We start from the raw sequence: 49,394 nt of genomic DNA on the forward strand, positions 1-49,394 counted from the left end.
CGGGGTCATTTATCAGGGCATATTTCGCAACCCGCTGGCTGACCCCTATATCATCGGCGCTTCCGCCGGTGCTTCACTGGGTGCGGCCCTGGCCATATTGCTATTTCAGGGAGTAAAAGTTATTGGTGTGGGGTCCGTGCCCTTTTTTGCCTTCCTTGGGGCCCTTTTAACTGTAATTATAGTCTACGTCATAGCCGGGATTGCTGGAAGGACCAATTCTCATACCCTTCTGCTGGCCGGTATCGCGGTAAGCAGTTTTATTTCCGCCCTGGTGTCCTTTCTGATGTACTTCAGTGATCAAAAGCTCCAGCATATTTACTTCTGGCTGCTCGGGAGTTTTTCCTCTCAGGGGTGGAAGGAGGTTTACCTGAATCTTCCTTACGGCATCCTGGGGTTTCTCCTGGGCATGTGGAATTTAAGGTCGCTCAATATACTTCAGCTGGGCGAGGACACAGCCTTTTTCACCGGGGTCGATGTAGAATTGCTGAAAAGATTGAGCTTGGCCGCTGCCTCGTTGTTGACCGCTTCTGCTGTAGCGGTGAGCGGTATCATCGGGTTCGTGGGACTCATTATCCCTCATATAATGAGAATGCTGGCAGGACCCGATCACCGAAGGCTTTATCCGATGTCAGCCCTGGCCGGCGGGCTGTACCTGATGCTCGCCGATACGGTTTCAAGGATGGTTATAGCGCCTACAGAGCTGCCCGTAGGGATTCTGACAGCCCTTTTCGGGGGGCCGTTTTTCCTGTACCTGCTCTTGAAAAAAAGTAAAAGAGATTACAGGCTGTAAAGCTGAATAACGGGAGATGACGGAACTTGGGTATCGTTTTTATCACTGGAGGAGCCCGTAGCGGGAAAAGCCGGTTTGCAGAAAAAAAAGCCCGGGAGGCGGGGAATAGAGTGGTTTACATAGCTACCGCCCAGGCGCTGGATGAAGAAATGGCCCATCGAATATCCGTGCACAGACAAAGGAGGCCTGGAACCTGGAAGACTATCGAAGAGCCCCGGCATCTATCCAGGGTTTTAAACGAGATAAGCAAGGATGCGGATATTTCCGAATACGATGCGGTGCTCATAGATTGCATGGCTCTACTGACATCCAACTGGGTCTGTTCTGCAGAAATCGGAGAAATAAAACAGCAGGAGGCTTTAAGGAAAGCTCTGCTCCAGGAGATTGAAAACACCATCAGTGCCGCCAGGGTTTTGGAAAAGAAGGTGATTATCGTATCCAACGAAGTCGGGTTGGGCCTGGTGCCGGAGTATCCTCTGGGAAGAATTTACAGGGACCTGCTCGGCGAAATAAATCAGATACTGGCAGCGGCTGCCGATGAGGTATATTTTCTCGTTTCGGGCATACCTATAAAGTTGAAGTGATTCTCACAAGTGGATCAGGGGGGAGAGAATTGGTCGGTGAAGCCCGCTGTCCCGGTAGCTGCGGCGAGATAGTTCAGGGGGCTATAGGCGGCCGCAATTTTCTCATTACCTGCCCTATAACCTTGTACTCAACGGCCCGGGTGGAGTTAATACAGCACCGGGGCGAGAACAAGCCTACTGTAAATTCTGCCGGCATGATGGAGTCCTGGCAAAAAACCCGGAAGGCCGTAAGAAAACTTCTGGATTATTATGGCTTTTATGAATTGGATTTTGATATCCGCATAGTATCACAAATCCCGGTGGGAAAGGGGCTTTCCTCCAGTACGGCGGATATCACCGCCGCGTGTCTTGCCGTTGCCAGGGCACTCGATAAACCTATATCGCCCGACCTGATCGCGGACATAGCCCTGTCCATCGAACCGAGCGATGGCGTCATGTACAGAGGATCAGTAATTTTCGACCACGTGCACGGAACCTGGAGGGAGAGCCTGGGGGAATTGCCCGATATGGACATTTATATAGTTGATCCGGGAGAAGTGGTAGATACTGAGTCGTTTAACAGCCGGCGAGATCTGGACGAATTGAACAGAAAAAAAGAAAATATCGTGGAAGAGGCTTTGTATATGACTCGGGAGGCATTTAGAAAAAAGGATATTGGACTGTTGGGAAAGGCTATGATGAAAAGCGCCGTAGCTCACCAGCAGATCCTTTACAAGCCTCATCTAGAGCATCTCATAAATTTAAGCCGAAAGCACGGTGCCATCGGCGTTAATGTAGCCCATAGCGGATCGGCCGTAGGAGTATTCTTCGAAAAGGATCGCGCTCCGGAGAGCAGCTTTTTTGAAGACTTGAGGCGCATCATGGACGGCTTCGGAAAGGAATACAGGATTATAAAAACCGGCATAGATAATTTGGGGCCGCGGATTTTGTGAAGCGGGCGGGGGTGTAAAAGTGGAAGAGAGAAGCCATGGCGGCAATATTTATGAGGTTAGCAAAAGGTTTAAATTGAATCACCGGGAGATACTGGACTTCAGCGCCAACATCAATCCTCTCGGCTTTCCTGATTCCGTGAGGAGAATTATATGGGAAAAAATTGACGATATAATCCATTATCCCGACCCGGGTCAGGTAGAGCTCCGAGAAGCCGCCTCCGTTTATTACGGAATAAAACCCGAAAACATCCTTTCCGGCAACGGTTCCGTGGAATTGATAAATCTAACCCTGGAAGCCCTGAGACCGTCAAAGGTGATTATTCCATCGCCGACTTTTACAGAATACGCTTTTGCATCCCAGAACAGGCGTATAAAAACCGAACTGGTGGATATGACGAAAAATGATTTCTATTGGGACGACGATTTTGTTGAATCTATAAAAGCCAGGATATGCCCCGGAGCGCTGGTGATAGTATGCAATCCCAACAACCCTACCGGGTACCTTATCGTAAAAGACGTTATAAAAACCCTTATTGATGAAACGGAAAGAGCAAAGGCCTTCCTTCTTCTCGACGAAGCTTTTATGGACTTCGTGGGGGAAAGCCAGAGCTTATGCACTGAAGTTATGAGCTGTCCGAATGTCATAGTGCTAAGGTCCCTGACCAAGTTTTTTGCGCTGCCGGGCCTGAGGATAGGTTTTGCACTGGGGAACGAGAAATTGATCAAAAAAATTGAAAAATTAAAGGACCCTTGGAATGTAAACACTTTTGCCGGTGCTGTGGGGTCCGCGGTTTTGAAGGAAACGGCTTACATAGAAAAAACAAGAAAATATATTTCCCAGGAAAGGGAATTCCTGTGGGATGGTTTAAGGCAGATTTCCTGTTTTAAGCCCTTTAGACCTGCAGCCAATTTTATCTTTGTAAAAATAACGGCTAAATTCGGAGCCGGATTTCTGGCACGGGAGTTGCTTAAAAGGGGTATAGCGATCAGGGAATGCGGTGATTTTGCGTTCCTGGACGATTCTTACTTTAGAGTGGCCGTGAAGGACCGGAAAGCCAACGAAACCCTGCTGGAAGCCTTGAGAGAAATAACCGCCGCCAGCGGGCTGGCGTAGAGGATAGATCGCCATGGATAAGTACCACGGGGCAATAATTATATGTGCCTTCGCCCTGGACCTGCTCCTGGGTGACCCCCGGCGGCCGACGCATCCCGTCGTCCTCACGGGAAAACTAATAGCGTATTTAGAAAAGATCCTTTACGGCGCTTTTAAAACCCCGGCGGGTCTTAGAGCGGCAGGGGTTATCCTCTGGTTGCTAACTGTGCCAACCGTGTATTTTTCCACCAACGCGATAATCGGCCTGTCCTATAAGGTGAATTACTGGCTGGGATTCTTCAGCTCCACGTGGCTTATATACACATCGCTGGCGACAAAAAACCTGGCGGATGAAGCTCTTGCAATACTGGCCGAATTGCGGTCAGGGGATTTGCAAGAGGCCAGAGCGCGGCTCGGAGGCATAGTCGGCAGGGATACCGGAGATCTCACCGTGGAAGAGATATGCAGAGCCACCGTCGAGACGGTAGCCGAAAACACCATTGACGGCATCATATCTCCTATGTTTTACGCTTTTCTCGGCGGTGCCCCCCTAGCTTTGGCCTTTAAAGCTGCGAGTACCCTCGATTCAATGGTAGGGTATAGAAACGAGAGGTATATTTACTTCGGGTGGTTTTCGGCCAGGATGGACGACCTTTTAAACTACATTCCCGCAAGGCTGGGGGGCCTTCTAATCCTCATGGCATCGTTGCTTATCGGTCTCGATGCAAAAAGAGGGTTGAAGACGGTGCTCTCCGACGCCGGAAATCATGAAAGTCCCAACGCTGGAATTCCCGAAGCGGCTGTAGCGGGGGCTCTGGGCATCCGCCTGGGAGGCTGGAACTCGTATTCCGGCATTTTGCACTTCAGGCCTTATATGGGCCGGAAGTTGAGGGATATACGGCCGGGAGACATAAGGGTTGCGGTGGCGCTAAGTATAATCGCCGCCTTTCTGGCGCTGGTCGCCGGCGAAATAATTATTTTAATGTGGGGTTAGAAGGTTTAATTTTACCGTAGAGACCTAATTTAGGGCGGGTAACAGCCCGCCCTAAGGGAAATAAATTAAGATGTTATAAAAGGTGTGAAAGTGCTCTATGGGGTTATACGCTGCCTTTTCGTTTCTGACGAGAATACCGCTGCCGTATATTGAGTTGGATCAAAAACATATAACCCGATCCCTGCCTTTTTTCCCGGTAGTTGGAGCCGTCATAGGAACCCTTTTGGCCGGCGTAGATTTATTGTTAAAGAGGTCTATTCCGGCTCCCGCCCTGGCCTGTTTATTTGTGGTCTGTGAGACGATAGTTACGGGCGGGTTGCACGTGGACGGTTTTGCGGATACTATGGACGGCCTTTTTTGCGGGAAGGAGAGGGACAAGAAGCTTGAAGTGATGAAAGACAGCCGCCTTGGGGCTTACGGCGCGATGGGAGTGGTACTCCTCCTTTTGCTGAAGTATTCGGCCATACTATCTATACACCAGGAGCTTAGGACCAGGTTATTAATTGTATTTCCAGTGATTTCAAGATGGATGATGACCTGCGCCATCACCTTTTTTCCCTACCTGCGGGAAAAGGGGCTAGGCAGGGCCTTCAATGAAAACAAATCATCAATGATGTTTGTATTATCCACCTTCTTCGCTCTGATGATCGTTTTTACAGTAGCGGGAATTGAAGGCATAAAAACCGCGTTTTTAACTTTTGTTTCAGGCCTTTTATTTTCGCTGTACATATTCAGGCAACTGGGGGGCATGACTGGAGATACTTACGGCGCCGTCAACGAATTCAGCGAAATTGCAGCCCTCTACTTTTATTTGATTTTTTTGGGTCAATGGAGTGCCTGAATACCGCCGGCTGGGAGTGGGCATTCCTGAAAGGGCGGACTACAAATAGCCCAGCCTCAAGCTGTACATTTTTGTACAGTTTGGGTAACAAGGATCGGTTTGGCCAGGATATTTCTGGTGAGACATGGGGAAACCCTCTGGAATAGAAATTTTTTGTACCAGGGGCAGAAGGATATCCCGCTCAACGAAAAGGGGAGGCAGCAGGCTGAAAGGCTTGCAAAAGTTTTAAAGCGGGAAACTTTCGATGCTGTATATTCCAGTGACCTTGAAAGAGCCCTTGAAACAGCGGAAATTATCGCAGCACCACGCGGGCTTCGCGTAATTTCCACAAAGGACCTGAGAGAGCTCAGTTTCGGAGAATGGGAAGGGCATTCATATCAGGAGCTTGAAGAAAAATACCCCGATGAATTCCACCGGTGGCGGTGTGATCCGGGCGAAAACAGGCCGCCGGGTGGTGAAAGCTTGAAGGACCTGATGGAAAGGGTTTCAAGTTTCGTGAAGCTTGCAGCAAAAAACCATCCTGAGGGCAATATTTTGATTGTTACCCACGCCGGCCCGATAAGGGCGATATTAACCGCCGTTCTCGACCTGGATTTCAGGTATTTTTGGAAGTTTAAAGTAAGCAATGGTTCCATTACCGTATTTGAGTACGACGGCAGCGGTGAATTGAATAATGACAATACGTTTATAGTGAAGGTAAACGAGACCCTGCACCTGGAATAAAAAAACAGCCCGAAGGGCTGTTTTTTAAACCGACTGTACTTCCTTTACACCGGGCACCTCTTCTTTTAATACCTGTTCGATTCCGTTTTTGAGGGTCAATGTTGCGAACGGGCATCCAAAACAGCTACCCGTCAGTTTCACCTTGACAATACCCCTTTCTTCGTCGACATCTACCAGCTCCACATCGCCACCGTCGGCCTGAAGCGATGGACGGATCTTGTTTAACACCTCTTGTACCTTTTCTTTCAAGATACCGCACTTCCTTTCCCGAAGAATATATTATAAAGTTGATTTAATTATATCAAAATCAGTGTTCACGATCAATTGAACGACAAATAGAATCAATCCATTGACTTTCCAAAACGTTGTGTGTTATAGTCTTTATTAATTTAAAATGATAGATTACTGCGGGAGGTATGCTCCTTGAAATCGCCGTCGAAATACTTGAGAGAAGATTTATCGAAACTCTCTCCCTACAAACCTGCTAAAGAACCGTGCGTCATAAAACTCAATGCCAATGAAAGCCCCTACGACCTGCCCGAAGATTTGAAAGAGCGCATATGGGAGAGGGTAAAGAGGGAAAGTTTTAATTGTTATTATGACCCCAGTTGCGATGAACTGAGACAGGCATTAGCGGGCTGTCTGGGCATTGAGCCCGATAAGATTTTCGTTGGAAGCGGTGCCGATGAGATAATATACGACATTGTTCTAGCCTTTGCCGGTCCGGGCAGGGAGGTTATAATACCGGTTCCCGCCTTTCCGAGCTATGAGAATTTTTCGGTTGTATCCGGTGCCCGCGTTATTAAGGTTCCTCTCCTGTTGGAAGAGTATTCAACAGATCGGAAGTGGAGGTTAGACGTATTAAAAATAAAAAAATACTTTAAAAAAGGTACGCCCCAGGTGATGTTTATCTGTTACCCCAACAACCCCACGGGAGATTATTTCGAAGAGGAAGACATTATTGAATTGATCGATTGCTTCAACGGAATAGTTGCCGTCGATGAAGCGTACTATGAATTCGGAGGTAGGACCTTTATAAACCGGCTCTCCGATTATCCCAATCTGGTAATAATCAGGACCTTTTCCAAGATATTCTCTCTGGCCGGGTTGAGGGTCGGTTATGCTGTAGCTGATGAAACTCTAATAGAAGAATTTTATAAAGTCAAGCCTCCTTACAACGTCAGCCTTTTTTCCCAGATAGCCGCATCGGAAGTTTTAAAGAACGTGGATTGGGTGGAGAACGTCAGGCGCAAAATAATAAATGCGAGGGAGGATTTAAAGACCAAACTCGAAGGTATCTCCGGAATAACCGTCTACCCAAGCAGTACAAATTTTTTGCTGTGCAAGTTCGAAATCTCCAGGGATTACGTTTATCAAAAACTTTTGGAGAAAGGAATACTCACGAGAAAGCCAGAAGGAGAAGGTATGGAGAATACACTCCGCTTCAGCGTCGGTACTCCGGAGCAAAACGAAGTCCTGATCCGGTCACTGGAGGAGATTTTGAAAGGATCCTAGAGCTTGCCAGCGAGGTGTCCCCGCTCCAGCTGCCTGATGCCGTCGCCGCATCACCATCCTGATTATGTATATTAATGAAAATATTGTATATACTCTATATTGAGGTCTTCGAATCAGCATGGGGGGATCAGGTATGGCCCAGCGCAAAAAAACGGCAAATTCCAAATCTGAAGAGGAACTTGAAAAATTGAAGGAGGAGGTTGCAAGGGAGCTTCATCTCGACGACGACATAAGGGAACGCGGATGGAAAAACTTGACTGCCCGGGAAACGGGCAAAATAGGCGGATACATGGTGAAAAAGATGATGAGTCTCGCCAAAGAGGAAATAGACAGGGAAGACGGCAAAATAGATTTAAAGGGTAAAAAAGACAAAAAAGACGGGTCCGGAAATAGATGAACTCGATATTCAAAGAAATAAGGCGATAATTTGTGCATATACTGCATAAACACCTATAACAAAGGTTCTTTATTTTTGACAGCGAGTAAATTATCAGGTATACTATGAATTGTCGCAAGGGCGGATAGCTCAGCTGGGAGAGCACGTGCCTTACAAGCACGGGGTCACAGGTTCGAGCCCTGTTTCGCCCACCATAAAGAAATATGCGGCCCAGTAGTTCAGTTGGTTTAGAACGCCAGCCTGTCACGCTGGAGGCCGAGGGTTCGAGTCCCTTCTGGGTCGCCATATATTTTACCAGCCTTGGTAGCTCAGTAGGTAGAGCAGAGGACTGAAAATCCTCGTGTCGGTGGTTCGATTCCGCCCCAAGGCACCAGATATATGCGGAAGTGGCTCAGGGGTAGAGCATCGCCTTGCCAAGGCGAGGGTCGCGGGTTCAAATCCCGTCTTCCGCTCCATTTTTTATTTATGAAATGGCGGCATAGCCAAGTGGTAAGGCAGAGGTCTGCAAAACCTTTATCCCCAGTTCGAATCTGGGTGCCGCCTCCAATTAAATTAAAGAGCCGGGATGGCGGAACTGGCAGACGCACAGGACTTAAAATCCTGCGGGTAGCAATACCCATACCGGTTCGATTCCGGTTCCCGGCACCATCGAAAATCATAAAATTTTCAATAGAAGATGACGATGAACCGTCATCTTTATTATTTTGCTCTTTTTCACTCCTTTCGGTTTTGAGTAACTTTAAGCGTTTTATATCCCGTCCTGTGGGATCCTGCCAGAAATAAATGTATACTTCGCCTGTATCGGGGTTAAATCGTAATTGACGTATAAAATATCTTACTGCCATTCTTTTTTCTCTATTAGAGGCCGTAGAGGACGTTAAAACCGATTCTAAATTATGCAACCTCTCAAGTATTGTAGCTTCATCAATTCTTTTTGCCTCCGGTGATTCTTTCTGCATTTTTTGTAATTCCTCCTCTAGAGCCAGTTTTTCCTCCTGAAGTTTTTCAAGCTGATCCAAAAGCAAAGGGATAACTTTAGATTTATTTCCTTGCTGTATGGCTAACATAATATTATTTATAGATTTTTCTGTTTCGGCAATGGATTTACGAAGATGCTTTTCAGCCTGTTCAAGGTCTTTATTTTCTTCATTTATGATTTCGTTTATTTCCTTTACCATTACCCTTATTTTTGCTGGGGTAAACTGGGCCTTTATTGCGGCTAGGACTTTAGTTTCAAGTTCTTCCTTTCTAATGGCAACACCTTTAGAACATCCGGCCTGTCCTTTATTTTTATAGCCGGAGCATAGGTAATAATAATTTTTGGCCACCTGTTGACTGTTTATAGGGCTGCCGCAGTTAAGACAAACAAACATGGGCTCACCAACAGCGTTTTCCCCGGAAAACAGATAAGGACTGTCCTCTGCTCTTGTAGGTTTTATATTTTTCTTTCTTTCTTCAACCACAGGTGCCATAACCTCCTTTAGTTCTTTCCACTCATCATGGGTAATTATTGAAGGATGGGCATTTTCTATAACAATCCACTCTTCCGAATCTTTCCATTTCTGGCCGGTTCCGCGGAGGTCTCTGCCGGTACGGTTCCAGTAGTAAAGGCCGGAGTATATTCCTTCCAATGCGCGCATACATATTTCACGAATGGTTGTAATAGACCAAGGCTTTCCGTATCTATTCAAATATTTTTCGCCCTTTTTGTTTAAATGGTTTCTTATTTGTTTAAAAGACATTCTGTTCTTAAGCCAGAGGTCAAGTACGATATACCTAATTATCCAGGCTCTTTCTTCGTCTATTTCCCATAAAAGTTTTACAATATCCTTTCCACGGGAATCTTTCCCCCTGACAACCCGTTTATTTATGTAGCCATCAGGAGCAATTCCGCCGTTTTTATAGCAGTAACCTGTTTCAGGATCTCGTGTTCCTGCATTTCTTGTCATGCCTTTTACTGTGTGGTATGCTATTTCTATGCTCCGAGCCTCGTCTTTTGTTTCACTGATGCCTTCCAGCCAGATTCCATGAATAGTATTTCTATCATACTGCGGCTCGCTAACGCCTATAACCTGGACTCCATTTCGGCGTAATTCCTCCTGCCAAACTACACGGAGATACTTTCTGCGTGCTAATCGACTTTTTTCATCAACAAGGAAAAGGGATACTTTGTCGTTATTTTTAGCAAACTCAATGAGTTCAAGGACTTCTGGTTCTTCATCTAATCCGCGATAAGCTGAATGAGGCAGTTCCACCCATTTGAGTATAATAACATTGTGGTCATCTGCCCATTTTTGTATTCTAGCCCGTTGTTCGGGGATAGAGAGACCTTTCATAAATTGATCTTCAGTAGATACCCTGCAGAGGGCTACGGCATACTTGACGTTATTCTTTGTTTTAAATTTTGGACTACGAAAATCAGTTATGTTCATATAAAGGCCTCCTTTGGAACATATGTTCTTGTAAAGGTTTAAAATAAATAGCGGTCGGACCGCTTAATTGTCGGACTTTATTTACCTTCTTTAATCGCCAGTCTCAGTATATTTTCAGGTATTTCAAGAGAGCAGGCAATCTGTTCCATTGCATACCCTTCGTATTTAGTGAGATCAATATTATACATTAAAAGCTCTGCGGCGAATTTACAGGCTTCATTTTCATACTTACTTGTAACCAAAAGAGTATTTAGATCCAGAAAAATTGCATTCATTTTTGGGTGCAGTAAGCAGTGCCCCAATTCGTGGGCCGCAGTCACTATTTGACGCCTTTTTTCGTAAATGCTGTTGATTACCACGATTTTCCTTCGAAGTTTGCTAAAATAAAATCCTCTGACGTTTTCAGGCAGAGGGTACTTTACGTATATTATGTCCAGCGCATCCATTAATTCGAAAGGATCGCTGGTTTTATATTTTTTTACAAGTCTTCTGACAACATTCTTGATGTCCAAACGGGCCACCCCGCTATTTTTTCTTCTTCCTTCCATACTTTTCCTTATTCCTTAGCTTTGCCATCTCCAGTCCCACCCGCATAGCATTAATGATGGCGTCAACGTCCTCCTGACTGAGTATTTCGCCATCAAGCATGAGGCCTTCTGTGTTTTCAATCCTTTGGCGGGTCTCTTCGATAATCTTTTCTATATCGCGCTCGTCTTTGCGCGTGAGTTGGCGGTGATTGGAGCGGCCCAGGAGGTAGTCCACGGTTACGTCGAAATAGTCGGCGATTTTTTTCAATGTTTCGGGATCCGGAGAACGCTCGCCTTTTTCGTAGTTACTTATAGTCTTTTGTGATACACCTAAATATTGAGCTAATTCTTGCTGTGTAATTTTTCTTTCTTCTCTTAAAGATTTAATCCTTTCTCCTATCATTGCGATCACCTTCTTATTTAATCTTATTGTAACATTTTGTTCTATTGTTTTCTACAAATAGAACAAAATGTAGATTTTTTTATAAAAAACCTATTGACATAGAACATTTCGTAGTATAATATAGAATTAAATAGAACAAATTGTTTTGAGGTATGAGATATGGGAAAGATAAGTCTTAAGGATTTAAGGAAACAAAAAGGTGTAACGCAATCAACAGTAGCCGAATTTTTAGGTATTAGTGTGAGGTATTATTCTATGCTGGAAACCGGTAGACGTACGCCCGGATTTTTACTAGCTAGACGAATTGCTGATTATTATGGGGTTAAAATCGACGATATAAATTTTTTTGGCTCAAAATAGATCTAATTGTGGTAAATAATTAAAAAATAGAACTAAACGAGGAAGTGACATTTCATGAAAATCGCCATCCTAAAAACTAGCATATCCCGAAAAAAGCTCCTCAAAGGCGACTTTACCCCCGACAGCGAAGAAATTGTCGGTTACGAAGAAGTGGACGAAGACGAATTTTACGGATCGCTAGTTAGGCTGTTTGATGAGAGGCTTAGGGAATTATGTAAGCCTGTCTCTAATTAAATTCGCCAGATGGAACAATTTACCTGCAATAAATATAATAAAAAGCATGGGTATTGCCATGCACTTAAAAATGCAGCTTAATTAATACAATTGAGGTGATTATATCGGTCCAGCTTACTTTCGATCCGGGAAAGGGTTTCAAGGATCCGGTCATTTACATCTAGCTGGACTTCACGGGCGTCGAAAAGAGCTTTAACTTTAGCCACTAATTCATCTTCCATTCGTATTTGGGATTCTTCTACTCGGCGAAGTTTTTCTTCCATGGATGTTATTTTATCTACTAAAAGCTCAAAGAGTTCGCGTTCGGTCATGTTTATTCTCCTTTCTGGTCCTTCATAGTCTGTATAAACCTTGCGAGAAGTTCGGCCTGCTCAGGCGTAAGGTTTTTGACCTCTTTCATGAGGGAGGAAATCTCCGGAGGAATTTGCTCATCTTCGTCTGAAAAGAATTCGGCAAGCGTTATGCCGAGCGCATCGCAGATTTTCTTTAGGGTTTCGATTGTTGGGGTTTTTAATCCTCTCTCAATTTCACTTAAATATATCCTCGATATGCCAGCATTATTAGCAAGTTTAGTGGCTTTTACTTTATTTTTAAGTCTTAATTCTTTTATTCTAACTCCAATATTCATACTAAAACCTACCTATGTAAACTTATAGCTAACTAAAGTATATCTCAGCAATTTCACAAAAACAAGATTTTAAAAGAAAATAAAAGTAAACTGCAGGAAAGTAGAAATAAATAATGCTAAAAGCATACTTAAGAGATTGATATAAACATGCTAATAGCTTACAATTAATTTAGATAATGGAGGTGTCAGAGAGATGTTCAAGATTAAATATACAAGAGAAAAAGCTGGTATCACACAAGAAAAACTTGCTGAAAAAGTCGGTATATCAAGAATATATTTAAACGAATTAGAAAATGGTCGAAAGAAAAATCCATCGTTTAATCTTCTTAAAAAAATAGCAAAGGCACTTGAAGTGAAGATTTCGGACCTTCTTGAAGAAGAAGACGAATCCGCCTAGATTACATATTCTCCATCTTACATTATTTTCCTGCAAGCGATCTTATAAGGGGGTACTTTGATGATACCAAAGATAATTGAAATGGAAGCCGATCTTCCAGACGGCATGACGGAAGAGCAACTGGAAAAAATTCTCCGACCAAATCTATTAGCGTTTGCGCGAATATTAGCAAGAGATATAGAGAACCAAAATGTTGCAGAGACCAGACCTAAGAGGAAAGAATGAAATAGAATATTTTCTATGGCTCGAACAGGGGGTGGCATAACATGGATGCCTGGGTAGAATTTTCGCCGGTAAAAAACAGAAAGATGATATTCGAACTTGCAGAAAGTTTGATGAGAATTAGACCTGTTAGACTTGAAAGTGTGCCGGAAGGATGGAAGTTAAGTATTTTACTAGGAAAGGAGGAGAAGAAAGATGGGGGAAAGATGGTCCAGCTGGTCTGAGATGGAGGACCAGTATAGAGAAGGAGCTTTGGCACTGAAAACGACGCGAGACAGACTGAAAGACGAAGACTTTCATGGGACGATTGCAGATAGGGAGATAATGGACAGCATGATACGGGATCTTGAGGATATGGCAAGGGCATTGAAAAGGAAGGTGCTCTATGAATTTGGCTCCCTTTCCGAAGATGAGTTGGCGCTTTTGACAGACCGACAGCGGCAAATTGCTGAACTGAGGCAGAGATACAATTATCGGGAAATAGCTGAAATTCTTGGAATATCGCCGAAAACTGCCTTTTATGTATATCAAAAAGCAGTTAGGAATATTAAGAAGATCCAACGCCAGAAAAAACAAAAAATCCCCTTGGGTTTAAGCCCGCAACAAGAACAAATATACTTACTTTATTCACAAGGCAAAAAACCCAAGGAGATAGCGAATATTATTGGTACATCTTCTGGTAACGTAAGTAAACAACTCAGCCTAATAAGAAAAATCTTACCAAAATCGCAAGAAAATTGAGCCCACCCTTAGTATGCCCAAAAGCACTTTTAAATTGTTTAGGCTTATTTACTTTGGATATAATATTAATTATAATCTATTTGAGATATTTTGTGATTAGAAAATCCAGGGTGTTGTATATGAGGATCTATGATTCAGATATTCGTAAAGCATTATACAGAGAATTTGTAAAATTCGAGGATTTTATATCTGACCCGACAACTAAAATAATAAATGAGATGGATGTTTGTTTTGGGATTTCTAGAATTGATATAGCAGTCATTAATGGGAAAATCAATGGTTATGAGATAAAAAGCGAGCAAGATACATTGGAAAGACTTCCCTTACAGATAGATTCGTATAATAAGGTGTTTGATACTGTTACCATAATTGTTGGAAAAAAACATTTAAAAAATGTAATTGAAATAGTACCTGAATGGTGGGGGATATATTATATTTATGTAGCAGAAGATAGAAAAACATTAGTTTTAGAAAGAAAACGTGAATCTAAAATAAATAACCATGTAGATGTTTTTTACTTGTTGCAACTTTTATGGAAAGATGAGCTATTGCGATTACTTAGCTTAAATGGTATAGAAAAAGGAGTTAAGAGTAAGACGAGGATTGATCTTTGTAAACTCGTGGCAAAAAGCATCAAAGAAAATATAATCAAAGATTTCGTAAGGACAACTCTTAAATCCCGAAAAACTTGGAGAGCTGTTCCACTACAACAGCTATATGATGGTTTGCTGCAATAGTAACCCAATTAGTGTTACTACCAGGACCTTTTCCATTCAAGCCGTATGCTCTTTCTTTAATCTCTAAGTCACCAAAAGAAAAATTTTCCCCGAAATAATACTTTGATGACAATATTTCTTTAGATAAATCTACATATCCTTTAATTGTTTCTTTTGTTCTATTATCTTTTTGTCCCTTTAGAACTAGATATTCATTATATGTTGTATATTTTATTTTAGGTAGAATATATTTAATCCTCGAAAAATCTATTTCTGTATCTGTAAATTTTGTTACACCGTAATCGGAGTAAATCAATTTATTTTTGATACCATCAAACATTGGAAATTCATATATTCTCTTAAATAACATAATGTCATATCTTAAGAAACTGGCTTGCCCTCCTGCGGGGACAGAAGAAATGCTCTCGGGTAATGAAGTAGAAGAAATTATTATTGAATTGTAAAATGATCTATTTAAGAGAAAATTTTGTATGACATTTTTTACTTCACTTAATTGTCTATTGGCTTCTTTTCTATCGGTTATTACGTTAAGATCAAGTATAATATCGATCAAAATATTATTATTATCCTTAAATTCTTTAATAGTTTTAAAAAGTTCTTCGTAACTTGGGCCCTCAATGTCTTCGGGGATAGGAACCCTGATACCTATATGTTCAACATATTCAATAAAAGGTTTTATAACTTCCGGAAAATCATCAAAGTAAAATACAGGAAACACTTGCTGATTATTCTCTTTTGATTCTCTAACTATTGATAATAAAAAGTCTCTATCATCTTCTGCGGCTATTATAGTGTCGATAAATATAGGATTTGCGTAGCAGCTATGTAGGGACTTTAAAATAGATATCGGATCTTGATAATCTGTAATCTCAATTAATGGAATAATTTTAGTTTTTTGGTCACTAGTAAGATTTTTTAAAGCTTCTTGCTCTCCTTTCTTCCATTTTAAAACTGGGACATAGCACTTTTTATTAGACATTTACATTACCCCCAATACTTATTTTTTAATACCTACTTTTTATTCGACAATTAAATCAATTAAACCTTCGGAGATTTTGTAATAATTTGTCGAATAAGGATAATCCTTGTGTTAACATTTTTCTCTCAAACTCCATTTTTATCTTACAGTTAGGGGTGTTTGTTGGGATATAATGTAAGATATCAATTATCGTTAATAAAAAAGGCCTTAGTAAATCAATAGAAAAAATGCCAAGAGGCAAAGTATGCCCAAGATAAAGAGCCGAAAGGCTCTTTTTATTATTGCCTTAATTTGAAGAGGAGGGACAACAATGATCAACAACGTTACTCTTGTCGGCAGGCTCACTAGGGATCCGGAGCTTCGGAAAGCGGGTGATGTTCCCGTATGTTCCTTCACTCTGGCGGTGGACAGGGATTTCCTGAACGGCGAAGGTGTGCGGGAGACTGATTTTATACCTGTGGTGACGTGGAGGAAACTGGCGGAGGCCTGCGCCAACAACCTCAAGAAGGGCCGTCTGGTGGGTGTGACGGGCAGGATCCAGGTCCGGCCATGGGAGCAAGATGGTAAAAAGCGCCAGGAGATGGAAGTCGTTGCGGACAGCGTGAAGTTTCTGGATAGAAACAAAGACGAGGGGGAGTAGGCAGCCCTTTTTATTATTAATAGGCTGTGGATATGACGCAGCTGTGGACTTGATGGATAACCCTGCGGGTTACCCACAGAGCCCACAGCTGCTTGGACAACTCTTCGAGTTGTCCACATATCGCACAACCCCTGCTGCTGTTTTTATTTTTTCTAGTAACTTTTATTTAAGGATGATGAAAATGACAAGTAACTACTTCACCCGCTTCGGTGAGATCATTGCCAGAAATGGAATAGCAAGTATACCCGACGCTATATTCTCTTTCCAGAAAGAGCTCGGGTTAAGTGTCGGCGAATGCTGGTTCGTGGCCCAGATACTGCGGTTTAAATGGACCACTGAACTACCGCGGCCTTCTCTGCGAAAAATGGCATCATATACAGGCGTGAGCGAAAGGACCTTGCATAATTATAAAAACTCGTTAGTTGAGAAAGGGTACCTTATTCTTCAAAATCGTTTAGATAGGACGGGCAGAAAAGATACGAATTACTATGATTTTTCTCCCCTTTTTGATGCAATTATAGAGCTCTTAAACAGTAAAGATAATACAGCTAATCCGATTGAAGAAGGAACTGAGGAATTAGAAGATGGCGAAAGGGTATCTGAAAATATTTCAGATAGGGGGGTATCTGAAAATTTTTCAGATAGTATCTGTAAATTTTTCAGTGGGGTATCTGAAAATTTTTCAGAACACAAACAGAAGAATATACAAACAGAAGAATATATAAATAACAACAACCCGCCGTCCCGTGACGGCGGCAATGATACCCGGCCGGAGGCCGGGGTTGTTGTTTCTTTAAGTAATCTTTATTTTGAAATAACCGGAAGAGATAAAGGCCGTTTTATAAAAGTGCTTGTGGCTAAATACGGGTACGAAAAGGTCCGGAAAGCGATCGAATATCTCCGCGAACAGCTGAAAAGGAACAATATTGAACATCCGGAGGGCTTCCTGGTCCGTTTGCTGGAGGAAGACTGGGACCTCTCGACTTTCGATAAAATTCGGCACATGGAAGAGAAAAGAAGCAAGCGAGAGGAAGAACAGAGAAGGCGGCTTAAGGAACTCATGAGTATCCGGGCTTCACATGAGACAGCACAAAAATATTTGAGAATGATAAAGCAAAAACTGCGAGGTGATGATGTTGAATCCGAAAACGATATCTTTCTGGAGTGCGGGCGGGAGCACGGGCAAGACCTCCCTGGCGATAGCCTTCGCCTTGGCGTTGAGGAAACACAAAACCGAGGTGGTCCTGGCCGATTTTAAGGAAGTCACGCCGCACGTCCATAAGTATTTCGGGATTGACCTTCGGGAGAAGTCAGACATATACGAGGCCATGGAAAATAGGCAGGAAGTGATTGAGGTAGTCAAACGACACCTGTATAAAAAGCAGGGCATATGGATTTTCCCGGGTGTGGGACTTGAAGATTTTACAAAATTCGAGGAAAAACACTTTTCGGCCATAATCGAAGTGCTTAAGAAAGAGTTTGACCATGTTGTGATCGACACCAGCCCGGGGATATTTTTTTCGTCCACCTATGCGTCCCTTAAAAACAGCGACTTGATATATGCCGTTTTACTCTCTAACCGCTGGAGTCTCGAAGACACGGCCATGATGATAGACTTCATCTGCAATAGGTGGAATGTTAGGAAAAACAGGTTTAAAGCTCTGCTGAACATGGCTGGCCATGGAGAAATAGATCAGCATACGGTGGAAAGGATACTGGAGATTGAAGCGTTCAGTGTAAGGTATGGACAAAAATATATTATTTCCGATGCCGATAGAATAGTGAAAGCTGCATTTTTGGATAATGACAAAGCAGAGGGTTCCTCCTCCCCTATCCGGGCAACAGAAAGGGTGAAAAGCCTTGGCGCTAATTAATCCCTTTATAGTAATTTCCCATAATCAGAATGACCCCAAAATTGAGAATTCCGTCAGTAGTGCCGTAGATGAGGTGGTCACCGAGATCGTCGAATCATGCCCCGAGCTTGTAGCGGGAGTGGAAAGCGGGACGTGTTCCGCGACGCTCCTGGAGAACAAAATTAAGGAGGTCGTTGTGGGAAAGAAGATCTGTCGCGGCAGCGTTGACGCTTTCGTCCGAGGGGTATTCGATACACTCTTCGGTTACGGGCCGCTGCACCCGTATATCGAAGACCCTGAAGTCTCCGACATATTTGTAAATTCCTTTAATACCGTGTATATCAAGAAATTCGGCAAAAAATTCCGCGTCTCCGTAAATTTTGGGAGCGAGGAAGTCCTGACTAGATACTGTTATAAAATCGCCGCCATGTGCGGCGGAAAATTGGACGAAAACTACAACGCCGAAGCGGTTCTTACAGACAGGAAGAGGAATTTGAGGATCGTTATATCTTTGAAGCCTATTAACGTCCTTTCTCCTTCAATATCAATCAGAAAGCCGACTACAGGATTTTCTCTTCCCGAGCTGGTGGAGAGAAACATGCTAACGGACAAACAGGCTGATTTCTTCCAAAACGCGGTCCTGGAGAAAAAGACAATAGTCATAGCCGGCAAGGGCGGTAGCGGCAAAACAACGCTTTTAGGTGCACTGATAGATCAAGTCCCCCACGAAGAGCGAGGCCTTTTGATCCAGGAGACATTTGAAATTAGACCCAGGCATCCAGACATAATCTGCAAGCTCGTAAGACTTTCGGATAACCCCGAAGTGAAGGACTATACTCTGTTCGAACTCACAAAGATAGGCCTGCTTATGAGTATGGACCGTATTTTCATTGGCGAGATCAAAGACCGTGAAGCGATGGACTTTTTCAATGCCGTATATACCGGCCACCGTGGGAGCATGGCTACGGTCCACGCTAATTCCGCCGGTGAGGTTGTGAACAGGTTGGTATTACTGATGAAGCGGTCAGGAACCGACGTACCGGTGAGTGACCTACGGGAAATGCTCTTTGCGTCGTTGGACCTGATTATTTTCATAGAAAACTACAAAGTCAAAGAAATATTCGAGCCGAAAGGGGGCGGCGGTATTTGCCCTACGTAACTTTCCTGCAGTTTGCAATTCTATTCGTGCTCATATACACCGCTGCAGTTAATATTGAACGGGCAAAATTCAGGAGGCGATTTTTCGAAAGCTATTTTTCACGATACAGGAAAGCCTTCAGTTTCTTGGAAAGCAGGAGCATCGTCCTGAAAGGCATAGACGCACTTCTGGCAAGGTCCGGTATGAAAGGCAAATTACCCTTTCTCGATGCAAAAAATATGGCCTTTATCAGCTGCATATTATTTCTGGCCAGCCTCTGCTTCTTCCGCCGACTTGGATTTGCGACGCTGTTCTATGCCGTCGCCTTAGTATATATCCCATACGCCGGTATGATGTTCCTTTCTTCGGTGAATGCCAGGAAGATTAAATCGGCATATTTGACTTTTCTGTCTACATTTATCGGCTTCTACAACATTGAAGGCAATATAATAAACGCCCTTAAATCCACCGCGGCTTACGTTTCGGAGCCGTTGAGATCTATCCTGAAAAGAAACGTCTTTTTGTTTGAAAAGACCCAGCGAAGCATTGCTGAATGTCTGGACAATATAGCCATTGAAGCCGGCGATAAGGAATTCAGGAAGTTCATCAATTTTGCCAAAATGAACGCAAAATACGGCGGCAACTTTGGGAAAGCCCTGACGAAACTCCGGGAGCAGGCTGAGAAGCTGCATTCCCTTGAGGCTATTAAGTCGGCCAATGCGTCCGTGGGGAGCCTGGTCATATTTTTCATGATTGTGATAAACCTCGTCCTCATGTTCAATATATCGAACGACCCGGAAGTGGCGACCACAATCAGGAATACGGTTACCGGCCAGGCTATAGCGGTTTGCAATGCCGCCGCCGTCATTTTTGGACTTTACATGATCAAAAACATCAATTCTTCCGCGTAAAAAGGAGGGATCAAGATTATTTACAGCCTTTTTCTTGTTCCTGTGATGGCGTTCGCAGTATACAGCCTTTTAAGGGAATACGAGATATATCGCCTCAAAAAGAGGATTTACCGGATAAGGCTGGTCGACGAACTCTCCAACTTCGTGGAGAGAGCGGTGAAAAGGGACGTGCTTTCAAGAATAGACGCCAATCTTAAGGCCGCCGGCAGTCCATTAGGACTCACCGCCGAGACCTACATCCTCGCCAGTGCAGGGCTCTTTTTATTTTCAATTTTTTATGCATACCTCACCCGCATGGAAGGTATCCAGGCGCTGATGATGATTTTATTAGGGCTGTTCGGGATCGACATATACATCCACTTTGCGAAGAAAGAGCGTGCGGAGGCCTTCCGTCGAGAAATGCCCGAAATAGTGGACCTGTTCGAGCTCGGGGCGGCGGCCGACGTGCCGCTAGAAGATATATTCCTCATCGCAGCCGAATCAGCCCAGGCAAAGGAGGTGAGAAATGTCCTTACTATGCTCGCCGCCGAATACATCATGACCCGTGAAAAGGAGGGATGCCTGAAAAACTTTTGTAACGAAGTCAATCTCCCGGAAGCCTACATATTAGCCATGGCGCTGCTTCAAGGAGAAAGGACTGGGAGGACGCTGGAGATCCTCTCTACCCTGTCGTCGTCGCTCTTCAACACCGCGACGGCCAAAATAGCCCGCCAGGATAAGGCTATGGAGTACAAGGTCCTTGCGGCGACCTTTTTCCTTATGGCGTCTATCGTGACGCTGTATATGTATCCGTATTTCACAAATATTCATGGAGGACTAAGATTACTCTTTTAAAGGGAGGTAGGTTTGAATGCTTAATCTGGTTAGAAAGGTTAAAGAGTCCGTTAAGAAAGTATTGTCCAACACCAGAGGCAACGAAATCGTCGCAATAGCGCTTATACTACTTTTCATAATTCTGGCCGCAGCTCCATATATTCGTAACCTTGGCCAGACAACCAGCACCGGTATAAGCAACTTAAACACGCAGATGGAGCAGGTCCTTAACGGTCAGTAAGGAGGTGTAATGAGGGGCGGTAAATACCGCCCCCGTTAAACATGCTAGATAGAAGCTTCTGGAAAAAAGGAAGTGCCGAAATAGTCGCCTTCGTGCTTGTGCTGCCTTTTCTTATACTACCAATCGCGAATACGGTGAATATGCTCACGGACCTGACGCGTTATGACGTCCTGCGCCAGGCCGCAAGGGAAGCTATACTCAGGATGGAGATAGAAGGCGGGATGATGGCTGATGCGCTTTATACGCTGGAGGCCTTCCTCCAGTCGAAAGGAATAGACCTCAACAAGGTGCATATAGATTACACCCCGTACCCCGTCCCCTACGGTGAGGAGGTAAAAATTAGGATTGCGATGGATACGGTTATCAGGAGGTACAGCATTACCCTGGGAGGAATACGAAGGGTTGATGAGAATGTCCAGATGGTTTACGGACCTATTTCGTCGGTCAGCAAAAAGTATGAGAGATAAGCGGGGAAGCGGTACTATAATATTCGGCTTGCTGTTCCTAATACCCTTTATGACTTTCAGCATGTTTTTGGTGGAAAGCAAGTTCCTTTACTCGATAAAGAATGCCGCGGACGATGCTGTGACTGCCGCGGCACTTGCTGCATTGAAAAGTGTAAATCCTTTGGACATAGCTTACGGCGAATACGTATTGGATGCTAATGCCGCAAGGGATACATTTTACGAATATCTTCGGAACAACATGAAGCTCGACGCCGGCATGAACCCCCTGCCGGGGAGTGTCGCCGTCGGGCCGGTGTATGTGGACGAGTTCATCGTATACAATCCGGAAAGCTACCCGGCATTTTGCCCCCGGGGTACTTACATAAAAAACACGGCCATTCACGTGGTTTTAAGGTTTAAAACCAGGAGGCCGGTTTTAAAAGGGCTTTTCGGTGAATATGTTGATATAACTTTACACCGGGATGTTGACAATTATTACAATCTGCAGGAGGAATAATGGATGTTTGCATTTAAAAGAAAAACGGTCTTAATTGTGATTAGTTTATTACTTGCTACGGGATTAACGTTTTTACAGTACAGATATTTTAAAAGTATGGCAGAAAGCGATAAAAAGATACAGGTAGTTGTTGCAGGAGCCGACATTGAAGCTGGAGAAGATATAACTGGAAGGATAGGCTTGAAAACAATTCCTCAATCAGCTTACGTAAAAGACATGTATTTACCGAACGAGAAAGTAACCGGTTACGCAAAAGTCGATATTAGCGCCGGTTCCTATATACTAAAAAATATGGTCTCTGCGGAAAAAGTGCCTGTTGTAGAGGAAGGTATGAGGAGGATAACTATAAGTGTGAATCTCACATCTTCTCTGGCTGGTAAGATCAGGCCGGGTCATGTGGTGGATGTGGGATGGGTGCCTAAGGATCAGAAAGAGGCTTCAAAGATTATTGCTGAGAAGGTTGTAATTTTTGATGTCGTAAATAAAATGGGAGAAGACACGACTAAAAAAGACGAAAAAAAGAGTCAGTATGAAAAGGAGTCCAAGATACCTGCTGTAGTCACTATAATTGTTACGCCAGAGCAAGCTGTTGCCATAAAAGACTATGAGGCCAGAGGCAGCCTGTTTTTGATGGGGTATTAAACGCCGGCCCTGCATCGAGCCTATAAAGGGCTCCATGCAGGGCCGAAATCTTGGGGACCTCTGCTTTCGGGCTTACGCCCTGGCGGAAGTGCCCTTTATAAATGCAAAAGTGGTATAGAAAATAACAACAACCCCGGCCTCTGGCCGGGTATTAATTCCCCTCACAGCCTCAGCGATTATAATATCCCGGCCTTGGGCTCCGGCAAGGGGTCCGCTTTCGCCGCGGTGAGCATAAACGGCCTCCGCCCCGTCCCTGGCGGTCCGGGTCCCCTCCAATTATCCCTCCCCGCGCCCCTTGCCTCCGCCCGGCCGGGACCTTTTTTGGTAGCCAAGCCGTGAGGCGGCTCACGGCAGGGACGGGGGTCGGGAGTGCAGCCATCAATCGCAGCTATACCTCATCTCGAAAGCATGGCCGACCTCACAGAAAATATACAATGCAGGGGGGGATTGAATGAAAGGACATCCGCTGGATTACGAATTGAGTTACATTTTATGGAGCGGTATATATGGTGCTCTCAGAAAAGCCATCGAAAGAAAGGATAAAGAGGCGGTTGAACCTCTAAAAAAAGCGGTAGAGTATTACAACGAACATTTCGTCACAAGCGGTAAATGTCTGGTGGAAATGTTAGGAGAATTGGAAGCTCTTTGATTTCTGATGACAGTACTGAAGTTTTTACATAATTGAAAAATGAAAGTTGTGGTATAATATGTCAGGAGGGAAAAGAAAATCAAACTGAGGTGTCTTGGTGTGAGCAGAGTGGAACTGTTGAATAACGAGCTTGAAAGAATGGTTAAAGTCCTGGCAGAAGAATATCAGGCAGAAAAGGTAATACTTTTCGGTTCTCTGGCAGAAGGCGATATCCACGATTGGAGCGATATTGACCTCATCGTAGTAAAAGAGACGAGTAAACCGTTTTACGAAAGGCTGGAGGAAGTTGTTGAAATTGTAAAACCAAACGTGGGAACAGATATTATTGTGTATACTCCTAAGGAATTGGAAGAAATGAGGGGACGGTTATTTTTTGAAGAAGAAATTCTGAAAAAAGGGAAGATAATTTATGAAAGAGGAAAATCGGTGGCTTAAATTTGCCCTGGACGACCTGGATTCCGGTGAGATTATGTATAGAGCCTGCAAATTCAATATGGTATGTTTCTTTGCACATCAGGCTTCAGAAAAGGCGCTAAAGGCATTTCTGGTAAGCAGAAGGCAAAATCTTCCCAGGATACACAATATTGTGGACCTCGTAAATTTATGTGCCACATACGACGTGTCTTTTTCGAAACTCCTGCCAAAAGCACGGATATTAAACCAGTTTTATATCCCCACGAGGTATCCCACAGCGCTACCCGGGTCGACAGCATCGGGAATGCCGGATAATGAAACGGCTGAAAAGGCGATAAATTTCGCAAAGGAAATAGTTTCTTTTTGCAAAAATTCGATTTCCGGCCCTGCATAGGAAATATGCGGGCCTTTTGTTATGGAGGCGATAAAAATAAGATACGTCCCTGTAATTGTGTTGCTGGGCTATTTGAGTTACGTGGATTTGAAAAGGAGGGAAGTGCCGGACCTTGCGGTACTTGCCCTCTTTATTTATTCCCTGCTTGCCTGCCGCAATCTTAAAGAAGGTCTTATTACGGGAGGCCTGGTGTTTATCGTCCATCTTTCAGCTGCAGTGATTTCAGGCGGGAGCATAGGCGGCGGAGATATTAAGCTTATGAGCGTCCTGGCTTTCTTACTGGGTTGGGATTTTTTTCTCATGGTCCTGCCCATGGCCGGACTCATGACGGTAACGCTCGTATATGCCCTAGTTACCGGAAAGGGATTAAGATATTCAATCCCATTGGTGCCTTATTTGTTTGCCTCATTTCTCGTTTCATGGGGGTGTTTTTTTGAAAGATAACATGAAGCTCTTTATCACCATGGTGAAAGGGGAGGACGGGCTGTATTCCGTAGAACTCACAAAGGGATACTGCGATGGGAGGTGCGGCTTTTGCAGGAGGTGTTACCAAACCCGGGATATCCTGAAGCCGGTTAACTTTTATGAAGCCGATTTCTTCGAGGAACACCTTGTCAATCACCAGACGAGAGTCGCGGGACTTTGCGCCAAAGTGGCCGAGTTTATGGCTCTGGAACGTAAGAGAACAGCGGTGCTTATTCAGGCTGCCCTACTTCATGATATAGGCAAAATCTTTATCCCCAGTCCGGTATTTATGAAAAAGGGAAAGCTGATGTCTGATGAATTTGAGGTGGTCAAATGTCACGCAATACTGGGAGCATTTTATTTGATGGGCCGGGGTTTTCCGGAGTGTGTAGTGGAAGCGGTGAAGCATCACCACGAAAGGTATGACGGAGCCGGTTATCCCGACGGATTGAAGGGAGACCGCATACCGTTTTTCGCAAGAATACTGGCCGTCTGCGATGCCGCCGACGCCATGCTGGCGGGCAGACATTACAGAGCGGCTCTCAACGGAAAAGAGGCAATTGATGAGCTATTGAGAAATTCGGGGAGCCAGTTTGACCCCGACGTGGCAAGGGTAATGGTCGAAATTATAAAAGAGGAGGCGGTTGTGAATGTTTAAAATTGGTCTGGACTTGGGTTACGGGTACGTCAAAGGTATAAACGAGGCCGGCAAAGCGGTTGTTTTCCCTTCGTTGGTAGGAAATGCGTATGAAAGGCCTTTGAAAAGTTTATTTGAGAATAATCAGGAAAAAGTAATTGATAACATGCATCTGGTACTTATGAACGGTGAAAGATACGAATGTTTTGTTGGAGAACTGGCAAAGCGGGAAAGCAGGAACGTCTCTTATGCTTTTGACCAGGACAAGATAAATCACCCGAACACCAGGGTGCTTATCGCCGCTTCCTGCCTTTTGCTTTTCCCCGAAGATAAAAGGCCGGTCCACCTCGTAACCGGTTTGCCTCTTGAACAGTACATCCATAAGAAGGAAGAATTTAGAGAGATGCTTAAGGGATATAAGACGCTGGCGTGTTTCAAAGGGGATGAAAAAGTAACGGTAATAAAATTTGATAAAATCACTATCTTTCCTCAGGCGGCCGGAGCAGTTTATTGCGCTATTATGGATGACCTTCATAAATACCTGGTTAAAGGCAGTTACCTGGGGCTGGTGGATATAGGCTTCAGGACCACCGACTTTATAGTCTTCCTCGTGGAGGACCAGTTAATCCTTAGAGAGGACCTTTCGGGTACTATCGATGCTGGCATATCTTCGCTTTACAACGCAGCTGATAAGCTTTTCACCCAGAAGACCGGAAGCAAACTGGACGTGCCGGAGATTATGAGGCTGATAAGTGAAGGCAGGATATTCTTTCGCGGGAAGCTTCTGGACTTTACGGAGGAACTCAGGAATGTGAAAGCCGAAACCGCAAGGATTATAAAGGACAGGCTCAAGGCTGTATGGGGCAATAAACTGGACTTTTTCAACACCGTATTTCTGGCCGGCGGTGGTGCGAAGGATCTCCAGGCATTCCTCACCGATATATACGAAAACACGATACTTTTACGAGAACCTCAGCTTGCAAACGCCAGAGGCTTTTTGAAGGTGGCGGAACTGGAAGAAAAGAAGGTGAAGGTGGCCAAATGAAGTATAACCCTTATGAGAATGCCTGGAACCTCATGAAGCAGATGGCCAAAGAATATATGAGAGAGAAGAATTACCTCACTTCGAGAGAATTGAAATATATCATTCGATTTTGCGAGAGAGGCATAAAAAAGTTTACGGCCTTAAATCCAGATGATACAACGACTTAAGCGAGTTATTTTTGTTTTTTGTATTACATTTCTATAATGATAATGTTTACATCCTCAATGCCTTGCTTTATGCCAGTTTCAGGCTGGTTTTTAATTATTTTGTATTACATTTATACCTAACCGTATGTTTACACCTTTAAACTGTTGATATAACTGGTTTTACAGGATTATTTTTTCGGTTTTGTATTACTTATTACACAAACCAGGGTCTACAGTGTAATACATTTTTCGATATTACAGCCATTTAATCTTTATTGGATGCGGTCTAGAGGGTGTAAACATATATGGGAGTGAAGCGGATTGAAGATATATAGTTTCAGACTGGGAAAAGGAGACGAGGACATTCAACAGCTATTGGAAAGCCTGGGTAGGAATGAGAGAAGTCCCTACATAAAAAATGCACTTCGCTTTTATAGAGACTTTGGTGAAAAAATATCAAGAATGGCAATCATACTTGAAAAAATCGAAGCTTCCGGTCTTTCTCTACCTACCCCGCAGAAAGGAGTTGAGCCAGAAGCGGCTGGCGATGATACGGCCGAAAAAATCCTGATAGAAAGTCTGGAAGATATCTTATCTTTCTAATGGGAAAAATCTCTCATTTAACCGTTTTTCTTTTAAATGCAGGATAAGGCGATATGCACCGCAGGCATCACACACGCCGGGCAGTGCCCGGCGGATTTGGTTTTTAGTGAGGTGCTTTTCGAGGTGAACATCCTAAATATGAGGTGCTTAAGAGCACCTTCATTTACATTTAACCTTTGTTTTTCTTATATCCGTCAAAGGTGCTTTTGAGGTCTATTGAAAGGAGGGTTTATTCTGAAGAAAATATATGTGTGTTTACCAGAAGATATTTACGAAGCTTTAGTCGGTTTGGCATCTCGGAGAAAGGAATCTATTTCAGCTATAGCGAGGAAAATGCTTACGGAGTCAATTGCTGTTGAAGCAGCAAATGATGGTATCGATAAAGTAACCGACGCAGTAAGAAGGGCTATGCGCGACATCCTGAAGCCCACAGAAGACCGTTTAGCCAAACTTGCAGCCAAAGCCGCGGTAGCAGCAGCCACTTCTATGTATCTTAATACACAGTGTATTGCCGACTTAGGTAAGAGTAATGCGCTCGAATTATATCAAATGGCGAGGACCAAGGCCGTCGCCTATCTCAGAGAGAAGGATGAAGAAGAATGAACCACGCTCCATTTGTGATGAAAGTCGCCTTCTATCAACCTTCGAATATAAATCAGGCAAGAAACGCAGCACATATACAATATATTGCTACTAGACCAGGTGCAGATAGAGGCGAACTCAACATAGGTGACGACCTAGATGCAGATCCCGGTACCGCCGCTGGCCACGCAAAGTATATGGATGAAAGACCCGGCAGCCACGGACTGTTCGGCCCCGAAAGCGAAACGCCTGACCTGAGGGAAGTTCAGCGAGAGCTTAAAAATCACAATGGCATTGTCTGGCGCATGGTCCTGTCATTAAAGGAAGAAGACGCTGTAAGGCTCGGATATACTGCCAGGGAGGCCTGGGAGAAGGCGCTCAGGGCCTCAATGCCTGAGGCCGCTGCTAAAATGGGTATTCAAGAGTCGAATTTGAAATGGGTTGCCGCCTTTCATCAGGCCCAGGGACACCCCCACGTCCATGTAGTCATTTGGGAAAAGACACCCCAGCGCTCCAAGGGTGTCCTTTCTTTTGGGGAACGAAAGGACCTTCGCAGGGTATTTGTTCGTGAAATATATGCGGAAGAAAGACTTGCCCTTACAGCGGAAAAATCGGCGATTAGAGACCTGATTAGAGATACGGCAAGAAAAGATATTTTAAGCGTTATACGAGAAATTAAAAAAGCAAGCCTGGAAGTCCGAGCCCTTGCCGGACAGGAACCGGGTCTCTCACCTACCCTACTCCCCAAGACAAGGGAAGAATTGCTAAACCAACTTAAGGGACTTTCCAGTATTATGCCGGGAAAAGGCCGTATTGCACTTGCATATATGCCTACCGAAGTAAAAGAAAAAGCAAGAGAAATATCAGACTGGATCTTAAGACAGCCCGGCTTTTTAGCATCTGTAGATAAATACAAGGAACTTGCCAAACAGCTTGCTGCTCATCATACACTTAGGACCGAAGCCCTTAATAGAGCAGCTGAAAAAGCTTATGAGGATATCCGTGATCGGGTAGCACAGATTGTATTAAGAGGTGCTGCAGCTATAAAAGCTGTTGAATCGAAAGAAAGGGAACTGGATATCACAAAACTTACCAATTACGTGTGGCGTTCAGCATGGAGAGCACTAGAGCGGGAAAGGCTCCGGGCCGAGGCCCAGGTCCTTCTTGCGGCTGAAAGGGAAATGCAGAGGAAAAAAAGAGAGGCCGAGAGGGAGGGAAAAAGCCGTGAAATTTAGAATAGCAGTAGCTGCTTTAATACTCATTTTCGATCTTATCTTTGCGCCTTTATTATGCAGCTTGCCGATTTACGCACGTGATCACGGATTTCAAAAAGGCTTCCAGACCTGGAGGATGTATACAAGAGAGAATCCTATGTCAGGTATATTTCTGTTGAGAAAAGAAAATATACGGACCCCCTGGCTCTGGTTCCAGCCAGCCGTTGCCGCAGCAATACTTTCAGCCCTCTTCCCCATCTACGGGCGAAGGAAAAGGAAAACTGATGAGATGGGGCTTCCTGAGGCTGCCGGCCAGGGCCAGCACGGTACTGCCCGGTGGAGGACGAAAAAAGAAGTATCAAAGACGCTGACAATATGGGATACAAAAAACAACACCCCCCCGAAAGGAGGTTTTGTAGTAGGTGCTGAACTCAGCAGGAATTTTAGGGCGTGGCTTGACACCGGAGACACCCACTGTCTCGTCATAGGGTCCACTAGGAGCGGCAAGTCAAGGAGAATTATACTGCCGACCATATGGACTCTGGCACGGGCAGGAGAAAGTATGGTTATATCCGACCCCAAAGGAGAGCTTTTCAAATTTTCGTCAGGATATTTAAAGAAACTCGGATACAAAGCGATCCTTATAGACCTTCGGGACCCTTATAGAGGCAACCAGTGGAACCCTCTCTTGTCTGTAGCATTTGCCTTGCAGGACGGTGATTATTCCGCCGCCAGCCAGGCCGCGTGGGACATAGCCCACATAATAACCAATCAACAACAGTATCATGGAGACGACCCTATATGGCCGCAGTCCCAGGAAAGCCTCACCGCCGCCTTGATCCTTGCCGTCGCTTCTTTTGCGCCGGATGACTGCAGACATCTCGGAAGTGTCTATGAAATGCTGCACCGCCTCGGCGCAAACGGCGGCGATATGCTGGACGATTATTTCCGCTCTTTGCCCAAAGGCCACCCCGCATCATCGGCCTACGGCGTTGCAGCCCTTTCGGAAGATAGACTTAGAAGCTCAATTTTTACTGGCACCGCAGCACAGCTCAGACTCTGGGCTGACCCGGCGGTGGTATGGCTCACGTCTCGCCAGGACCATGACCTGGACATACCCGGCAGAGAAAAGGCGGCCGTGTTTATAGTCATACCCGACGAGCGAGGCACCCGAAACGTCCTGGCGACCCTGTATATAGCCCAGAGCTATCAGGCTTTGGTGGACCTTGCTAATCGTAACGGAGGCAAGTTGCCGCAGAAGGTCAATTTCCTACTGGACGAATTCGGCAACCTCCCTCCAATTCCCGAATTCGACAGAAAAATTACAGTGGCCGCCGGTCGGGGCATGAGGTTCCTTTTGGCTGTTCAAGATCTCTCTCAAATTAAAGCAAAGTATAAAGAGCTTTCACAGACCATTACAGGCAACTGCGCCACATGGGTGTATATACTTACGACGGATTTGGATACGGCAAAGGTAATAAGCGGGAAGACTGGCCAGTATACGGTAAGGACTGAAAGCTACTCTTCACAGGTACGGCATACCGACTACAGCCACGGCACGACGGAAGGCCTCACGGGGAGGCCTCTTTTGCTGCCCGACGAAGTGCTAAGGTGGCCTACGGACAGGGCACTGGTGCTACAGGCTAGGTGCAATCCGGCCTGGCTTCCCCTGCCGGACCTTTCCGAATGGCCGGCAACAAAAGACCTAACTTCATCTATTTCTTCTGAAGAAAAAGAAAAGGAGGTGGTCACCGCCCCGCCGGTGTGGGTCCCCGGCGTATCGGCGGGCGAGGTGGAAAAGAAAACTGAAAATGTGTGCCGGGATAACGAGAACTTATTATTAAAACTCAGGTAAGGAGGAGATTTTATGCCTACTTTCGTATCGGGTGCTGCTAATTTGTTAAATGATGTAATGACCTGGATCCTCTATATCATCCCCGCGGCCAGCGGTGCGGCTATAGGCTACCACGCCCTCATGAAGCAGATGGGGGATGGCGACCCGTCTGTCACCGCCGCGCACAACAGGTCCATCAGGAATGTCCTGGTGGGTGGGGCCGTCGGCATGAGCGCCGCATCGCTGGTAAAGGTATTTCTCTCTTACTTTCAATAAATAAAGGGGCTCGTGAGCGGGCCCCTTTATCTTCTCTATAATGGAGGTTTTAGTATGAACGTTATATCTAACCTTATTAATACTGCTATTACAGACTTTATAACCAATCTTCTTGACAGCATCTTAAGCGTTTTTGTCGCTTTTGCCGGGGATGAAATGGCTCTGGCGTTGAAAATCCTTGAAACGCCTTACGTAGTCAACGCAATTTCGCTTTCCAGGACACTGGCGGGGAGCCTTTTAGGTGTGAAAGTGGCCGCCGAGGCGGTGAAGTCGTACATACTTTACAGTTCCGGAGACCCGGGAGCTGAGCCTCTGAGTCTCCTTCGGCGGTCCGCTTTTTCAGCTTTTATGATTGGGGCAGGCCCCTGGGCAGTTACTACTGTCTACAAATTCGGCGGAGAGCTTGCCAGGGCAGTTGCAAAACTACCCTCTACAAATGCAGATAACCCATTGAACACAATATTTTCACTTTCGGCGTCATTCTCGGCAGCCCTCGTCGTGACGTCATTCGCGGCAGTAATTATATGGGCACTGATACTCATTCAGATCGGCATAAGGGCTGTAGAAATTGCATTCCTTGCCGTAGCAGGTCCCATCATGGCGGTAGGGCTTACCAGGCCCGACGAAGGGGTATGGTCCGTATGGTGGAGGGAGCTCATAGTCCTGTCCCTTTCTCAGGCCGTGCAGACCTTTATGATACGCGGATTCCTTTCCACAGCGGCGAATATGTTCTTTTCTTCGCCGATTCTCAATTTGCTAATGCTATTAGGCTGGCTCTGGGTCGCTTTCAAAACCCCGGCGGTGCTTCGGCAGTTCGCCTACCATTCCGGAATGGGCTCCGCTATGGGCCACGCCGGCCAGACGGCGGGTAGTATGTTGATCTTAAGGAGAATCATGTTGAGGGGGTAGTATTTATGTATCAGGTGCCGAAAAACATTTCCGCAAGGTTTGAGTTTTTCCCGGGTTTTGGGTGGAAAGAACTTTTCTTTGTCCTCACAGGCCTTTTAACAGGTTTTATATTTTATTTGGTTTTAGGTATTTTCACAAAATCTTTTATAAGATATTTAGTTATCTTCGTCCCGGCAGGGCTTTCTTATTTCTTATCAGTCCCGGGCCCTGACGGGAACAGTGTGATAAGTCTTATTAAATACTACCTAAAGTGGAGTAAAAAACAGAAAAGATACCTTTACGGGAGGTATGTAGATGCTTAAAAAGATCCTTGCAAAGGATAAAAATGTAAAAATCGAAAAAGCCAAAATGGAAGAGCAGAAAAGGAAATCCGTCCAGGAATGGCTTCCCGTAAGCGATATTACAGAAAACCTCCTTAAGCGAAAAGACGGTAAATTTGTGTGTATCTTAAAACTTCGTCCCCTAAACATCGGGCTGAAAAGCGACAACGAGAAAAAAAGAATAATACACTCAGTGTTCGAGGCGATTAACGGGTTGAAAGAATCCATTCAAATATTCTCCATGGGCAGGCCTGTGGATCTCGACCACTACATCCATTCCCTCCAGGCAAAATCGAAAGAGGAAATAAATATCACCAAGAAAAGACTGATTCAGGAGTATTTGAAATACGTTGCCTCTATAGCTACCGGCGGCGAAGCTATGGAAAGGCGCTTCTACGTAATGCTTTCCGGGAAAGAAAATAATGAATTAAAGACAAAAGCCCACGAGCTTGCCACAAATCTCGAAAAATCCGGACTGAAAGTGGAAATGTGCACCGATCAGGATATTATTGACCTTCTCTTCTGCTTCTCTCACCCTGCCCAGGCGGCGTTTGAGAGGCCTCCGGCGTTCGCCGGGCCGTATCTTTCGCCGATATATTCTTAATGGAGGTGACAAATTATGAAAAGACAAAAAAACACTAACATCCTTACCGGCCTCATAGACATGCTTTCGCCCCAGGCACTCGAATTCAATGCACGTCAGATCACTTTCAACGACCAGCTCGCAAGGATAATGGTTATTTCCGGCTATCCTCCCAAGGTTAATGCAGCCTGGCTTTCCCGGATCGCCTTGCTTCCTGGAGTAGTATGCGCCGTCCACATCGAGCCGACAGACCCTACCAACCTTGTATTAAGCATAAACAAGGCCATTGGCGAATACGCCGGAAGGCTGGAAATGGGCGGCAACGCCCTTACAATGCAGAGGACCGAACAAGCCCTCAAAGATGCCCAGGACCTCCTTCGTAAGATAGACCAGGAACAACAGCAGGTATTTTACATTACCGTCATCCTCATGGTCCTTGCGCCGGACCAGCAGACTCTGGACCGCCGTACCCGCCAGGTTGAGGCGGCACTTGCCGCCTCCGGCATGAGGGGGAGGACTCTGGTCTTCCGGCAGGAGGACGGCCTAAAAGCGGCAGGACCCTGGTGCGTTCTTCCGGAGGATGTCCGTGAAGCAGGGGCAAGGAACATGCCGGCGGAGACGGTGGCCGCCAGCTTTCCTTTCACGGCCAGCGGTATAAACGACGGCAGCGGCATTGTCCTGGGGAGAGACAGAGACGGCGGCCTGGTGCTGGTGGATATCTGGAAGCGCGGCGGCGACAGAACAAACTCTAACTGGATTATTCTTGCAAAACCCGGCGCAGGTAAAAGCTTTGCAGCTAAAATGAAAATCCTGAGAGAGTACATACAGGGCAGCAGAATTATAATTATCGACCCTGAACGGGAGTATAAAGAGTTGTGTAAACTACTCGGCGGTTCATGGGTCAACTGCGCTGGCGGTGAAGGCAGGATTAATCCACTTCAGGTGCGTTTAAGGCCGGTGGGTGAAGATGAAGGGGGCGACGCTGTCCTTCAAAGTCCGCTCGCCCTCCATATTCAGACCCTGAGGACATTCTTCAGTCTGTACCTTCGCGACCTTGCGGATATTGAGAAGGCAGCTTTGGAGGATGCCCTGGTAGAGGTATACCGCAATGCTGGAATAACTTGGGACACAGACCCAGCAGATATTCCGAATGATAAATGGCCCACTACGAAGGAGCTTTACGAATACTGCCTCGAACAGGCTCAAAAACAACCTGAAACTTATGGCCGGCTTGCGGTGCTTTTGAAAAGGTGCGCCGAAGGTGCCGATGCCTATCTATGGGCAGGCCCCAGTACGGCGAAAGCAGAGTCGGACCTCATCGTGCTCGATGTCCACGACCTTCAGAATGCCGACGAAGGGGTAAGGAAGGCCCAGTATTTCAATGTCCTTTCCTTTGCCTGGAATATCATCGAAAGAGACCGACAGGAAAGGACCATACTTGTAGTGGACGAGGCATGGCTTTTGGTTGACCCGCAGACGCCCCAGGCTCTGGCCTTCCTTCGCGATACTTCCAAGCGCATCAGGAAGTATATGGGGAGTCTCGTTGTCATAAGCCAGAACGTTATAGACTTCCTTGCTCCGGAAGTGCAGAGGTACGGTCAGGCGTTGTTAGATAATCCTTGTTATAAACTGCTTCTCGCCCAGGGAGAAAAAGACCTTGAGGCTATCTCAGGCCTCATGAACCTTTCCGAGGCCGAACACGACCTCCTGGCCACGGCAAAAAGAGGTGAAGGCCTCCTGGTGGCCGGCTCGCAGAGGATCCATCTTAAAATCGAAGCCGCACCCTATGAATTGCAGTATCTTACCGGAGGCGGAAGCTGATGCATTTTGTTGGGAGACTGATTTTGGCTTTCTTGCCGGAACCGGAAAAGGTCATCAAATTCCTGCTTATCGCTTTTTTTATACCGGCTATACTGCTCATTCTGCTTTTCGCGGGGCCCATAGTTGCATACGAGAGGGTCCCGCTTGCTGCTCCGAGCCAGATTAAAATTTATGTCGATGCCGCTGAGAAGGTAAGCGAAACTACTAAAAACCCATACAGTGAAGGCGTCAATGTCGACTGGAGGCCTTTGGTGGCTATAGATGCAGTTAGATTTAAGCAGGACTTCAGTAAGGCTACTACCGCCGGAGCCGAAAGGCTGGCTGAAATGTTTATCGAAAAGACGGATGAGATAGAGGTAGAGGAAGGAGACCCGCCGGTCGTAAGGAGTTATCCCATATATAGATTGAGGAGCCTGGATGAGGTGCTGGACGAACTCATTTTCTCAGAAGAGGAAAAAGAGAAGGTTAAAGAGTTCCTGAGTATCGACCTTTCATCTCTTCGTGATGTCGGCACCGGCGTCCCGCCGGGCTGGATGCCTTCGGAAGGCTTTATAAAATGGCCGCTTCCCGGTATCTACAGTATAACTTCCGGATTCGGCCCGAGGATTGACCCCGTCCACGGCACCGATGGCTTCCACAAGGGGATAGACATCGCCGCGGCAACAGGCACACCTGTAGTAGCGGCGGCTGACGGCAGGGTGGCCTACGCAGGATGGTGCGGCGGCTACGGCATCGCAGTTTTTATCTGGCACGAGAACGGCATGGAGACGAGATACGCACACCTTTCCGGGACGGCTGTAAAGCCGTTACAGGAAGTTAAGGCCGGGGAGATTATAGGCTATGTAGGGTCGACGGGAAAGAGCACCGGACCGCACCTACACTTTGAGGTCATGGTCGGCGGAAAAGCCGTCAACCCTATTGATTTTTTTAACTGATTCGGAGGGATGTTGGATGGAAAAACTTTATTCTATTTTGAGACCTTACGACAGCTGGGATAATAATGAAGGAGAAGAGAAAAATTTGGAGGCAAAAAAGGCTCTGAAGGACTTTTACCAGGAATTGAAGAAAATAAAACCTTCTAGAAAGTATGAAAAGAATATGCTGCATTTATCGTATATCCCTTATCTTGTTAGGATTAAAAAAGCTCTTAATGAAAAGAAGTATATGAGAGCGTGCAATGAGCTTATTTCTCTAATATATTACGAACCTTTCCTTCAGGGAAGGATTTATTACAACATTCTCAATCTGCTAGAGAAAGAGGTGATGAAAGATTATATTTGACAGGTTTATAAAAAAGGTAATAAAAAGGAAAGTTTTTCTGGATAAAATAGAGCGAGCCTACGAGTTTAAATATGCCCTTGAGTTTGCCCATCAGGCCTTAGAAAACGAAAAGACGAAGGAAGATAAGATTCTGATATTGGATTTTATGCTCGATGTAATTAAGGAAGATCTAAAATACGATTTTCTCACGAATATCTTTTATCGGGAAGAGTATTTTGATAAAGGAATAAGGATTCCTCTGCCTTTCCCATATTCTTATTATGATGAAACTGAGAAAAAGATATCAATTTTTGAAAGGAAAATTGGGACAAAAAAAGTGGATTTGGCCGAAGAATGTGTCCTGGTTTTTCCATGGCATAGGAAAAGGATGAGAGAAAATATTAAAAATATAGGGAGCAACGAATTTATATACGATGAATATAATCATTTTGCTCACTATTTTTCACCTGTCAATATATGTTTTGTATATAACGGAATGCATTCTACATCCGCTGGTGTGGGATTTAAAAAGGGATTTATCGAAGCTGTTGAATACGACATTACAGGACTTTTTGAACACGTCCATACGGACGGGTTATATTGGTACAACAGTCACAACAACACAAAGCTAGAGGATGAACTGCTAGATTTCCGTATAGGGATTATCTATGAGCTTTCGAAATTGAAATATCAGATAGAAAAAGGACTTGAATAGGATAAGCACTTCTGTATGGAATTTGCCGAAGTGCTTTTTTAAATGGAGGTTTTATTATGGACGCACTGGAGAAGTATGAAGAGAGCGCTAAACTTTACGGTGTTTTCCTGGACGCCGCAAGGATTGCCGGAGAAAAGGCCGAAATATCGCGGCGTGAATTATCTTTGTTCGACCCCCACAATCCGGCATTAACGATACCTATGAGAGAATACGCACTTTTGAAGTCACAGCCGGTCCTTATGCTTGCAGAAATTCTTTTCGGGAAAGGAGAAGATCAAGGCAGAAAAAACATCTCTCCGCAGATGGCTTTTCTTGCGGCGTCCGTAGCCGTAGGGCAGGGATACAGTATTGATAGGATTTTAAGGGTGTTGGAAAGGCTTTTTGTGAGGGAGCTGGAAAGGAGGGTATAAATTTTTGCTTATATCAGTAATTCTCACAAAACAGAGGTCGGAACAGGTAATTGAAGCTGCAAAAGGACTAGGAGAGGTTATCCTTGAGCAGGTAGGGACACTGGACTCTCAGGGAATAAAAGACGTATTGAATTCTGCGGCGAGGGTGGCGTCCGATATCCTCATCCTCGACCTGGATATTGGGGCTGGGAGGGATATTGTTGCCTCACTCCAAGGCTTCAGGATAGCAAGGCCTCATACGAGGATTATCATCCTTGCGCCGGACAAGGAACCGGGAGATGTAATATTATCTTCCTTAGTAGGATTAGGCATATATGATATAGTATCAGGCCCTAAAGATACTGACTGGGGTAAGCTGGTCAGAGATGTCCTCTCCAGTAAGCCCGCCACTTACGCAAAGGCCGCCAGGTGGCATACTGGACATTTTTTAAACTCTGCACCTGCAAAGGAACAGGTTATCATCGAGGAGAGGCCGGCCGGTGTTGTCACTATAGCGGTAGCCGCTATTGGCCACGGCCTTGGATGCACTCATACGGCTCTCTCTATAGCTTCATTTCTTGCACGTTCAGGACACTCTGTGGCGATTATAGAGGATAGTCAGAGGCCTGCGCTCGGTTTTTTATGCAGCGTTATGAAAGCTAGAGACGGAAGGGTTGAGGGGTCCTATACAATTCACGGGTTGGATATATTCCCTTCCGGCAAAAGCGCAGCTGGTGATAATTCAAATTATGATTCACTTATTAGAAAGATTAAGACAGGGCAGTACGAATATGTGGTTCGCGACCTTGGTGTACTAGATGAACTTAAGGTAAGGGATATGTATAGGGCCGATTCAGCTTTTATTGTAGCTTCGGCGGCAAAATGGAGGTGGCAAGAGCTTATTGATAAGATCGATTTTGAATTTAGTATTATTTTTCCATTAGCTTCACAGAATGATATTGAAGACCTTTCTTTTTATGCCGGGATTAAAGGGACAGCTCTACCTTACTGTCCAAATCCTTTTTCTAAAGATAATGATTCACTCTTTTTAAAACTGCTTGCTCCTATACTCCCAAATAGAAAAAGAAAGAAATCTCTTTTCGGACTTTCACTGTTTTAAGCCTCGGCCCTGCATCGAGCCTCTTGCGGGCTCCATGCAGGGCCGAAATCTTGGGCACCTCCGCTTTCGGGCTTACGCCCTGGCGGAAGTGCCCTTTTGCAGTAAAAGCGGTATAGAAAACAACAACCCCGGCTTCTGGCCGGGTAAATTATCGCCTCACGGCCTTTACAATTATAATATCCCGGCCTTGTGCTCCGGCAAGGGGTAAAGCTTTGCCGCGGTGAGCATAAACGGCCTCCGCCCCGTCCCTGGCGGGCCGGGTCCCCTCCAATTATCCCTCCCCGCGCCCCTTGCCTCCGCCCGGCCGTGATCTATTGTTGTAGCCAAGCCGTGAGGCGGCTCACGGCAGGGACGGGGGTCGGGAGTGCCGGGCAATGAAGGGAGGTCAGGTGCATGAAGGTAGTTTCAGCTGTAATAGAAAATTTTATCAATTGTGATATAATAAAATGAGAAGGGGTTTGAAGTATTATGGGAGAGTTTGATATAAAAATTATTAAAAAGCTAATCTTAAAAGGAAAGTGGTTGTTAAGTGATCACGCTTTAGAAAGGCTGATTGAACGTAATTTAAAAGTAGTGGATGTTTTAACTTCAATTCTTAATGGGGAAATATTAGAAGATTATCCAGAAGACCCACGGGGGCACAGTGTATTAATTTTAGGGAGGAAAGATGAAACATATATACATACAGTTTGCGGTTTAAAAGATGATTATTTAATTATAATTACAGCCTATATTCCAGAACCTCCGAAGTGGGTTGATGAAAGGACGAGAGGAGGCAAATAAAATGACTAAATGTTTGTATTGCAAAGGCACATTAGTGAGAAAAAGAGTCAGGGTTGAAAAATGGGTCAATGAAAAATTGATTGTAATAGAAAATGTCCCGGCCCTTGTATGTGAAGAATGCGGAGAAAAATACTATGACGCAGAGACGGCACTAAAACTCGATGAATTCTTATATGAGACTAAACCCGACAGAATTATTCAAGTACCGGTTTTTGAATATAAGGAAGGATAAATACAAATTAAAAGAGGTGATCTTATGAAGAAAATATTATCATTAACCCTTATCCTCCTATTCCTGGCCACTTTTTCTGCCATGGCGGAAGGCCAGAATGAAAAGCTGCCGTATCAGGAGCTGATAGACAAAGGTTTACTGTATAAAGAAGCCTGGAATAACCAAGGCGAATGGGAGATTGCCGAAGGGAGAGTAATGGAAGTAGCCTACCATCCGAGTCTGAGACTAGATAATGATAGGATCATAGCAGTTGCAGGGGATAAAAAATATGGAAGATTATATGATTTAACGGAGCGGTATAAAGTATCGGATTATTACTTGAGCCTATATAAGCCTGATACCCAGGAATTTTGGGATAGAGAAGCCAAGATAGGAAGGGCGGCAGCAAATGGGTTAATTACCATAAACGGCGTAAACTGGCAGGAGTCAAAATACAAAGACATGATATTAAAAGGGACTTTTGGAAGATGGCCTATGCTGAACGACCCGGCGTATCTCAAATACATGCTTGATCCGAAGTATAACGGGATGACTAACAAATACATATACTTCTGCGACGGCGTCGACCTTTACCTTAACAGCGACAGGATGGACGTAAGGTACGAACTGAAAGAAACTAAAAAGAAACTGCCGATAAAGGTGTTCTCCGACGGCGGAAATTCCATGATACCGTTGAGAGGCGTGTTGGAAGAACTGGGAGCTGTCATAGACTACAACAGTAAGACGAAGGAAATCACGATAAATGACAAAGGACATACGGTCGTACTGAAACAGGGTTCCAACATCGCAAAAGTTGACGGTGTGGTCAAAAAAATGCCTAAGCCGGTCTATACGGTCAACGGATATACGGTAATACCGCTTCGGTTTGTGAGCGAGAATTTGGACCACTGGGTAGGATTTTTCCCTGAAGACGGCAACAGGATTGCAATTTTAAGGGCAAAACAAGGACCTCCGACAAGGTAACTAAAAAGGTGCTGTTTCAAAAAAGAAACAGCGCCTTTTTTATGCTTTAAATATTGGAAAGGAGCTGATATTTTGAGGCGGTATAAGAATGTTATTTCCCTCATTCTTGTCATTTGTATTTCTATCGGCCTATTGCCGATGCCTCCGACCGAGACAGCACTGGCCGCATTGATAGACGACACCGGGGACTTAAACCTGAAGAACAACGACCCGGTGACGATGAGTCCTGCTCCGTCAATAAACAAAGTCCCCAACCCCATACCTCCTGATGGCCAGGTTGTATTTTCTGGCAAGTGGAGCGTATACGTAGACGGGAAATTGGTGGGATACGACAAAGCGGTAAAAAACCTCGTCAAGTCGCAGAAAAAAGCCGAACAATTCAACTTTGTGCAGTTTAGCAAGATCGACCAGTGGGTTTCCGTATTAGATGGCGACCCTATATTCGTCAATGCCAATAAAAACAAGTTTAAAGTAACTATATCGGGGTCTCAGAGGATATATCTCCCGTATCTTGCGAGCCTATGCGGCGCATATGTCGGGAAGTGGGAGACCGACGGCATAGAGGGTGCGACGGGTAATGTGTATATCGGCACGAGGCCCAGGCCTAAAGCGAATATCGGTGTGCCGCAGTCGATCAAGGAAGGCAGTCCGGTCAAGATAACTCTAAGCGGACAGACTTTTTCGATACTGCATGATGATGTGGCAGAAGCATTAGGAATTCCGACAGAACAGGTTATAGTCTCTTTCAATATCGACGGCCAGCCCGTCTTCAGCGGGAAGACCTTGAACAACACTAACAACTATAGCGAGACGATAACGCGGACGTTTACCGCCGGGACACATACGCTGACGCTGTTCGTAAAAGATAACGTAAACAGATACACCAGAAAAGACGTGACGATAAACGTTCAGGGTACACCCCCTCCCCCGCCGCCTGCGGGGAATATAAACGCCGACCTTAAGATGACTTTAAACCCGCCAGCACTGAAGACAGGGACGACAGGCGATATAAACGTCTCCCTTGACGCCACGGGGTGCACTTCTACAGGCAGCGGGCCTTTTGCTTACCGCTGGTGGGTAAAGCTTAACAATACGTATGTCACTCCTTCCGACGGCGTAAATCCCGGCGACGGCAGTCCCTATTTCTCAATCGTCGCAAGGAATGCAAAACCCGGCGATGTAATATGGGCCAAAGTTAAGGTTTACGACTACTCGCTCAATAAATCCAGCGAAGCAGAGACGCAGAGGACAGTCCTAGAAGAAGGTGTAGAACCGCCGGAAGAGCCTGAACCCGAACCGGAACCCGGGCCGATAAATACACCTCCGGTCGCTAAGTTTAAAATGCCGTCCAAGACCGGGCAAGGGACTACCGTAAACGTAATAAATCAGTCTTACGACCCCGACGGCGAAATTGTGGACGTCGAATGGGACGTATCCCCTTCTTCAGGCGTAAACAAAAATTTAGGCTTCAGCGGCGGCACGATCACTTTCAATAAGACGGGGACTTACGAGGTTACTTTGACGGTTACCGACGACTTCGGTGATAGTGATAGTATGACGAGGACTATCGAAGTCACTAATGAGCCGCCCGTAGCAGTCATATCAGCTCCGGATGAAGTTGTCCAGGGCGACGATGTGGTAATACGCTCCAACTCCTATGACCCGGACGGAGAGATAGCGGTCCACCGGTGGTCTGTATCTCCCTCCACAGGAGTAATGGGGACGCTGGAAGGGGAAAAGTCCACGATATGGTTTGACAAGCCCGGAGAATACACTATCAGCCTTACCGTCGAGGACGAATTCGGCCTTGAGGATACAACCCAGAAAACAATCACCGTAAAACCCGCAATTCCGGTAGCATACTTCGATTACTCTGGAACCCTGAAAGAAAACCGCAAAATAGTGCTCGACGCCTCCAACAGCCGGACCTCTGCCCGTTACCCGATGGTGTGGGGAGCCACCGAATGGCAGATCATACCGCCGGCTGGAGGATCGGCGTCTGATATAAAAATAGTTTCATCGCCTGACATGAAGACCAGGACGGTGCTTTTCAAGAAGGCCGGAGATTATACCGTTCGAGTTAGGGTGAAGAACAGCGCCGGCCATTATTCTGAATGGTACGAGAGGACGCTTTCAATCGCTCCGGATCTCCCACCCGTTGCCGACTTCTTCGTGATGGCGACGGTGCTTAGAGACCCCCAAAATGGGAACAAGGCGAAGATAGAGCTTATCGATTCTTCTTATTCACCCGACGGCGACTACATCGTACAGAGGATATGGCGTTACAAATACGACAGTAATAACAACGGAAGTTTCGACGACGAGAACTGGGTTACGCTGGACAGCGGGAACAATATAAACCCCGTCCTATATACGACGCAGGTGGGTAAATATCTATTTGAACTTTCGATTAAGGAAGATTTCGGCGAAGAAACGATAAGTGAATTCATATCTCTATCCGACTACAGGACGGACGACACTTCGGACAAGCCATTGAACGACAAGATATGCGAAGTGATAAACCTCCAGCCCGTAGTTGACTTCGAGGTACTGAAGAGGCCCAAGGTTGACGTGGTATTCACCGTCGGCAAGGCCGACTCAAGCAAGACGCAAAACCTAAACAGCAAGATAAACAGCATCGTGCAGACTAAACTTGCCGCCAAAAACATAGATGCGCGCATAGAAGCGATTGAAACCGCAACGACTTCCACACAGACCCAGGACCCTTCTACTATATTCTCGAACTGGGTAAGTTTCTACGTTGGCGGGTCCGGGACACCGCCATCAAACGCATGGAGCTATGACACCAGCCTGAACGCCGTTGTCTGTAACATAAGCAGCAGGCCTGCGGTTGGATGGTACAACCCCAACGCATTTCCTACGAAAGACCTGACGGTAAACTATAAGCTGGGTATCCGCAGCGACGCTAATGATTTCGAACATGGCGAAATGGGATTTATGTTCCGGATGAAGGATGTAAACAACTATTACGTATATATCATAGACAATCATGATGCCTGCGGTAATGTGCGTTATAATCAGAGAAGCGTGCTCGCAAAAGTGGTCAACGGCAGCTTCCAGGTGATAAAAACCGGCGGGTCTTTCCCGTATTTCTACCGCGGGCAGACGTGGAACGTAAGGATAGAGGTCAAGGGCAACAACATCAAGATATACAGAGATGGCAGCCTTGACATTGAATGGACGGACACGGATCCCAATTACTACAGCCAGGGAAGTTACGGATTTTATGTCTGGGACCAGCCCAGTGCATATTACAAAGACATTCAGATTACTACGGAAAGTATCAAAACCTTGGACGAAGCACTGAAGACGACCACCTGGCGGGACAACTCCATCAGGTTCTTGGTGAATATAAGCGACGTAGAGCTGCCGGAGCTCAACGACCAGGTCAAACTGGGCGATATCCTCTCTAGGATGCTTTCCGCTGGTGCGTACTTCATAGGCCTCGGCACGGACACCAACAGGTCACAGTACCAGACCTTCATATCGAGGAACGACGGGAAGGGCGTGTTTTACTACAATACGAACATGGATACAGCGCTCAACCAGGTTGCCGACTACATCATAAGCATAGTTGAGTCCATGCCGAAGGTTATAGAGCAATACGTGCTGCTCGGCGAGGAAGTAACCTACAACACATACTACAGCGACACGGAAAACGACCCGAAATACCAGGAGCGATGGATATACCAGCATGACCCCAACTACTTCGAAAATAGTCTCGGCCTCGCTCCTTTTAACGGACAGTTCCTATCGGGGCCCGTTACGGTGTTCGACAAGGTCGGCAAGTACGACGTTGTATTTCAGGCGCGCGACAATCCCAAATACGATGATAGATTCGATAATTACCGCCTCTGGAGCTATATGCCGCTAAACAAACTGATACTCTACGTCCACAGAAAACCGATAGCTTCGTTTACCGCGAATTTGAATCCGGTAGGCGGCGGTTCTATGGTACTTACGGAAGACTTCGAGGATACCAATTATGCATTTTCCTTCTCCAGCAACTGGGTGAGGAGCATGGCCCAAAAATATGCCGGGCAGTATTCGTACAAAAATGCTTCAATAGGACACTACAGTTCCACTTCGGTGCAGTTCACCTATACGGTGCCGTCTACGGCGAAAAATGCGAGGATAAGCTTTTACTATCTCGTAAGGTCAGAAGCTAACTTTGACTTCTTTAATTTCTATGTAAACGGAAAGAGGCTGATCCGTACTTCGGGCTACGGCAACTGGACGTACTTCTCCTACCAGCTTACACCCGGCACGACGTACATTTTCAAATTCGAATATACCAAGGACGGTTCCGTAAGCGTTGACGATGATGCGGCTTACATCGATAATCTTGTCGTCCAATACGATGGCGCAATAACCTCGTATAGTGTACAGCTAACCTCGACCTCTCACGATCTCGACCATCAATCTGAGCCCGGCAAGGGCATCGTGGCGGAGGAATGGAAGTGGAAGGAAACCACGGCTGCGTCCTGGAATTCCGGCAAACCGACATCGTTTGGAGTAAATAAGACTTACCTTGTGTGGTTGAGAGTCCAAGATAAGGAAGGTACGTGGAGCGACCCGTACGTCTCCGTGCTCTCCACCATGCAGGTGAATCTAGCTCCGATAGCGATATTTACGGTTGATCCGAACACGCAGGTGGTAAACAAGACCATATCCATATCGGACATGAGCTACGACCCGAACGGCGATCCAATCGCAGAAAGGGCTTGGCGCGTCCAGAAACCTGACGGGACGTGGATAAATTACGGCAGCACGCCGCCGACTAACATACCTTCGCTGGGGGTTGGGATTTATACCATAGAGCTTAAAGTCCGGGACAATCCGCAGTTCGGAACACCCCTCTGGTCGGAGCCATATACTCAGCAAGTGACGGTGATACCCGAAAACAATAAACCCGTTGCCCGCTTCACCATCGGCCCCAACCCCGTAGTAGCCGACGAACCCTATACGTTGAACGACACCAGCTACGACCCCGACGGCGATCCCATCGTGGCCAGAGAGTGGAAAGTGCAGAAGCCGGACGGGACATGGGTTACGATCACCCAGTGGAGGCCAATTTTCGAAGAAATGGGTTTAGGTGACGACGGCACGTACCGGATCCAGCTTCGCGTCCTGGACGACCCGAGCCGCAGGCATCCCGCCCTCACGCCGATGTGGTCCGACCCATACGTTGTGACCGTTCAGGTCCAGGGAAGGCTTATAGTAATAGGAGATTCCAACAAAACCACATACAAAGCCGGAGAAGCCATGATACTCTATGCCAGGACCGAAGGGAAAGCTTACCGGGTGGAGGCCAGTATGTGGTATCCAAAGAATGAATTCAGTTCCTCGAACGTTACAACCCTGGTACCGGATACTCCCCTGACTTCGCCTCCGCAGGACGTCATGACCTGGCATACGAAGCATACAAAAGCAGAAGGCCGCGACGTGGTGGTGATCATACCCAGGAACATGCCAGACGGCAACTACCAGGTGGTGTTCACCGCCTATAAACAGTTGGCCGGCGGTGGGACGAAAACGGCAACAGACACCATTACGGTAAGGGTAAAAGGCACGATATACGACCATTCGAAATCGCAGATCATCGGTCCGAGGTTCTGACATAAATGACCCTGCATCGAGCCTCTGGTGGGCCATGCAGGGCCGAAATCTTGGGCACCTCCGCTTTCGGGCTTACGCCCTGGCGGAAGTGCCCTTTTGCAGTAAAAGCGGTATAAAAATAACAACAACCCCGGCCTCCGGCCGGGTAAATTATCGCCTCACGGCCTTAGCCATTATAACATCCCGGTGTGGCCTCCGGCAAGGGGTCCGCTTCGCCGCGGTGAGCATAAACGGCCTTCGCCCCGTCCCTGGCGGGCCGGGTCCCCTCCAATTATCCCTCCCCGCGCCCCTTGCCTCCGCCCGGCCGGGATCTTCTTTGGTAGCCTAGCCATGAGGCGGCTCACGGCAGGGACGGGAATCGGAAGTGCCGGGCCAGTGAAGAGAGGTGAAAACAAAAAAAACCGGTGTTGTCCGGCTACGTAAATATTTGGTATAATTAATTTGTTAAGGCAAGTGGCAAATACCCCCTCCCTTGTTCGAGAGGCCGAAAGGTTCGAAGCCTGACGGTCTCACCTGGGAGGTGCCGGTGTCGGCGGTGTGGAATTTACCACACTGCAAGGGAGGGGGTGATGCGATATGCAATATGTAATCACCATAGTCAAATCTCTGCTAAAGTTTGAATTTGAAATCGAAATAAGAATAGCCATAAAAAAGAAAGTAGCTTAAAAAAAGCTACAATCTCTTAAAGCCACGATCTACCATTCTCCACACTTACCTCATCGGCACTTCACTTATATTATACCTCTTTTAATTCGTATTTATCAATAGTTTTTTAAAAAGACTATCGTTAGGTACGGTTCGTGGAAAGGTGTCTTTCCGCCCAGTTTCCGCCCAAAATTAAAATTTGGGCGGAATGATTAATGAAAAGAACAGATATTCGCCATGATGAAACCCTTGATATTCCTGACATATCCATAAATCATGATATAAAAGAATAAGTTATACAAGCACTCGTAATGCGCAGGTCGTGGGTTCGAATCGCACCATCAGCTCCAGAGAACATAAGGCTTCCAAGAAAAATCCCGGAAGCCTTTTTAGTTAGTTCCCGCCTGAAATAAAAAACAGTTAATATTTCCCGAGACACTCTCCTTCCATTTTTGCCCGGTTCCCCTAAGATCACGTCCAGTCCTATTCCAGTAATATAAACCCGAAGAAATTCAAGGGATTTGCCTGTAATACACGAGTCTATCGAAGAACTACAATCAAGGTACGATCGCCCAATTGCCATTGAGGTTAAACCACTGGTAAACTATTATAAAGCCGAAGAATACCATCAAAGTACCTGGATAAAAACCCAAATGGGTATTGCTATATCAGTTGAGAAAAATTGCCAAGGTAAAGGATGCGCTAATTGATAGCTAACCAAGGGGCCCGTTTTCTCTTATGATGTCTGCTATTTCCCTTCTACTAAATACAAAAAGCCCTGCGACGGCAAATGTCGCAAGGCCGTATTGAGCCATATCAGCTCTCGGTATTGTATCTCTTTCATAGAACCATTGTAACTTTTTCTGGTGGAGGCGAAGGTTGTATTTAATCATCCTTCTCTTTATCATCATCTTCTTCAACATCCAGCTCAATTTCGGATTCCATGTCATCTTCAGCATGCTTTGTGCCCTTTACCCATACTTCACATCCCTGGAAGGGGTTTGCAGTACCAAGATACAGCTTGCCATCTTCGCTGGGCAATAAATTTCTCAATCCATAGTTATAGGGGTTGCCCAATCCATCCAGAGTCACAGCTTTCCAATTCTCTCCATTCTCAGAGACATACATATCAAATCCTAGATTCTCGTAAAAATCTCTCTTAGAACCCTTTAATAATTTAAGCAGTGGCTTTAAATTATATTCCCGTACTAAGTTAATAATATTGGCAGGGTTTAAAAACGAGGGTAAAACAGACGGCAACACACCCTTATTGATTGTAGCTAGCGATGAAATAAAAGGCGGAAGTAGAACGGACCAGTCCCAGGTACCCAGGTAGAACCTGTTCCCAAACTGTATCAACTGCCAACAGTAACCATTGGAAATATCTCCGAAGCCAGATACATATTTACCTTTATTTCTTTTACCTGTGACGGGATTCGTAGGCAAAACGGGCTCTCCTCCCACAATAACCTTCCACTCGTCATGGCGGTTGATCCGGATAAGGTCAAAAGGTTTCGGAGGGACAATTTTTCTGGATGGATCAACACTTGAAATAGCGAATGCAATAGCTGTACCAACATAAATATGATCTTTAAATACCCCCATACTTAACGGAACTTCATTTAATCCGTCTCCGGCCCCCTTATCCACTACCAGCTTCCATCCGTCCTTTTGAGGTTCCAACCCTTCTGTCCTCCAGACTTCAAAGCCTCCTACCGGTGCCGTTCCCACATAGATATGACCGTTAAAGCTTACCATGGTAACGATTCCGCCTCTGGGGTTCCTGTCGGGGTCTCCTTGTGTACTGACCAAAGTCCATCCGTTTTTTTCAGGGTCTTCACTGACATAAAGTAACGTGTCCCCTGCTACGGGATCCCCTAATACCCCCATATACAACTTTCCATTATGTTCTATCATCGCCCTGGTAGATGTCCCTGGAATATCAGTTACCAACGGTGTCCACTGAACACCATCCAGAGATTTCAGAATAACAATCTTAGGTTGGATAGTATAACCAACGGCATATAAGGCTGTCTCGCCCCGGGGTGTTGTGTAGCGGATCATAAAACGGAAGCCGATGATACCCAATTGGGGAGGCGCTTTATACACCCTTTGCCACCCCTCTGAACCGTCCTTTTTATACCTCCAGATTTCCGCATTCATATCCACATTCTGGGGAACAAACTCCTTTGGTACCTGAAGTCCCGGAAATGTTCCCGCCTTAATTACCGAAAACACTATATTCCTCCCCGTACCCACGTATATATAATCTCCCATTTCTTCCATTGCCCAGGCATAGTTGTTCTGTTTTGCATTATCCGGATTTGTACTGTCAAAACCATTGAATGGAGTAATTTTAACAAAGCCATTTGACATGAATATCCCTCTTTCATTTATTTTTCTAATATATGATATGAATGTATACTGATGATGCTTACTTTCGGTAAAATCTTCAGGATCAATTAGTGAGTTTCAGAATAGTGTAAAGGGAACAAGCTAGAGAGGCTTATGACAATTATATTGAATTTAAAAAGTTAAGGGATTCACTTCCAGCATGTTTTGCTCAACAAAACGGTGACTCTAGTGGCGAAATAGCCAAAAATAAGGTTGAAACTTTTGCATTTCAGTTTATTAATGAAGCAGCAGGTTTTCCTGTAACGACTGTTAGAAACATTTCAGAGTGACATTATCACAGAAAAACACTTAAATTGCAATATTAAATGCGACACATTTTTTGGAAACCCGAATGAGTTGGGTTTTTCAATCATGAAGGCTGAAGTTCGTAAGTTAGTCGCTCTATTTCCCGGAAAAAGAGTTCTGCTGGTTGCCGGTAGCCCAGGATTTTTCTGGGCAGAGTATTACACCAATTCTGCACCCGTTCGATTTGTGAAAAAGATAATTCCTTGATAGCTGTTCCCTTAGGAATCAACCGCCTGATTAGGCCATTGTGCCGCTCATTGGTGGCCCGTTCCCAAGCAGAGTAGGGATGAGCATAATAAATATCAATTCTGTGGACATTCAAATT

General features: G+C 45.5%; 61 protein-coding genes, 6 tRNA genes and 2 pseudogenes (1 of these 69 only partly in view). 57 read left to right on the forward strand and 12 right to left on the reverse strand.

The window, feature by feature from the left end:
* The 7 genes from LZ11_RS04125 to cobC all read left to right on the forward strand — a co-directional run.
* Positions 1-790 carry the 3' portion of a FecCD family ABC transporter permease gene (locus tag LZ11_RS04125; RefSeq protein ID WP_148866647.1) on the forward strand. 257 nt of this gene lie to the left of the window's left edge, so the window shows 790 of its 1,047 coding nt (coding positions 258-1,047); its start codon lies off the left edge, out of view; it ends in the stop codon at positions 788-790.
* A gap of 26 nt (positions 791-816) precedes the next feature.
* A complete protein-coding gene (cobU, locus tag LZ11_RS04130) occupies positions 817-1,374 on the forward strand; it encodes a bifunctional adenosylcobinamide kinase/adenosylcobinamide-phosphate guanylyltransferase (protein ID WP_148866648.1) in 558 nt (185 codons plus the stop codon).
* A 29-nt stretch (positions 1,375-1,403) separates the two neighbouring features.
* On the forward strand, positions 1,404-2,306 hold the full coding sequence (locus tag LZ11_RS04135) for a GHMP family kinase ATP-binding protein (protein ID WP_148866649.1): 903 nt from the start codon (positions 1,404-1,406) through the stop codon (positions 2,304-2,306).
* Positions 2,307-2,325: 19 nt separating this feature from the next.
* Complete coding sequence (gene cobD / locus LZ11_RS04140; protein WP_246110703.1) at positions 2,326-3,420, forward strand: threonine-phosphate decarboxylase CobD; 1,095 nt, start codon at positions 2,326-2,328, stop codon at positions 3,418-3,420.
* 13 nt (positions 3,421-3,433) lie between these two features.
* Positions 3,434-4,393: an adenosylcobinamide-phosphate synthase CbiB gene (gene cbiB / locus LZ11_RS04145; protein WP_148866651.1), complete on the forward strand. Its 960-nt coding sequence runs from the start codon at positions 3,434-3,436 to the stop codon at positions 4,391-4,393.
* Between the two features lie 97 nt (positions 4,394-4,490).
* Positions 4,491-5,234, forward strand: coding sequence for an adenosylcobinamide-GDP ribazoletransferase (gene cobS, locus LZ11_RS04150; RefSeq protein WP_148866652.1), 744 nt, complete (start codon positions 4,491-4,493; stop codon positions 5,232-5,234).
* Positions 5,235-5,333: 99 nt separating this feature from the next.
* On the forward strand, positions 5,334-5,957 hold the full coding sequence (gene cobC / locus LZ11_RS04155) for an alpha-ribazole phosphatase (protein WP_148866653.1): 624 nt from the start codon (positions 5,334-5,336) through the stop codon (positions 5,955-5,957).
* A 24-nt stretch (positions 5,958-5,981) separates the two neighbouring features.
* On the opposite strand, the gene LZ11_RS04160 is transcribed toward cobC, so the two are convergent.
* The gene (locus tag LZ11_RS04160; protein WP_148866654.1) at positions 5,982-6,206 is read right to left on the reverse strand and encodes a NifU family protein; all 225 of its coding nucleotides are present in this window, start codon (positions 6,204-6,206) and stop codon (positions 5,982-5,984) included.
* Positions 6,207-6,380: 174 nt separating this feature from the next.
* Between LZ11_RS04160 and hisC the strand changes: the two genes are divergently transcribed.
* The 8 genes from hisC (at position 6,381) to LZ11_RS04200 (ending at position 8,517) form a co-directional block, all read left to right on the forward strand.
* Positions 6,381-7,472 (forward strand): histidinol-phosphate transaminase, encoded by a 1,092-nt coding sequence (gene hisC / locus LZ11_RS04165; RefSeq protein WP_148866655.1) that lies wholly within the window; start codon positions 6,381-6,383, stop codon positions 7,470-7,472.
* A 133-nt stretch (positions 7,473-7,605) separates the two neighbouring features.
* Positions 7,606-7,869, forward strand: a complete 264-nt coding sequence (locus tag LZ11_RS04170) for an alpha/beta-type small acid-soluble spore protein (protein WP_148866656.1) — start codon at positions 7,606-7,608, stop codon at positions 7,867-7,869.
* Positions 7,870-7,987: 118 nt separating this feature from the next.
* A tRNA-Val gene (locus tag LZ11_RS04175) sits at positions 7,988-8,063 on the forward strand.
* Between the two features lie 13 nt (positions 8,064-8,076).
* Positions 8,077-8,154 (forward strand) — tRNA-Asp (locus LZ11_RS04180).
* Positions 8,155-8,166: 12 nt separating this feature from the next.
* A tRNA-Phe gene (locus tag LZ11_RS04185) sits at positions 8,167-8,242 on the forward strand.
* A gap of 7 nt (positions 8,243-8,249) precedes the next feature.
* Positions 8,250-8,324 (forward strand) — tRNA-Gly (locus LZ11_RS04190).
* Between the two features lie 17 nt (positions 8,325-8,341).
* Positions 8,342-8,415: transfer RNA gene (locus LZ11_RS04195), tRNA-Cys, on the forward strand.
* Positions 8,416-8,428: 13 nt separating this feature from the next.
* Positions 8,429-8,517, forward strand: a tRNA-Leu gene (locus LZ11_RS04200).
* Positions 8,518-9,089: 572 nt separating this feature from the next.
* Here LZ11_RS04200 and LZ11_RS13145 read toward each other — a convergent pair.
* The 3 genes and pseudogenes from LZ11_RS13145 to LZ11_RS04220 form a co-directional block, all read right to left on the reverse strand.
* Positions 9,090-10,301: pseudogene (locus tag LZ11_RS13145) on the reverse strand (recombinase family protein); the annotation flags it as partial.
* A gap of 77 nt (positions 10,302-10,378) precedes the next feature.
* Positions 10,379-10,849 (reverse strand): ImmA/IrrE family metallo-endopeptidase, encoded by a 471-nt coding sequence (locus tag LZ11_RS04215; RefSeq protein ID WP_148866657.1) that lies wholly within the window; start codon positions 10,847-10,849, stop codon positions 10,379-10,381.
* A complete protein-coding gene (locus LZ11_RS04220) occupies positions 10,827-11,231 on the reverse strand; it encodes a helix-turn-helix domain-containing protein (RefSeq protein ID WP_148866658.1) in 405 nt (134 codons plus the stop codon). Before LZ11_RS04220 ends, LZ11_RS04215 begins: the two co-directional genes overlap by 23 nt.
* A 159-nt stretch (positions 11,232-11,390) precedes the next feature.
* Between LZ11_RS04220 and LZ11_RS13150 the strand changes: the two genes are divergently transcribed.
* The gene (locus LZ11_RS13150) at positions 11,391-11,591 is read left to right on the forward strand and encodes a helix-turn-helix transcriptional regulator (RefSeq protein WP_148866659.1); all 201 of its coding nucleotides are present in this window, start codon (positions 11,391-11,393) and stop codon (positions 11,589-11,591) included.
* A 54-nt stretch (positions 11,592-11,645) separates the two neighbouring features.
* On the forward strand, positions 11,646-11,825 hold the full coding sequence (locus LZ11_RS04230; protein WP_148866660.1) for a hypothetical protein: 180 nt from the start codon (positions 11,646-11,648) through the stop codon (positions 11,823-11,825).
* A gap of 77 nt (positions 11,826-11,902) precedes the next feature.
* On the opposite strand, the gene LZ11_RS04235 is transcribed toward LZ11_RS04230, so the two are convergent.
* Positions 11,903-12,136: a hypothetical protein gene (locus LZ11_RS04235; protein ID WP_148866661.1), complete on the reverse strand. Its 234-nt coding sequence runs from the start codon at positions 12,134-12,136 to the stop codon at positions 11,903-11,905.
* A gap of 2 nt (positions 12,137-12,138) precedes the next feature.
* Entirely contained in the window at positions 12,139-12,453 is a 315-nt protein-coding gene (locus LZ11_RS04240; RefSeq protein ID WP_148866662.1) for a helix-turn-helix domain-containing protein, read from the reverse strand.
* Positions 12,454-12,646: 193 nt separating this feature from the next.
* On the opposite strand from LZ11_RS04240, the gene LZ11_RS04245 reads away from it, so the two are divergent.
* The 5 genes from LZ11_RS04245 (at position 12,647) to LZ11_RS04260 (ending at position 14,550) form a co-directional block, all read left to right on the forward strand.
* Positions 12,647-12,850 carry a helix-turn-helix domain-containing protein gene (locus tag LZ11_RS04245; protein WP_148866663.1) on the forward strand — a complete coding sequence of 68 codons (204 nt, stop codon included), beginning with the start codon at positions 12,647-12,649 and terminating at the stop codon, positions 12,848-12,850.
* A 60-nt stretch (positions 12,851-12,910) separates the two neighbouring features.
* Positions 12,911-13,075, forward strand: coding sequence for a hypothetical protein (locus tag LZ11_RS12350; protein WP_170240287.1), 165 nt, complete (start codon positions 12,911-12,913; stop codon positions 13,073-13,075).
* Between the two features lie 41 nt (positions 13,076-13,116).
* Positions 13,117-13,296 (forward strand): hypothetical protein, encoded by a 180-nt coding sequence (locus LZ11_RS04250; RefSeq protein WP_148866664.1) that lies wholly within the window; start codon positions 13,117-13,119, stop codon positions 13,294-13,296.
* Entirely contained in the window at positions 13,268-13,813 is a 546-nt protein-coding gene (locus LZ11_RS04255; RefSeq protein ID WP_148866665.1) for a sigma factor-like helix-turn-helix DNA-binding protein, read from the forward strand. Before LZ11_RS04250 ends, LZ11_RS04255 begins: the two co-directional genes overlap by 29 nt.
* A 119-nt stretch (positions 13,814-13,932) precedes the next feature.
* Positions 13,933-14,550 carry a sce7726 family protein gene (locus LZ11_RS04260; protein ID WP_148866666.1) on the forward strand — a complete coding sequence of 206 codons (618 nt, stop codon included), beginning with the start codon at positions 13,933-13,935 and terminating at the stop codon, positions 14,548-14,550.
* Here LZ11_RS04260 and LZ11_RS04265 read toward each other — a convergent pair.
* Positions 14,486-15,529 (reverse strand): beta family protein, encoded by a 1,044-nt coding sequence (locus tag LZ11_RS04265; protein WP_148866667.1) that lies wholly within the window; start codon positions 15,527-15,529, stop codon positions 14,486-14,488. The genes LZ11_RS04260 and LZ11_RS04265 overlap by 65 nt on opposite strands.
* A 310-nt stretch (positions 15,530-15,839) precedes the next feature.
* Between LZ11_RS04265 and LZ11_RS04270 the strand changes: the two genes are divergently transcribed.
* The 10 genes from LZ11_RS04270 to cpaB all read left to right on the forward strand — a co-directional run bounded on the left by LZ11_RS04270 (position 15,840) and on the right by cpaB (position 22,730).
* On the forward strand, positions 15,840-16,169 hold the full coding sequence (locus LZ11_RS04270) for a single-stranded DNA-binding protein (RefSeq protein ID WP_148866668.1): 330 nt from the start codon (positions 15,840-15,842) through the stop codon (positions 16,167-16,169).
* A gap of 181 nt (positions 16,170-16,350) precedes the next feature.
* A complete protein-coding gene (locus LZ11_RS12695; protein WP_246110704.1) occupies positions 16,351-17,427 on the forward strand; it encodes a helix-turn-helix domain-containing protein in 1,077 nt (358 codons plus the stop codon).
* A complete protein-coding gene (locus LZ11_RS04280) occupies positions 17,369-18,043 on the forward strand; it encodes a MinD/ParA family ATP-binding protein (protein WP_342782591.1) in 675 nt (224 codons plus the stop codon). Before LZ11_RS12695 ends, LZ11_RS04280 begins: the two co-directional genes overlap by 59 nt.
* The gene (locus LZ11_RS04285; protein ID WP_148866670.1) at positions 18,030-19,181 is read left to right on the forward strand and encodes a TadA family conjugal transfer-associated ATPase; all 1,152 of its coding nucleotides are present in this window, start codon (positions 18,030-18,032) and stop codon (positions 19,179-19,181) included. Before LZ11_RS04280 ends, LZ11_RS04285 begins: the two co-directional genes overlap by 14 nt.
* Positions 19,169-20,071 carry a type II secretion system F family protein gene (locus LZ11_RS04290; RefSeq protein WP_148866671.1) on the forward strand — a complete coding sequence of 301 codons (903 nt, stop codon included), beginning with the start codon at positions 19,169-19,171 and terminating at the stop codon, positions 20,069-20,071. Before LZ11_RS04285 ends, LZ11_RS04290 begins: the two co-directional genes overlap by 13 nt.
* 45 nt (positions 20,072-20,116) lie before the next feature.
* Positions 20,117-20,905, forward strand: a complete 789-nt coding sequence (locus LZ11_RS04295; protein WP_148866672.1) for a type II secretion protein F — start codon at positions 20,117-20,119, stop codon at positions 20,903-20,905.
* A gap of 16 nt (positions 20,906-20,921) precedes the next feature.
* Positions 20,922-21,125 (forward strand): flagellin, encoded by a 204-nt coding sequence (locus tag LZ11_RS04300; RefSeq protein ID WP_148866673.1) that lies wholly within the window; start codon positions 20,922-20,924, stop codon positions 21,123-21,125.
* 41 nt (positions 21,126-21,166) lie between these two features.
* A complete protein-coding gene (locus tag LZ11_RS04305) occupies positions 21,167-21,592 on the forward strand; it encodes a hypothetical protein (protein ID WP_148866674.1) in 426 nt (141 codons plus the stop codon).
* The gene (locus tag LZ11_RS04310; RefSeq protein WP_246110705.1) at positions 21,582-22,088 is read left to right on the forward strand and encodes a hypothetical protein; all 507 of its coding nucleotides are present in this window, start codon (positions 21,582-21,584) and stop codon (positions 22,086-22,088) included. Before LZ11_RS04305 ends, LZ11_RS04310 begins: the two co-directional genes overlap by 11 nt.
* Before the next feature lie 3 nt (positions 22,089-22,091).
* Complete coding sequence (gene cpaB / locus LZ11_RS04315) at positions 22,092-22,730, forward strand: Flp pilus assembly protein CpaB (RefSeq protein ID WP_148866676.1); 639 nt, start codon at positions 22,092-22,094, stop codon at positions 22,728-22,730.
* 72 nt (positions 22,731-22,802) lie between these two features.
* On the opposite strand, the gene LZ11_RS04320 is transcribed toward cpaB, so the two are convergent.
* Complete coding sequence (locus LZ11_RS04320) at positions 22,803-23,006, reverse strand: hypothetical protein (RefSeq protein WP_148866677.1); 204 nt, start codon at positions 23,004-23,006, stop codon at positions 22,803-22,805.
* A 175-nt stretch (positions 23,007-23,181) separates the two neighbouring features.
* Between LZ11_RS04320 and LZ11_RS04325 the strand changes: the two genes are divergently transcribed.
* The 20 genes from LZ11_RS04325 (at position 23,182) to LZ11_RS04420 (ending at position 38,106) form a co-directional block, all read left to right on the forward strand.
* The gene (locus LZ11_RS04325) at positions 23,182-23,379 is read left to right on the forward strand and encodes a hypothetical protein (RefSeq protein WP_148866678.1); all 198 of its coding nucleotides are present in this window, start codon (positions 23,182-23,184) and stop codon (positions 23,377-23,379) included.
* Positions 23,380-23,487: 108 nt separating this feature from the next.
* Positions 23,488-23,814 carry a nucleotidyltransferase domain-containing protein gene (locus LZ11_RS04330; protein WP_222927182.1) on the forward strand — a complete coding sequence of 109 codons (327 nt, stop codon included), beginning with the start codon at positions 23,488-23,490 and terminating at the stop codon, positions 23,812-23,814.
* On the forward strand, positions 23,789-24,187 hold the full coding sequence (locus LZ11_RS04335) for a HEPN domain-containing protein (RefSeq protein ID WP_148866680.1): 399 nt from the start codon (positions 23,789-23,791) through the stop codon (positions 24,185-24,187). Before LZ11_RS04330 ends, LZ11_RS04335 begins: the two co-directional genes overlap by 26 nt.
* Before the next feature lie 21 nt (positions 24,188-24,208).
* Positions 24,209-24,631: a prepilin peptidase gene (locus tag LZ11_RS04340; protein ID WP_148866681.1), complete on the forward strand. Its 423-nt coding sequence runs from the start codon at positions 24,209-24,211 to the stop codon at positions 24,629-24,631.
* Positions 24,621-25,310, forward strand: coding sequence for an HD-GYP domain-containing protein (locus LZ11_RS04345; protein ID WP_148866682.1), 690 nt, complete (start codon positions 24,621-24,623; stop codon positions 25,308-25,310). Before LZ11_RS04340 ends, LZ11_RS04345 begins: the two co-directional genes overlap by 11 nt.
* Positions 25,303-26,334, forward strand: coding sequence for a ParM/StbA family protein (locus LZ11_RS04350; RefSeq protein WP_148866683.1), 1,032 nt, complete (start codon positions 25,303-25,305; stop codon positions 26,332-26,334). The genes LZ11_RS04345 and LZ11_RS04350 overlap by 8 nt, the downstream gene beginning before the upstream one ends.
* 467 nt (positions 26,335-26,801) lie before the next feature.
* On the forward strand, positions 26,802-27,083 hold the full coding sequence (locus LZ11_RS04355; protein ID WP_148866684.1) for a hypothetical protein: 282 nt from the start codon (positions 26,802-26,804) through the stop codon (positions 27,081-27,083).
* Between the two features lie 216 nt (positions 27,084-27,299).
* On the forward strand, positions 27,300-27,686 hold the full coding sequence (locus LZ11_RS04360) for a hypothetical protein (RefSeq protein ID WP_246110706.1): 387 nt from the start codon (positions 27,300-27,302) through the stop codon (positions 27,684-27,686).
* A complete protein-coding gene (mobP3, locus tag LZ11_RS04365; protein WP_148866685.1) occupies positions 27,683-28,900 on the forward strand; it encodes a MobP3 family relaxase in 1,218 nt (405 codons plus the stop codon). The genes LZ11_RS04360 and mobP3 overlap by 4 nt, the downstream gene beginning before the upstream one ends.
* Complete coding sequence (locus LZ11_RS04370; RefSeq protein WP_148866686.1) at positions 28,890-30,734, forward strand: VirD4-like conjugal transfer protein, CD1115 family; 1,845 nt, start codon at positions 28,890-28,892, stop codon at positions 30,732-30,734. The genes mobP3 and LZ11_RS04370 overlap by 11 nt, the downstream gene beginning before the upstream one ends.
* A 12-nt stretch (positions 30,735-30,746) precedes the next feature.
* Positions 30,747-30,989, forward strand: coding sequence for a hypothetical protein (locus LZ11_RS04375; protein WP_148866687.1), 243 nt, complete (start codon positions 30,747-30,749; stop codon positions 30,987-30,989).
* Between the two features lie 54 nt (positions 30,990-31,043).
* Positions 31,044-31,898, forward strand: coding sequence for a conjugal transfer protein TrbL family protein (locus tag LZ11_RS04380; protein WP_148866688.1), 855 nt, complete (start codon positions 31,044-31,046; stop codon positions 31,896-31,898).
* A 5-nt stretch (positions 31,899-31,903) separates the two neighbouring features.
* A complete protein-coding gene (locus LZ11_RS04385; RefSeq protein ID WP_148866689.1) occupies positions 31,904-32,200 on the forward strand; it encodes a PrgI family mobile element protein in 297 nt (98 codons plus the stop codon).
* A complete protein-coding gene (locus LZ11_RS04390) occupies positions 32,193-32,822 on the forward strand; it encodes a TraC-like domain-containing protein (RefSeq protein ID WP_148866690.1) in 630 nt (209 codons plus the stop codon). Before LZ11_RS04385 ends, LZ11_RS04390 begins: the two co-directional genes overlap by 8 nt.
* A 15-nt stretch (positions 32,823-32,837) precedes the next feature.
* Positions 32,838-34,622 carry a VirB4 family type IV secretion system protein gene (locus tag LZ11_RS04395; protein WP_148866691.1) on the forward strand — a complete coding sequence of 595 codons (1,785 nt, stop codon included), beginning with the start codon at positions 32,838-32,840 and terminating at the stop codon, positions 34,620-34,622.
* A complete protein-coding gene (locus LZ11_RS04400) occupies positions 34,622-35,557 on the forward strand; it encodes a M23 family metallopeptidase (protein WP_148866692.1) in 936 nt (311 codons plus the stop codon). The genes LZ11_RS04395 and LZ11_RS04400 overlap by 1 nt, the downstream gene beginning before the upstream one ends.
* Before the next feature lie 16 nt (positions 35,558-35,573).
* Positions 35,574-35,903 carry a hypothetical protein gene (locus tag LZ11_RS04405; RefSeq protein ID WP_148866693.1) on the forward strand — a complete coding sequence of 110 codons (330 nt, stop codon included), beginning with the start codon at positions 35,574-35,576 and terminating at the stop codon, positions 35,901-35,903.
* 46 nt (positions 35,904-35,949) lie between these two features.
* Positions 35,950-36,597, forward strand: coding sequence for a DUF6710 family protein (locus LZ11_RS04410; RefSeq protein WP_148866694.1), 648 nt, complete (start codon positions 35,950-35,952; stop codon positions 36,595-36,597).
* Between the two features lie 56 nt (positions 36,598-36,653).
* Positions 36,654-37,007, forward strand: a complete 354-nt coding sequence (locus tag LZ11_RS04415; protein WP_148866695.1) for a hypothetical protein — start codon at positions 36,654-36,656, stop codon at positions 37,005-37,007.
* Positions 37,008-37,011: 4 nt separating this feature from the next.
* Positions 37,012-38,106 carry a hypothetical protein gene (locus LZ11_RS04420; protein ID WP_148866696.1) on the forward strand — a complete coding sequence of 365 codons (1,095 nt, stop codon included), beginning with the start codon at positions 37,012-37,014 and terminating at the stop codon, positions 38,104-38,106.
* 148 nt (positions 38,107-38,254) lie between these two features.
* Here LZ11_RS04420 and LZ11_RS12865 read toward each other — a convergent pair whose 3' ends face one another.
* Positions 38,255-38,377, reverse strand: coding sequence for a hypothetical protein (locus LZ11_RS12865; RefSeq protein WP_281282707.1), 123 nt, complete (start codon positions 38,375-38,377; stop codon positions 38,255-38,257).
* Positions 38,378-38,574: 197 nt separating this feature from the next.
* On the opposite strand from LZ11_RS12865, the gene LZ11_RS04425 reads away from it, so the two are divergent.
* The 5 genes and pseudogenes from LZ11_RS04425 to LZ11_RS12990 form a co-directional block, all read left to right on the forward strand.
* Positions 38,575-38,889, forward strand: coding sequence for a DUF4258 domain-containing protein (locus tag LZ11_RS04425; RefSeq protein ID WP_148866697.1), 315 nt, complete (start codon positions 38,575-38,577; stop codon positions 38,887-38,889).
* A gap of 1 nt (position 38,890) precedes the next feature.
* Positions 38,891-39,121, forward strand: a complete 231-nt coding sequence (locus tag LZ11_RS04430) for a type II toxin-antitoxin system MqsA family antitoxin (protein ID WP_148866698.1) — start codon at positions 38,891-38,893, stop codon at positions 39,119-39,121.
* A 24-nt stretch (positions 39,122-39,145) separates the two neighbouring features.
* Positions 39,146-40,084 (forward strand): copper amine oxidase N-terminal domain-containing protein, encoded by a 939-nt coding sequence (locus tag LZ11_RS04435; RefSeq protein ID WP_148866699.1) that lies wholly within the window; start codon positions 39,146-39,148, stop codon positions 40,082-40,084.
* 72 nt (positions 40,085-40,156) lie between these two features.
* Complete coding sequence (locus LZ11_RS04440) at positions 40,157-45,724, forward strand: PKD domain-containing protein (protein ID WP_148866700.1); 5,568 nt, start codon at positions 40,157-40,159, stop codon at positions 45,722-45,724.
* A 1,163-nt stretch (positions 45,725-46,887) separates the two neighbouring features.
* Positions 46,888-47,042: pseudogene (locus tag LZ11_RS12990) on the forward strand (peptide-methionine (S)-S-oxide reductase); the annotation flags it as partial.
* A 40-nt stretch (positions 47,043-47,082) separates the two neighbouring features.
* Here the strand turns inward: LZ11_RS12990 and LZ11_RS04450 are convergent.
* From LZ11_RS04450 to LZ11_RS04460, 3 genes are all read right to left on the reverse strand, one after another.
* The gene (locus LZ11_RS04450) at positions 47,083-47,280 is read right to left on the reverse strand and encodes a hypothetical protein (protein WP_148866701.1); all 198 of its coding nucleotides are present in this window, start codon (positions 47,278-47,280) and stop codon (positions 47,083-47,085) included.
* Positions 47,255-48,745, reverse strand: coding sequence for a Kelch repeat-containing protein (locus tag LZ11_RS04455; RefSeq protein WP_187695052.1), 1,491 nt, complete (start codon positions 48,743-48,745; stop codon positions 47,255-47,257). The genes LZ11_RS04450 and LZ11_RS04455 overlap by 26 nt, the downstream gene beginning before the upstream one ends.
* A gap of 388 nt (positions 48,746-49,133) precedes the next feature.
* Positions 49,134-49,394, reverse strand: a 261-nt coding sequence (locus LZ11_RS04460; protein WP_148866487.1) for an IS30 family transposase, incomplete at its 5' end; no start/stop codon positions are given.

Origin of the sequence: Thermosediminibacter litoriperuensis (assembly GCF_008124715.1) — a bacterium.
GTDB lineage: Bacteria > Bacillota > Thermosediminibacteria > Thermosediminibacterales > Thermosediminibacteraceae > Thermosediminibacter > Thermosediminibacter litoriperuensis.

Coding starts and splice junctions, on each gene's coding strand:
- LZ11_RS04450 (WP_148866701.1), bottom strand. CDS start 47,280: ATGATGATAAAGAGAAGGATGATTAAATACAACCTTCGCCTCCACCAG.
- LZ11_RS04380 (WP_148866688.1), top strand. CDS start 31,044: ATGAACGTTATATCTAACCTTATTAATACTGCTATTACAGACTTTATA.
- LZ11_RS04415 (WP_148866695.1), top strand. CDS start 36,654: ATGGACGCACTGGAGAAGTATGAAGAGAGCGCTAAACTTTACGGTGTT.
- LZ11_RS04230 (WP_148866660.1), top strand. CDS start 11,646: ATGAAAATCGCCATCCTAAAAACTAGCATATCCCGAAAAAAGCTCCTC.
- LZ11_RS04340 (WP_148866681.1), top strand. CDS start 24,209: ATGGAGGCGATAAAAATAAGATACGTCCCTGTAATTGTGTTGCTGGGC.
- mobP3 (WP_148866685.1), top strand. CDS start 27,683: ATGAACCACGCTCCATTTGTGATGAAAGTCGCCTTCTATCAACCTTCG.
- LZ11_RS04170 (WP_148866656.1), top strand. CDS start 7,606: ATGGCCCAGCGCAAAAAAACGGCAAATTCCAAATCTGAAGAGGAACTT.
- LZ11_RS04255 (WP_148866665.1), top strand. CDS start 13,268: ATGGGGGAAAGATGGTCCAGCTGGTCTGAGATGGAGGACCAGTATAGA.
- LZ11_RS04250 (WP_148866664.1), top strand. CDS start 13,117: ATGGATGCCTGGGTAGAATTTTCGCCGGTAAAAAACAGAAAGATGATA.
- LZ11_RS04395 (WP_148866691.1), top strand. CDS start 32,838: ATGAAAAGACAAAAAAACACTAACATCCTTACCGGCCTCATAGACATG.
- LZ11_RS04335 (WP_148866680.1), top strand. CDS start 23,789: ATGAAAGAGGAAAATCGGTGGCTTAAATTTGCCCTGGACGACCTGGAT.
- LZ11_RS04430 (WP_148866698.1), top strand. CDS start 38,891: ATGACTAAATGTTTGTATTGCAAAGGCACATTAGTGAGAAAAAGAGTC.
- LZ11_RS04400 (WP_148866692.1), top strand. CDS start 34,622: ATGCATTTTGTTGGGAGACTGATTTTGGCTTTCTTGCCGGAACCGGAA.
- LZ11_RS04215 (WP_148866657.1), bottom strand. CDS start 10,849: ATGGAAGGAAGAAGAAAAAATAGCGGGGTGGCCCGTTTGGACATCAAG.
- LZ11_RS04435 (WP_148866699.1), top strand. CDS start 39,146: ATGAAGAAAATATTATCATTAACCCTTATCCTCCTATTCCTGGCCACT.
- LZ11_RS04455 (WP_187695052.1), bottom strand. CDS start 48,745: ATGTCAAATGGCTTTGTTAAAATTACTCCATTCAATGGTTTTGACAGT.
- LZ11_RS13150 (WP_148866659.1), top strand. CDS start 11,391: ATGGGAAAGATAAGTCTTAAGGATTTAAGGAAACAAAAAGGTGTAACG.
- cpaB (WP_148866676.1), top strand. CDS start 22,092: ATGTTTGCATTTAAAAGAAAAACGGTCTTAATTGTGATTAGTTTATTA.
- LZ11_RS04240 (WP_148866662.1), bottom strand. CDS start 12,453: ATGAATATTGGAGTTAGAATAAAAGAATTAAGACTTAAAAATAAAGTA.
- LZ11_RS04270 (WP_148866668.1), top strand. CDS start 15,840: ATGATCAACAACGTTACTCTTGTCGGCAGGCTCACTAGGGATCCGGAG.
- LZ11_RS04260 (WP_148866666.1), top strand. CDS start 13,933: ATGAGGATCTATGATTCAGATATTCGTAAAGCATTATACAGAGAATTT.
- LZ11_RS04325 (WP_148866678.1), top strand. CDS start 23,182: ATGAAAGGACATCCGCTGGATTACGAATTGAGTTACATTTTATGGAGC.
- cobS (WP_148866652.1), top strand. CDS start 4,491: ATGGGGTTATACGCTGCCTTTTCGTTTCTGACGAGAATACCGCTGCCG.
- LZ11_RS04310 (WP_246110705.1), top strand. CDS start 21,582: ATGAGAGATAAGCGGGGAAGCGGTACTATAATATTCGGCTTGCTGTTC.
- cbiB (WP_148866651.1), top strand. CDS start 3,434: ATGGATAAGTACCACGGGGCAATAATTATATGTGCCTTCGCCCTGGAC.
- LZ11_RS04265 (WP_148866667.1), bottom strand. CDS start 15,529: ATGTCTAATAAAAAGTGCTATGTCCCAGTTTTAAAATGGAAGAAAGGA.
- LZ11_RS04405 (WP_148866693.1), top strand. CDS start 35,574: ATGGAAAAACTTTATTCTATTTTGAGACCTTACGACAGCTGGGATAAT.
- LZ11_RS04385 (WP_148866689.1), top strand. CDS start 31,904: ATGTATCAGGTGCCGAAAAACATTTCCGCAAGGTTTGAGTTTTTCCCG.
- LZ11_RS04245 (WP_148866663.1), top strand. CDS start 12,647: ATGTTCAAGATTAAATATACAAGAGAAAAAGCTGGTATCACACAAGAA.
- LZ11_RS12350 (WP_170240287.1), top strand. CDS start 12,911: ATGATACCAAAGATAATTGAAATGGAAGCCGATCTTCCAGACGGCATG.
- LZ11_RS04305 (WP_148866674.1), top strand. CDS start 21,167: ATGCTAGATAGAAGCTTCTGGAAAAAAGGAAGTGCCGAAATAGTCGCC.
- LZ11_RS04295 (WP_148866672.1), top strand. CDS start 20,117: ATGGCGTTCGCAGTATACAGCCTTTTAAGGGAATACGAGATATATCGC.
- LZ11_RS12695 (WP_246110704.1), top strand. CDS start 16,351: ATGACAAGTAACTACTTCACCCGCTTCGGTGAGATCATTGCCAGAAAT.
- LZ11_RS04350 (WP_148866683.1), top strand. CDS start 25,303: ATGTTTAAAATTGGTCTGGACTTGGGTTACGGGTACGTCAAAGGTATA.
- LZ11_RS04375 (WP_148866687.1), top strand. CDS start 30,747: ATGCCTACTTTCGTATCGGGTGCTGCTAATTTGTTAAATGATGTAATG.
- LZ11_RS04425 (WP_148866697.1), top strand. CDS start 38,575: ATGGGAGAGTTTGATATAAAAATTATTAAAAAGCTAATCTTAAAAGGA.
- LZ11_RS04390 (WP_148866690.1), top strand. CDS start 32,193: ATGCTTAAAAAGATCCTTGCAAAGGATAAAAATGTAAAAATCGAAAAA.
- LZ11_RS04220 (WP_148866658.1), bottom strand. CDS start 11,231: ATGATAGGAGAAAGGATTAAATCTTTAAGAGAAGAAAGAAAAATTACA.
- LZ11_RS04235 (WP_148866661.1), bottom strand. CDS start 12,136: ATGACCGAACGCGAACTCTTTGAGCTTTTAGTAGATAAAATAACATCC.
- LZ11_RS04300 (WP_148866673.1), top strand. CDS start 20,922: ATGCTTAATCTGGTTAGAAAGGTTAAAGAGTCCGTTAAGAAAGTATTG.